The organism is Pseudomonas sp. NFACC46-3 (assembly GCF_900114515.1).
Classification (GTDB): Bacteria; Pseudomonadota; Gammaproteobacteria; order Pseudomonadales; family Pseudomonadaceae; genus Aquipseudomonas; species Aquipseudomonas fluorescens_Q.
Map to the genome: position 1 here is coordinate 93,453 of NZ_FOTH01000004.1, position 55,706 is coordinate 149,158.

Here is a 55,706-nt window from a genome sequence, read left to right on the forward strand (position 1 = left end):
AGGGCCGCTGCGCGCCCCAGCGGGAGCAAGCTCCCTCGCCACAGGGGGCTTCGTTTACCTGCTGGGTTATTCGTTGTCCAGGTCCTTACGCCGATACGGGAACACGTCGATCACCTTCCCCGCCCGGATTGCCTCTTGCAGGCCTTTCCAATAGTCGGCGTTGTACAACTCGCCGTGCAACTGGTCGAACAGCTTGCGCTGCCCGGCGTCGGCGAACAGGAACGGTGGAAATTCCTCGGGGAACACGTCCAGCGGCCCGATGGAATACCAGGGCTCGGAGGCCATTTCGTCTTCCGGTGTACGGGGCTGGGGGATGTGGCGGAAGTTGGCTTCGGTCAGGAAGCAGATTTCATCGTAGTCGTAGAACACCACGCGGCCGTGGCGGGTCACGCCGAAGTTCTTGAGCAGCATGTCGCCGGGAAAGATATTGGCCGCCGCCAGTTGCTTGATGGCCAGGCCATAGTCTTCCAGTGCCTCGCGCACCTGGTCCTGGTTGGCGTTCTCCAAATACAGGTTCAGCGGTGTCATGCGGCGCTCGGTCCAGCAGTGACGAATCAGCACCGTGTCGCCTTCCACCGACACCGTGGACGGCGCCACTTCCAACAGTTCCTCCAGGCACGCCGGCTCGAACTTGCCCAGGGGAAAACGGAAATCGGCGAACTCTTGGGTATCGGCCATGCGCCCGACCCGGTCGACGCTCTTCACCAAGCGGTACTTCTCGATCACCGTGGCCCGGTCAACGTTTTTCGACGGCGAGAAGCGGTCCTTGATGATCTTGAATACGGTGTTGAAGCCCGGCAGGGTGAACACGCTCATGACCATGCCACGCACACCCGGGGCCATGATGAACTGGTCGTCGGTGTTCGCCAGATGATTGATCAACGCTCGGTAGAACTCGGACTTGCCGTGCTTGTAGAAACCGATGGAGGTGTACAACTCGGCGATGTGCTTGCCCGGCAGGATGCGCTTGAGAAAGCCGATGAATTCCGCCGGCACCGGCACGTCCACCATGAAGTACGAGCGGGTGAACGAGAAGATGATCGACACCTGCGCCTCGTCGGTAATCAGCGCATCGATCTGGATACCCCGGCCCTCGCGGTGCAGCAGCGGGATCACCAGCGGCCATTGGTCATCGCGGGTGAAGATCCGGCCCACCAGGTAGGCGCCCTTGTTGCGGTAAAGCACCGAGGAAAACAACTCCACCGTCAGTTCCGGGTCCTTGCAGACCCAGTCCGGCAGGTTCTCGCGCAACTGCGCTTCGAGGCGCTGCAGGTCGCCTGGCAAGTCGCCGTAGTCCTCGCTGAAACGGTAATCGGCGAACACGCTCGCCAGCATCCGGTCCAACTGCCCCTGGGGTTTGTAGGTGCGGGTCTGGGCGGCACGGGCGCGGCGCAGGCTAGGCCGGGTGGTGTGGATGAACATGGTGCCATCGCTGATCAGGTCGTGGCTGAACAGCCCGCAAAAGATCGAGTTGTACCAGGTTTCCGACAGCTCATCGTCGAAGCGCAGGTCGATCAGGCTGATGTAGGCGCTCTTGACCAGCGGCCAGCAGCTCACGTCCATCAGGGTTTCGTCATCGAAGGCCTTGTGCAGCTTGGCAACGGTTTCGAAGACTTTTTCTTCATACAAGTTGATGCGCGCCGCCGAAGCCGCTTGCGCCTCCAGCCACAGCGCCTGTTCGAACCGGGCGCGGGCGCCGTCGGTGATCTGCCGGAAATGCTCACGATAATCGTCGAAGCCGTCGAGGATCGAACGGGCGATTTCGATGGCGGGCCATGGCTGCGGCATAGGGTAAACCTCGGCGGGTCATGCTTGTTATTGGCGACTGAGCTTAGAGGCCAATCACGCGCCAACGCAACCATTGCCATCGCTATTCAGGACGGCGACACTTGCCGCCCAATCAAGGAAGGAATGACTCGTGAACCTCGTCGATATCCTGCGCTTACTGTCACTGGCCGCTATCTGGGGCGCCAGTTTCCTGTTCATGCGCATTATCGCCCCCGTCATTGGCACAATCCCCACTGCCTTTTTTCGCGTGTCCATCGCCTTCGTCGGGCTGTTGGTGATCCTGGCCCTGATGCGCATCGACTGGAATTTTCGCGGCAAGCTCAAAGTCGTGATGGGGCTGGGCCTGATCAACTCGGGCATTCCGGCCACCTTCTATTCGTTGGCCGCCCAGGTGCTGCCGGCCGGTTATTCGGCGATCTTCAACGCCACCACGCCGTTGATGGGGGTGCTGATCGGCGGCTTGTTCTTCAGCGAAAAACTCACCCCAGCCAAGGTCAGCGGTGTCTGCCTGGGGTTGTTCGGCGTCGGCATCCTGACCCGCGCCGGCCCGGTGGCGTTCGACCTGCAATTGCTGATGGGCGCCCTCGCCTGCCTGCTGGCCACGACCTGCTATGGCTTTGCCGGTTTCCTCACCCGTCGCTGGCTCGATCAGCAAGGTGGCTTGGACAGCCGTCTCTCGGCCCTGGGCAGCATGTTCGGCGCCACGGTGTTCTTGCTGCCGCTGTTTGGCTACAGCGTCATCAGCCAACCACCGGCCAGCTGGGGTGGCTGGGGCGTCTGGTTGTCACTGTTGGGGCTGGGCCTGGTGTGTACCGCGCTGGCGTACATCCTTTATTTCCGCCTGCTCAGTTCCATCGGCCCGGTCAAATCCATGACCGTGACCTTCCTGATTCCGCCGTTCGGCGTGCTGTGGGGGGCGTTGCTGCTGGATGAGCCGTTGGGGATGGCGCATTTGTATGGCGGGGTGTTGATTGCGGCGGCGTTGTGGTTGGTGTTGAAACCTGGGGCGGCGAAACCGGTTCAAGCGTCCGCCCGGTAGTTCATCGGCGCGGTTAAAAATACCTTCGCGAGCAAGCCCGCTCCCACAAGGCCTGTCCATAACCTGTGGGAGCGGGCTTGCCCGCGAAAGCAATGGTGCAGTCACTAAATATCTAAGGGCTAACGGCTTTTACGAAACACAAACACCAACCCCACGATGATCAGCACCATCCCCAACAAGCTCAACAACGCCAGCCGATTGCCAAACACCAGGTAGTCCATGATCGCCGTCACCGCCGGCACCAGGTAGAACAGGCTGGTGACATTCACCAGGTTGCCCCGGGCGATCAGTCGGTACAGCAGCAACGTCGCCAGCACCGACACCACCAGCGCCATCCACAACACCGGCACGATGAAACCCGTGTTGTACTCGAAGTGGAACGGCTGGAAGGGCACGAACACCGCGCACAGCACCAGCCCGGCCAGGTACTGCACCGGCAGCGTGCCCAGTGGGTTGTCGGTGATGCGCTTCTGCATGATCGAACCGGCCGTCATGCTCACCAGTGCCAGCAACCCACAGAGCATCCCGGCCAGGGACATGCCGGCCAGGCCGATGCCCTGGTACACCACCATGACCAACCCGACCAACCCCAGCGCCAGGCCGAACAGCCGCGACCAGGAACGCTGCCGTTCCATGAGCACCACGGTCAGGATCGGCTGCACGCCCATCAGGGTGGCCATCACCCCGGGGGTGACGTTCATTTGCAGCGCCAGCAGATAAAAAATCTGATAGGCGCCCAGCAGCACCAACCCGGTGGTCGCCGCGTACAGCATCGGCTTGCCAGTCTTGGGCAGCTTGAACTTGAGCAACGGAATCAACAGCACCAGCGCCGACAGGGCGATGGCAAAACGGATCAGCAGAAAAGCGAAAGGTGAAGCATGGGCCAGGCCCAGCTTGGAAAAGATCGCCCCACTGCTCCACAGCAAAACGAACAGGCTCGTGGAAGCCGCCGCCAACAAGGCGTTTTTAGAAAGGGAAAACATGAATACCACCTGTAGTCAGGCAAAAAGCCAACTCAGCCGAAGCTGAAGTCCAGTAGTTTTTTCAGGCAGGCACAGGGGACGGCAACCGTTGCCGATCAGCCCTGAACGCCAACACCCGGCGGTGATACGACGGCGTACACCGGTGGGCTACTGACAGGTGGAGGGTATTGACCGATCTGCGCAGGCTGCTGACTCCCACACGGCACGACGCCAGCGTTGAACGCTGGAACCACGACCGCGATGACAGGGGATGCAGGCATGAGCCGATCTCTTGAAGGGTGGGTTCGAAAACCCGAAGGGCGCCGACTATAACCAGCGCTCGATGGACTACGCAATATTTAAACGAACAACCAGTAGCCAAGCGCCGTCAGCACCGCCACCGCCAACACTGGCCGCATCACCCGGTAGGCCTTGGGATGCTTGCGCTTGAACTGCTTGACCCGGCCGCTGATGCCGTCACTGAACGACTTGCTCCAGGCATAGGCCCGGTTGATACCACCGACGTGTTCTTCCTCCAGGTTCTGCGGCGCGGTGGCGCGCCCGAGGAACGCGCTGATGCTGCGGTTGAGGCGGGTCATCAACCGGCTTTTCAGGGGCCGCTCGACATCGCAGAACAGGATCACGCGGGTCTGCGGGGTTTCGTTCTTGACCCAGTGCACATAGGTTTCATCGAACATGACGTCTTCGCCGTCGCGCCAGGCGTAGATCTGACCGTCGACGAAGATCCGGCAGTCGTCGGAATTGGGGGTGGACAAGCCCAGGTGATAACGCAACGAACCGGCGAAGGGGTCTCGGTGGGGATTGAGATGGCTGTCACCCGGCAGCAGGGCAAACATCGCGCCCCGGACATTGGGGATCTGGCTGACCAGCGCGACCGTCCTGGGGCACAACAGCTCAGCCGACGGCAGCGGTTTGTCGTACCACTTGAGGTAAAAACGCTTCCAGCCCTTTTTGAAGAACGAGCCGAAACCCGCGTCGTTGTTCTTCTCGGCAGCGCGAATGTAGCCCTCGTCGAACAGGTGCATGGCCTCGTCGCGGATGACTTGCCAATTGTCCTTGAGCACATCCAGTTCGGGGAACTTGCTGCGGTCCAGGTAAGGTCTCGAGGGCACGCCGGAGAACAGGTACATCAAGGCGTTATAGGGGGCAAACAGCGCCGAATGGTTGACGAACTGGCGCAATACCGGCAAACGCGCCTTGCCACGCAGGTGCACGTACAGCGTACTGCCCAGGAACAGCAGCAACACCGAGGCCTTGGCGACAAACGAAACGGTCATTTTTACAACTCCTTGTCCAAAAACAACTGACGCAACGCCTACTGCCCGACGTAGCCGAAGGCCATGTTAACCACTCCAGGCCCGGGTAAAAACCATCTGACGCAACATTCTCTGTTGAGTGAAACGCAATAAACACTTTCTAACATGCGCCGCCTGAACCTTGGCTGACGCTGATCAACTTCCTGCTCACCACCCTGTGGCGAGGGGATTTATCCCCGTTGGGTTGCGAAGCGACCCTGAAACCTGACGGCCCAGCTATCGAGCCGGCTGAGTTGCTGGGGGACTGCTGCGCAGTCCAGCGGGGATAAATCCCCTCGCCACAACAAGATCCCTCTACCATCAAGGTCCCTCCAACCTCGCAGTCCACTCACCGTTACTGCTGAATCTCCTGCTCGGTAAACAAATCACTGAACAACATGCTCGACAAGTACCGCTCGCCCGAATCCGGCAGGATCACGACGATGGTCTTGCCCTGCATCTCCGGTTTTTCCGCCAGGCGCACGGCCACGGCCATCGCCGCGCCACAAGAGATCCCGCAGAGGATGCCCTCCTCCTGCATCAAGCGCAGGGCCATGGCCTTGGACTCGTCGTCAGATACCCGCTCGACCAGGTCAACGATCGACAGGTCAAGGTTCTTCGGCACGAACCCAGCGCCGATCCCCTGGATCTTGTGGGGGCTGGGCTTGATCTCCTGGCCCGCCATCGCCTGGGTAATCACCGGCGAAACCTCGGGCTCGACCGCCACCGACAAAATCGGTTTGCCGCAGGTGTTCTTGATGTACCGCGAAACGCCGGTGATGGTCCCGCCGGTGCCCACACCCGCCACCAGCACGTCCACCGCGCCGTCGGTATCGTTCCAGATTTCCGGGCCGGTGGTTTTTTCGTGAATCGCCGGGTTCGCCGGGTTATCGAACTGCTGCGGCATGAAGTATTTGGCTGGATCGCCGGCCATGATCTCGGCGGCTTTGTCGATGGCCCCTTTCATGCCCTTCGCCGGTTCGGTGAGCACCAGTTCCGCGCCGAGTGCCTTGAGTACTTTGCGGCGCTCGATGCTCATGGAGGCGGGCATGGTCAGCATCAGCTTGTAGCCACGAGCGGCGGCGACGAACGCCAGGCCGATCCCGGTGTTGCCCGAAGTCGGTTCGACGATGGTCATGCCCGGCTTGAGTTTGCCCGAGCTTTCAGCGTCCCAGATCATGTTTGCGCCGATCCGACACTTGACCGAATACCCTGGGTTCCGCCCCTCGATCTTGGCCAGGATGGTCACGCCGCGCGGGGCAATGCGGTTGATCTGCACCAGCGGCGTATTACCGATGGAATGGGCGTTGTCAGCGAATATACGGCTCATGGCTGGGTCCTTGATGCAGCGGGAATGTAAGCCTTTAAAGGTATGCCTCTTGCCCATGGGCGTCCAGTTGCACCGAACGTTCCCATTGTTGCGACAGTCAATGGCATTAGAAGGCGCTCCCTCAACAAACGCTGGAGACTGACTGACATGAAGCGTCGATATCGCTGGCCATTGTGGGTGTTCGCCGCCCTCGTCGCGGTGCTGGTGGCCCTGCATTTCGCCCTGCCTTACCTGGTACGCGACTACCTGAACGACAAACTGGCCAACATGGGCGATTATCGCGGCCAGATCACCGACGTGGACCTGGCCCTATGGCGCGGTGCCTACCGGATCAACGGCCTGGAAATCGTCAAGGTCGACGGCAAGGTTCCGGTGCCGTTCGTCACCGCACCGCTGGTGGACTTGTCGGTGAGCTGGCACTCGCTGTGGTACGACCATGCGGTGGTCGCCGAGGTGGAATTCACCCGTCCGGAAGTGAACTTCGTCGACGGCGGCGCCAACCGACAGAACTCCCAGACCGGCCGGGGCACCAACTGGCGCGAGCAATTGGGCAAACTGCTGCCTATCACCTTCAACGAAGTGCGCATCCGGGATGGCAAGGTCACCTTCCGCAATTTCAACTCCAAGCCACCGGTCAACCTGCGGGCCACCGACGTCAACGCCAGCTTCTACAACCTGACCAACGTGGTCGACACCGAAGGCAAGCGCGACGCCCGTTTCGAGGGCAAGGCCCTGGTGGCCGAACACGCGCCATTGGAAATGCAGGCCACCTTCGACCCGTTGAGCAACTTCGAGGATTTCGACTTCCGCCTGCGAGCCAGGAACATCGAGCTCAAGCGCCTGAACGATTTCGCCGCTGCTTATGGCAAATTCGATTTCAATGCCGGTCACGGCGACCTGGTGATCGAGGCCGAAGCCGACAACGCCAAGCTCAGCGGCTACATCAAGCCATTGCTGCGCGATGTCGATGTGTTCGACTGGCAGCAGGACGTGGAAAACCAGAACAAGAACATCTTCCGCTCGGTCTGGGAAGCGCTGGTCGGCACAGGCGAAACGGCCCTCAAGAACCAGCGCAAGAACCAGTTCGCCACCCGAGTGGAACTCAGCGGCAATGTCCACCAGCAGGACATCAGCGCCTTCGAGGCCTTCCTGCAGATCCTGCGCAACGGTTTCGTCCAGGCCTTCAACGCCCGTTATGAACAGCCACCGCCTTCGACCGACTAGGGTTTGCGCGTGACGGTGTAGCGGCCGATCGGTTCCGCCGCCGCGATGCCCGCGCCACGCTGCAGCGAGTCCCATCCCAAGCACGCGAGGGCCAGCGAACGAGGTACAGCCTCGCGCCCACTGCTATAGCGGCTGATGCTGCGAGCGCTGACCCCCAGTGCTTCAGCCGCCTGGTTCAGCGGTAGGCCGGTGCGGGCACGCCAACCAATGAAAATGCGGGTATTTTCATCCACGGCATTCTGCGCCAGCGCATCCAGATACAAGGTATCGGCACCGATCTGGATATCCAGTTCGGGCCATTCCACGCTCCAACCATCATCCCCCACGCTCGCGCCTCCAAACGCTGCCTCTTTCAGCAAAGGCTGCAAGCCTGGGTAACGTTGCACGTCGGCACTCAAGTCCAGCGTCAATTGCTGCCCGTCGATGAACGTCAGTTCAAGACTGAACGGTAATAAAGCCTGCACGGCCAATAGCCGCGGCCGTTTCATGGGTAACATCGTTTCCAATCCTCCAACAGTTGCGCCTGGTGGACCCTGACCCAGTCCAGCGCTTCCTTGATGATCAACGGCGGCGCACGGCCCATCATCACTTTCCACGGTTTCCAGGCTCAACATCACATCCACCCCACCACCCGTCAGGTGTACATGGGGCGGTGGATGGTCTCGTTCACGCAGTTGAATGCGGTAAGTATTTTTAAATCGATATTTAGTAGACATACACCAAACATATCGCCAAATTGGCGATATGCAATACTGGCAAGCCGCCGAGACTGAGTCAACATGTGACGCTCCATTCAGAGACTGAATACAGCGTCTGCGTTCACAGTCGGCGGGGCCTCGCGGTATAGTCGGGCACGCTCTTTATTTTCGCGCGCCCCGCCTCGCCAGGCCGGCGACACCGTTCGAGGAATTGCAGATGAAGTTCGAAGGCACCAGCGCCTACGTGGCCACCGATGACCTGAAACTGGCCGTGAACGCCGCCATCACCCTGGAGCGGCCGCTGCTGGTCAAGGGCGAACCGGGCACCGGCAAGACAATGCTCGCCGAGCAACTGGCCGAGTCCTTCGGCGCGCGCCTGATCACCTGGCACATCAAGTCCACCACCAAGGCTCACCAGGGCCTGTACGAGTACGATGCGGTCAGCCGCCTGCGGGACTCGCAATTGGGCGTGGACAAGGTCCATGACGTGCGCAACTACCTGAAGAAGGGCAAGCTCTGGGAAGCGTTCGAGTCCGAGGAGCGGGTGATCCTGCTGATCGACGAAATCGACAAGGCCGACATCGAGTTCCCCAACGACCTGTTGCAGGAACTCGACAAGATGGAGTTCTACGTCTACGAGACCGACGAAACCATCAAGGCCAAGCAACGGCCGATCATCATCATTACCTCCAACAACGAAAAGGAACTGCCGGACGCGTTCCTGCGCCGCTGTTTCTTCCATTACATCGCCTTCCCCGACCGCGTCACCCTGCAGAAAATCGTCGACGTGCATTACCCGGACATCAAGAAGGACCTGGTCAGTGAAGCGCTGGACGTGTTCTTCGACGTGCGCAAGGTGCCGGGCCTGAAGAAAAAGCCTTCCACTTCCGAACTGGTGGACTGGCTCAAGCTGTTGATGGCCGACAACATCGGCGAAGCGGTGCTGCGCGAGCGCGATCCGACCAAGGCCATCCCGCCGCTGGCCGGCGCCCTGGTCAAGAACGAGCAGGACGTGCAACTGCTCGAGCGCCTGGCGTTCATGAGCCGTCGCGGCACCCGCTGATCCTCTTCGTCTAACAAGAGCGAGGGCGATTGCCATGCTGCTTAACCTGTTCAATGAGATCCGCGCCGCCAAAGTGCCCGTGTCGGTGCGCGAATTGCTGGACCTGATCAACGCGTTGAAACAGCGGGTGATCTTCGCCGACATGGACGAGTTCTATTACTTGTCCCGGGCAATCCTGGTGAAAGACGAACGGCATTTCGACAAGTTCGACCGGGCGTTCGCTGCCTACTTCAACGGCCTGGAAAAACTCGACGATCACCTCCAGGCGCTGATTCCCGAGGACTGGCTGCGCAAGGAATTCGAGCGTTCGCTGACCGACGAAGAGCGGGCGCAGATCCAGTCCCTGGGTGGCCTGGACAAGCTGATCGAAGAGTTCAAGAAACGCCTGGAAGAACAGAAGGAACGCCATGCCGGCGGCAACAAATGGATCGGCACCGGCGGCACCAGCCCGTTCGGCTCCGGCGGCTTCAACCCCGAAGGCATCCGGGTCGGCGACGCCGGCAAGCGCCAGGGCAAGGCTGTGAAGGTCTGGGACCAGCGCGAGTACAAGAACCTCGACGACCAGGTGGAATTGGGCACCCGCAACATCAAGATCGCCCTGCGCCGCCTGCGCAAGTTCGCTCGCCAGGGTGCGGCCGAAGAGCTGGACATCGACGGCACCATCGACCACACCGCCCGGGACGCCGGCCTCTTGAACATCCAGATGCGCCCGGAGCGACGCAACACCGTGAAGTTGTTGCTGTTGTTCGACATCGGCGGCTCGATGGATGCCCACGTGAAGATCTGCGAAGAACTGTTCTCGGCCTGCAAGACCGAGTTCAAGCACCTGGAGTATTTCTACTTCCACAACTTCGTGTACGAGTCGGTGTGGAAAAACAACCTGCGCCGTACCTCGGAACGCACCTCGACCCAGGATTTGCTGCACAAGTACGGTGCCGACTACAAAGTGATCTTCATCGGCGACGCCGCCATGGCCCCCTATGAAATCACCCAGGCCGGCGGCAGCGTCGAACACTGGAACGAAGAGGCTGGCTATGTGTGGATGCAGCGTTTCATGGAGAAGTACAAGAAGCTCATCTGGATCAATCCGTATCCCAAGGACACCTGGGGCTATACCGCCTCGACCAACATCGTGCGCGAGTTGGTGGAAGACCGGATGTATCCGCTGACCTTGCGGGGGTTGGAGGAAGGGATGCGGTTTCTTTCCAAGTGATCTTTGGCGCCCTTTAGGGCCTCATCGCGAGCAAGCTCGCTCCCACAGGGGATCTCAGTGTGACGAAGATCCAGTGTGGGAGCGAGCTTGCTCGCGATGCTTTTAGCGGTCGAGAAAACTACGCAAACACTCCACCTGCTGGCGATACGCAACCTCCTGCACCACCGGCCGCAACCGCACCTGCGTCCCCGGCAGGCATTGCGCCAACCGGGCCAGGGCCAACGGAGTCAAGGCCCCCAGGCGTGGATAGCCACCGATGGTTTGCCGGTCGTTGAGCAGCACGATCGGTTGGCCATCCGGCGGCACCTGCACCGCACCGAGCGGAATGCCCTCGGAAATCATCGCCGGCCCCTGATACGCCAACGCCGTGCCCAGCAAGCGGATGCCCATGCGGTCGGCGCGACTGTCCAGTGTCCACGGGGTGTTGAACGCGTCGAACAGACTCTGCCCGCTAAATGCGCCATTCTGCGCCCCCAGGATCAGGTCCAGCGGCTGCGCTTGCTGGAAGTCCGGAATCCGCGTGTGTGGCATGGGCCGAGGCGTCGCCGCGCCTGAATAGCTCAGGCGCTCGCCACGACTCAGCGCTCGCCCTCGCCCATCCAGGCCACCCAGTTCCTCGCGCACTACCGTCGCCCGGCTGCCCAGTACCGCAGGCGAATTGAATCCGCCAGGGGCCGCCAGATAGGCCCGGGCACCGAGCACGGGCTGGGTGAGCGCCAGCACCTGGCCCTTGCGCAGACTGAAGAAGCGCCACGATGCCACGCCCTGGCCGTCTATTCGCGCGCCCAGGTCCGCCCCAGCCAGCGCCAGCACGCAATCCTCTTCGGCCACTACGGTAAAGCCGCCGAGGGTAATCTCCACCACCGCCGCGTCCAGGCCATTGCCGAGCATCCAATTGGCCCAGGCCATCGACAGCCAGTCCGCCGCCCCGCCCTGGGTCACACCCAGGTGCCTCACGCCGAAACGGCCGGCGTCCTGCAACAGGCACAGCGGTGTGCTGGCCTCGATCAACAAGCGGCTCATGCCTGGGTCTCCAGCGGTGTGTCGTCGCCACCCAGCGCGATGAATTCGGCATGGTCCACGGGGGCGAAACGCACCGTGTCCCCCGGCTGCATCAGGCTGTAGCCATCGCGCTCGCGATCAAACAGTTTGGTCGGGGTGCGACCGATCAGGTTCCAGCCACCGGGCGACACCACCGGATACGCCGCAGTCTGGCGCTCGGCAATGCCGACACTGCCGGCGGCCACGCGTTTGCGCGGCGTGTCGAGGCGCGGTGAAGCCAATTCTTCATCCACCAGCCCCATGAAGGCGAAACCGGGGGCGAAGCCCAAGGCAAACACTTGGTACTCGCGTTCACTGTGGCGACGGATCACCTGGGCGACCGTCAGCCCGCTGCGGCTCGCCAGCAGCTCCAGCTCCGGCCCGACACTGAGGTCGTACCACACCGGCAGCACGTGGCATTGGCCGGCGGACCGGGCATCCGGTGAAAGGTTATTCAACGCCTCATCGATCAATTCACGAGCCTGCACCGGGTTCAGGGCGAGCAAATCGTAGTGCACCATCAACGTGGTATAGGACGGCACCAGGTCAATCAGATGCTCGGCAAACACCGCTCGCAGGCGCTCGCTGGCGGCGAGCATCCAGGGCATGTTGGCCTCGGCGATCTCATCGAACAGGCGCACCATCAAGCAGTCCACCGCCACCACTTCCAAGCGTGGTCTCATGGTGCACTCTGCCGGTCCAGGGCTTCGCGGATGCGTTGCACGGCCGCCACGGAACTGGCGTTGTCGCCGTGTACGCACAAGGTGTTGGCAACAAGGTGCAAGGCGCTGCCGTCACTGGCGGTCAACGCATTGCCGCGGGCGATAGCCAGGGCCTGCCCGACAATCACCTCGGGATCGTGGTGCACGGCACCCGGTGCTTGCCGCGAAACCAGGCGACCGGCACTGTCGTAGGCGCGGTCGGCAAAGGCTTCAAACCACAGGGTCAGGCCGTACTCATCGCCCAGGGCCTGGGCGGCGCTGTTGTCCCGGGTCGCCATGAGCATCAGCGGCAGTTGCCGATCATAGGCCGCAACAGCCTGGATCACCGCGCGCAGTTGCGCCGGGTTGGCCATCATGTCGTTGTACATCGCGCCGTGGGGCTTGACGTAGCTGACCCGTCCGCCTTGCGCCCGGCAGATGCCGTCGAGGGCACCGATCTGGTAATGCAGCAGGTCCTGCAATTCCTGGGCGCCGTAGGCCATGGAACGGCGGCCGAAGCCCGCCAGGTCCTGATAGGCCGGGTGCGCGCCGATTCGCACGCCATGGCTCAGGGCCAGGCTGACGGTCTTGCGCATGATGCTCGGGTCGCCGGCATGAAAGCCGCAGGCGATGTTGGCGCAATCGATGAAGGGCATCACCTCGGCGTCCAGACCCATGGTCCAACTGCCGAAGCTTTCGCCGATGTCGCAGTTCAATAGCAGGCGGTTCACGGTGAACGCTCCTGTAGGTTCTTTCTTTGTTTAACTGTGGGGCACGCGCACCACAGGTTATCAGTTACTCGGCTTCCAACTGCTTGCCTTGGGTTTCCGGCAGGCTCAGGGCCGCCAGGATCACCACGCCATAGGACACCGCGGCGAACGCTCCGATACCCACGCTCAGCGGCACCTTCTGGCTCAAAATACCAATCAACAGCGGGAACAATGCCGCCACCGCCCGGCCAATGTTGTAGCAGAAGCCTTGGCCCGAACCACGAATGCGCGTAGGGAACAGTTCGGTGAGGAACGAGCCCATGCCGCTGAACATGCCCGACGCGAAGAACCCCAAGGGAAAGCCCAGCCAGAGCATCACGTTATTGCTCACCGGCACCTGGGTATACAGCAGGACGATGGTGAAAGAGCCGACGGCGTACAGGACAAAGTTCTTTTTGCGCCCCAGGATGTCCGACAGGTACGCACTGATGACATAGCCCACGTAGGAACCGACGATCACCATCGCCAGGTAGCCGCCGGTACTCAATACGCTCAGGCCACGCTCATTTTTCAGGAACGTCGGCAGCCAGGACGTGATGGCGTAGTAACCGCCCAGGGCACCGGTGGTCAGCAGCGAGGCGCGAAAGGTGGTGAAAAGGATGCCGGGGGCAAAAATCTCGTAGAACTTCGCTGGGTTTTCCGGCGTCAGCCGGGCCTTGGTCTGGTTATAGACGTCCGGATCCTTGACCAGCCGGCGAACGAAAATAACGAACACCGCCGGCACGATGCCGAGGATGAACAGTGCGCGCCAGGCGTCCTCCGGCGGCAGCACCGAAAACAGCAGCGCATACAGGATCGCCGTCATGCCCCAGCCCAGGGCCCAACCCGACTGCACCATGCCCACCGCCTTGCCGCGATCCTTGGCGCGAATCACTTCACCCATCAACACGGCGCCGGCGGTCCATTCGCCGCCAAAACCGAAGCCCATCAATGTGCGGGCGATCAGCAGTTGTTCGTAGTTCTGGGCAAAGCCGCACAAAAAGGTGAAGAAGGCGAACCACAGCACCGTCAGTTGCAGGGTGCGCACCCGCCCGATGCGGTCCGAGAGAATGCCTGCCACCCAGCCGCCAATGGCCGAAGCGATCAAGGTACTGGTGTGAATCAGGCCTGCCTGGCCAGTGGTAATGCCCCACATCGCGATCAGGGTCGGCACCACGAAACTGAGCATCTGCGTGTCCATGCCGTCCAGGGCGTAGCCGATCTTGCAGCTCCAGAAGGTGCGACGTTCCTGCTGGTTGATGTTGCGATACCAATCGAATGGGCCGGAACGGGCCTGGGGTTGGGGGACGCCGAGCGTGTCGGGTGCACTCATGGTGGTTCTCCGCAGTTTTATTGTTGTAAGTCTCGACGACGCTGACGTGGAGACCGATGCGTCGATTCTTGAGCGCGCGGCCGATCCCGTCCAACGAATAAAACCTCGGTTGGGTCATAAGAAAAATTTGATTGGGTAACACGCAAGGCCTGGCTGAACACCGTTGTGGCCTAGCTGAACACCACTGTGGCGAGGGAGCTTGCTCCCGCTGGGCTGCGAAGCAGCCCCCAAACCAGGTGCCTCGGTGTAACTGACTGAATGCTTCCAGGCTTTTTGGGGCTGCTGCGCAGCCCAGCGGGAGCAAGCTCCCTCGCCACGGGGTTTGTGTTTGGCGATGGGCTGGGTGAGTCAGACCGTTCGAGCCACTTTACCAACCACGAACCTGTGGCGAGGGGATTTATCCCCGCTGGGCTGCGCAGCAGCCCCAAACCTGCTGGATACCATCTACCTGACACTGCGCGGTGTCTGGTTTTGGGGCCGCTTCGCGGCCCAGCGGGAGCAAGCTCCCTCGCCACAGAAGCCGGTTGCGGTTTCGATCAGTCGTGCAATCAGAGCCCGCGCAAATCCCGCTCTTCAATCGGCCGGCTCTGGCGCAGGCGCTTGCCGCCCAGCACCACCCAGTCGATCAGGCGGAACAGGCACTCCAGGCCGAACGACAGCAACAACGCACCGCTGATGCCCCAGATCATGGCCTCGGGAGTCAACAGGATCTGGTAGCTGTAGCCGTTCCAGGTTTCCTTGCGGATGTCCGGATCGGCGGCCAGCGCCACTTGCAGCAAGCGGATGTACCACGGGCCCTGCATGGCCTGGAATTGCTTGTCGAGGGCCTGCTGGCGCACGAGCAAGGTGTTCAGGCTGTCGGCGTCGCTGCGAAAGATCGGGTCTTCGCTGGCGCGGTAATGGGCCACCAGGGCTTGCATGTCGCCCTTGAAGAACTGATTGGCGGTGCCCTGGAACCCTTGCAGGCCGGTCTGCGCCTCGATCAGGTGGGCCTCGACCCGCTTGGCGTAATCGTTGATGAAGCCCGGCACCTGGACCCCAACCAACAGGCCCACCGCGAACAACACCAGCCGTAGATAACTGAGCAACATAACGTGACGTCCTTATTCGGTCCGGCCGTGGCTGACGCATTCGCCGCGTCGCCACAGGCTCCATTGGCCCGGTTCGTAGCGGGTCCAGGTTTCGTTTTCGGTCAACGGTTCGGTGGCGATCACCGTGACCACGTCGTTGGGCGTGGTTTCAGCCTGGAAATCGACTATCACATCCACATCCTTGAGCCGAGCCGGGCCGAACGGCGCGCGACGGGTGATCTGGGCCAGTTTGGTCGAGCAATAGCAGAACAGCCAGTCGCCATCGCTGAGCAAGCAATTGAACACGCCTTTGCTGCGGTATTCGGCGCAGGCCTCGATCAGCGACGGTAGCAATTGTTCCACCTCCACCGGTTCGGGGAAGGCCTGGCGCACACGGTTGAGCAGATCGCAGAAAGCCGCTTCGCTGTCGGTATCGCCCACCGGGCGGTAGAAGCTCACGCCCGGCTGGAAATCGGCGAGTTGGCCATTGTGGGCAAAACACCAGTTGCGGCCCCACAACTCACGCACGAACGGGTGCGTATTGGACAGGCAGACCTTGCCGACGTTGGCTTGGCGAATATGCCCGATCACCACTTCGCTCTTGATCGGATAGCGCTGCACCAGGTTCGCCACTTCCGATTCGCTGCTGGCGGCCGGGTCCTGGAACAGGCGCAGGCCACGGCCCTCGTAGAAGGCGATGCCCCAACCGTCCCGATGCGGCCCGGTCTTGCCGCCGCGCTGCATCAGCCCGGTGAAGCTGAACACGATGTCGGTCGGCACATTGGCGCTCATGCCCAATAACTCACACATGCTCGAACTCTCGCTTCAAGGGGCAGGCCCGGTTACAGGCGCGGTTCGATACGCGAACGCTGGGGGTTGCTCGGCACGGGCGGGCGACCGTAACGGTCATCACCGGCCACGCCAAACGGTGCCTCGTCCTCCGGCTCATCGACCGCAGCGGCGGCTTTTGCGGCGGCGGCCCGTTCCTTGCGAGCGTTGGCGGCCCGCTCGATGGGAAAGCGGATCAGCACCAAAATGAAGTAGAGACCGAAGGCGATCATGCCGTACATGAGCAGATCGGAAGCCGCCCGCCAGACGTTGTTGCCGACTTTGAACAGCACGTCCAGGGCAACAATAGCCAGGGCCGGGGCGACCTTGTCCTTCACCGGATCTACGATGGTAGGGCAAAACAGCAGCACCGCCAGCAGCAACCGCAGCGATTCGCGCAACCAGCGCCACATCCAGCGGGTCATGCGCATCCATACCAACAGGCAGCCCAGGGCGGCGAAGGCGTAGAGGCCCCAGGCGATCAGATAGTCATTCTCGGTCATGGTGTCCATGGCAAGGCAGGCAAAGAGGCGCTTATAGTAACGGCTTTTCGCTCGTCAGGCTGCCCCGGCGTCTGGCGAATGGCCTGTGTGGTTGGTTCTGTCCAGGCCATGTGTCCCTTTTCGTACAACGTTCGAGAGCCTTTCATGTCCCTATCTGCCCACGTTTCCAACGCCCCGATTGCCCGCAAGGACCCCGGTGTTGACCCATACGCCTGGCTGCAGGAACGCGACACCGACGCCGTGCTCGACTACCTCAAGGCGGAAAACAGCTACCAGGAGGCGCAACTCGCCGACCAGGCCGAACTGCGCGAAACCCTGTTCCAGGAGATCAAGGGTCGGATTCTCGAGACCGACCTGTCACTGCCCTCGCCTTGGGGCCCGTACCTGTATTACACCCGTACCACGGCCGGTGACGAATACCCGCGCCACTACCGCTGCCCGCGTCCGGCCGATGACAGCCTGAACGTGGATGAAAGCCGTGAACAACTGTTGCTGGACCCGAACGTGCTGGCCGGCGGCGGCTTCTTTTCCCTGGGCGCTTTCAGCATCAGCCCTGACCACCAGCGCCTGGCCTACAGCCTGGACACCACGGGCGATGAGATCTACACCCTGTTCGTGAAGGAATTGTCCAACGACAAGGTCAGCGAACTGTCCTTCGCCGATTGCGACGGCAGCATGACCTGGGCCAACGACAGCCTGACGCTGTTTTTCGGCGAGTTGGACGACACCCATCGCCCCCACAAACTCTGGCGCTATCGCCTGGACGGCACTGCCGCCGAAGAGGTGTTCCACGAGCCGGACGGGCGTTTCTTCCTGCATTGCTATCGTTCGAGTTCGGAAAAGCAGTTGATCCTGTCCCTGGGCAGCAAGACCACCAGCGAAGTCTGGGTACTGGACGCTGCGCAACCGCAGCGCCCCTTTACCTGCCTGGCGCCCCGCGTGGAAAACCATGAATACGACGTCGACCACGGCCTGCTCGATGGCCAATGGACCTGGTTGATCCGCAGCAACCGCGACGGAATCAACTTCGCCCTGTACCAGGCCGCCGACACAGGCGTGGCGCCGACCGAGGCCGACTGGCAGAACCTGATCCCCCACAGCGACACGGTGATGATCGACGGCCTGAGCCTGAACGCCGGGGCCATGACCTTGAGCCTGCGCGAAGGCGGCCTGCCGATCATCGAGGTTCACCCGCAAGGCTTGCCGGCCTATCGGGTGCAACTGCCGGACGCGGCCTACAGCCTGCATGTGCAAAACAGCCTGGAGTTCGTCAGCGAGCGCATTCGCCTGCGCTACGAGGCCCTGAACCGTCCGGCGCAGATCCGCCAGTTGGACCTGGCCAGCGGCGCACAGGTCGTGCTCAAGCAAACCCCGGTACTGGGCCCGTTCGACGCCGATGCCTACGTCAGCCAACGGCTGTGGGCCACGGCGCCAGACGGCACACAAGTGCCCATCAGCCTGGTGGTCAAGCGCGAAGCCCTCGGCCGGCCGGTACCACTGTACCTGTACGGCTACGGTGCCTATGGCGAAAGCCTCGACCCGTGGTTTTCCCATTCGCGGCTGAGCCTGCTTGACCGCGGCGTAGCGTTTGCCATCGCCCATGTGCGCGGCGGCGGCGAGCTGGGTGAAGCCTGGTATCGCGCCGGCAAGCAGGAACACAAGCACAACACGTTCGGCGATTTCATCGCCTGTGCCGAGCATTTGATCGCCAACGGCTTCACCACCGCCGAACAACTGGCGATCAGCGGCGGCAGCGCCGGTGGCCTGCTGATCGGCGCGGTGCTCAATCAACGCCCGGAGCTGTTCAAGGTTGCGATTGCCGAGGTGCCGTTCGTCGACGTGCTCAACACCATGCTCGACCCGGACTTGCCGCTGACCGTCACCGAGTACGATGAATGGGGCAATCCAGAGGAGCCGGACGTTTATGATCGGATCCGAGCCTACGCCCCGTACGAAAACGTCAGCGCCCAGGCGTACCCAGCGCTGCTGGTGATCGCCGGTTACAACGACAGCCGTGTGCAGTACTGGGAAGCGGCCAAGTGGGTGGCGAAATTGCGCGCCACCAAGACCGACGACCACCCCCTGCTGCTCAAGACCGAACTGGGCGCCGGCCACGGCGGAATGAGCGGGCGTTACCAGGGATTGCGTGACGTAGCGCTCGAATATGCATTTGTCTTGAAGGTTTTGGGGGTGGTCTGAGGAACTCTGTGGGATGGCCGGGTCTTAGCTCCATGCGCCGGGCATCCCGGATCAAATAACGGTGGGAGCAAGCTCGCTCCCACAGGGGATCTACCATGGATCTTTTTACACCCGGGCCAAACTGAACCTGCAACACACACAAGAAAAAGACCGTGCCAACATGTCAGAACCGACCTTACTGAACAAAGAAATCCGCGACTGGCTGATGGACTGCGGTCTGTTCGACCAGTTGCTGCCTGTGGACTTCGCCGCGGCGTCGGGCTATTTCAGCATCAGCGCCATCGCCCAGGGCGAAGCGATTTTCCACGAGGGCGATGCCGGCAGCTTCATGTGCATCATCCACACCGGCCAGGTAGCCGTGCAGAAAACCGGCCCCGACGGCCAACCCGTGACCATCGCCACGCTGCGCAGCGGCCGGGCATTCGGCGAAATGGCCGTGCTCGACGGCGAACGGCGCTCGGCCAGTTGCATCGCCGCCAGCGATTGCCAGTTGCTGAACCTGGGCAAGGACTCCCTGGAAAAAATGCTCAACGACGCCCCCAAGATCGCCGCCAAGATCATCCGCGCCCTCGCCGTCTCCCTGTCCAAGCGCCTGCGCATGGCCGATGGTCAGTTGCTGTCGCAGCAGGTCTGACAACAACACATAAACCCAGTGGGAGCGAGCTTGCTCGCGCGATGGCGGCGGATCAGCCAGCATTGAAGCCGACGGACACACCGCTATCGCGAGCAAGCTCGCTCCCACAGGTGAATGCGTCGTCTTGTCGATTTATCCTCCCGGCGACTTGGCCTTCACTGGCTTGGGCTCCATGCCCGGTATCGGCTGGTCCTTGGGCGGCTTGGGCATTTCGATGGGGGGCAGCAAGGGCGGTCCGCCGCTTCCGGGGCCAACCTTGGGCACCCCGTTGGGCGTGACCGGCGGATAGGGCATGGGAGTGGCGGTGCCAGGCGATCCGGGGATGCTGGGCGGGTTGACTGGAATCGTCGGTTGTTGAGCCTGGGCGCAACTTATTGAGAGCGCCGCCAGGGCAATGGCCGTTAGAATGATGCACTTCATCAATGGCTCCGTGGCTATTGTCTGCTTTAAGGCTAGTCGTTACCGCGCGGTTTGCCCTCCTACGAGATTTCCATGAAACGTTTCGTTCTACTCGACACCACGCCCATCCCTGATAACGGCGGTGCCCTGTGCCTATTCGAGTACGGGGAAGACTTCGTCATCAAGATCCAGGGCGGTGACGGCGGGCAGTTGATGAACACCCGCATGCACGGTTCCGAAGACGCCCTGGCAGAGATTCCTTGCCGCAAGGTCGCCGGTCGTCCCGGCTCGCGCGTGCTGATCGGCGGCCTCGGCATGGGGTTCACCCTCGCCTCGGCCCTCAAGCACCTGGGCAAGACCGCCGAAGTGGTGGTGGCCGAACTCGTGCCCGGCGTGGTGGAGTGGAACCGTGGCCCCCTGGGTGAAAAGGCCGGGCGGCCGTTGTCGGATCCACGCACAGTGATCCGCATGGAAGACGTCGCCAAGGTCCTGCAAGCCGAGCCCCAGGGGTTCGACGCGATCATGCTCGATGTCGACAATGGCCCGGAAGGCCTGACCCAGAAAGCCAACAGTTGGCTGTATTCGGCTGGAGGCCTGGCCGCCTGCGCCAAGGCCCTGCGGCCCAAGGGCGTGCTGGCGGTGTGGTCGGCCAGCGCTGACCGGCAGTTTTCCGACAAGCTGAAGAAGGCCGGCTTCAAGGCCGAAGAGGTGCAAGTGTTCGCCCATGGCAACAAAGGCACCCGCCACACCATCTGGATTGCCGAGAAGCTCAAGGGCTGAGCTAAACTCTGTCCAACCGTCATCCGTCTTGTCTACAAAGGTGAACCCATGAGTTCGTCAACGCCACCGTCCAACACCGCCAAGCTGGACCGCATCCTCGCCGATGCCCAGCGCGACCGGGAGATGGGCTACCGCGACAAAGCCCTGAAAATGTACCCCCATGTCTGTGGCCGCTGCGCCCGTGAGTTTTCCGGCAAGCGCCTGAGCGAACTGACCGTTCACCACCGCGACCACAACCACGACAACAACCCGCAGGACGGTTCCAACTGGGAACTGCTGTGCCTGTACTGCCACGACAACGAACACTCGCGCTACACCGACCAGCAATATTTCGGCGACGGCTCCCTGAGCACTCCGAAAATCGCCAAGGCGACCCACAACCCCTTCGCCGCACTGGCCGGGTTGATGAAGAAGGACGAGTAATTAGCCGTTGTGCGAGTGGGTTTATCTTGCGCTGCAAAGTGTTGCTCCACAGATCAAATCCCCTCGCCAAAAGTGGCCTGCTCGACTGTGGGGCGGCTGCCTGTGCCGCTTTCATGGTCCAGCTGACAAATCTGCAATGCCCCCGTCAGGTCGCTGACAGCTTCGCACCTTTAGCATGCCCGCTACTTCCCTCATTTGCAGGTCAAGTAAGCCAAGGTTGATGAATATCAATCTGCCAAAGCCCTCCCTGCCTATTCTGTGGTTATCGATGGCGGTGGCTCGCCCGGCCTGAAGGAGCGACACCATGAACACTCATCAACCCCCTGCGGGTGCTACGCCATTCTGGCGGGGCAAGACCGGCATTGTATTGATCATGTTGTTGGCCATCGGCCTCTTCTATCTGGCGCGAGAACACTTCAGCCACATCGCGGCGAATTGGCCGTACCTGATTCTCCTGATATGTCCCTTGATGCATATCTTCGGACACGGCCACGGCCATGGCGGTCATGGACGACATGGCCAACCACCCGTCAACCGCAGGGATCAGGAAGGCCCCTAGCCATGCCAGACGTTCCAGCGCACCTTCACCACAGTGCTCCAGCGCCCAGCGGCGACATGGCGACTGAATACACCTGCCCCATGCACCCGGAAATACGCCAACCCGGCCCCGGCACCTGCCCCAAGTGTGGCATGACGCTGGAGCCGGTGATGCCCGCGCTGGAAGAAGAGGACAATCCAGAACTCAAGGACTTCACGCGCCGCTTCTGGTGGTCACTGCCGTTGACGGTGATCGTCACGGTGCTCGCCATGGCGGGGCACGCTTTGTCGCTGTTTCACGGTGCAACGCAAAATCTCATCGAGTTTTTCCTGGCGACACCCGTGGTCCTGTGGGCAGGCTGGCCGTTTTTTGTACGGGCAGTGGCCTCTGTTCGCCAGCGTAGCCCGAACATGTGGACCCTGATTGGCCTGGGCACCGCGGCGGCCTATCTCTACAGTGTCGCCGCCACGTTTTGGCCGGGAGGATTCCCCACCACATTCGTGCAAGAGGGGCGTATCGGCGTCTACTTTGAAGCCGCCGCAGTGATCATCTCCCTTACCTTGCTGGGGCAGATGCTGGAGTTCAAGGCACGCTCGCAGACGTCGGCCGCCATCAAGTCGCTGCTGGGGCTGTCCCCCAAAACCGCGCGCCGGATCAATGCCGATGGCCAGGAACAAGACATTCCCCTGGCCCACGTCCATCAGGGTGACCACCTGCGGATCAGGCCCGGTGAAAAGGTCCCGGTCGATGGTACGGTACTCGAAGGAGAAAGCGCCGTTGACGAGTCGATGCTCACCGGCGAGCCGGTTCCGGTGATCAAACGCGCCGGGGACAACCTGATCGGCGCCACGATCAACTCCCACGGTAGCTTGGTGATGACGGCGCAGAAGGTCGGCGCCGAGACCGTCCTGGCGCAAATTGTCCAGATGGTCGCCCGGGCCCAGCGCTCGAAAGCGCCTATGCAGCGCATGGCCGACGTGATCGCTGGCTATTTCGTCATGGGCGTGATTGCCATCGCCGTACTGACCTTTTTCGGCTGGGGGCTGTTAGGCCCCGAACCTGGCTGGGTCTTCGGGCTGATCAACGCCGTCGCCGTGCTGATCATCGCCTGCCCCTGCGCGCTGGGACTCGCAACCCCCATGTCGATCATGGTGTCCACCGGCAAGGCTGCCAGCCTGGGCGTGCTTTTCCGGGACGCCAGCGCCATCGAGAACTTATGCAGGATCGACACGCTGATCGTCGATAAGACCGGCACCCTGACCGAAGGGCGCCCGGCCTTTCACAGCGTGAAAGCCACCCAGGGCTTCGACGACCGCCAGGTGCTGCTGTTGGCCGCCAGCCTCGACCAGGGCAGCGAACATCCCCTGGCCCACGCCATCGTCGATCACGCACGAGCCGAGCATCTTGAACTGATCAAGCCGGCTTCATTTGAATCCGGCAGCGGCATCGGTGTCAGTGGCCGGGTGGACGGCAAACAGATCCACTTGGGCAATACCGCCCTGATGAACGCCGCCAGCATCAGCGTCAGCCCACTGCAACAGCAGGCCGAGCAGCTACGCGCGCAAGGCATCAGCATTATCTACATGGCGGTCGACGGAGTACTGGCCGGGCTGCTGGGCGTCTCGGACCCGATCAAGCCAACCTCCAGGGAAGCGGTCAGCAGGCTCAAGGCTCACGACATCACAATCATCATGGCCACCGGCGACGGCCTCACCACGGCACGCGCCGTGGCCAGGGAGATGGGCATTGAAGAGGTCCATGGCGAAGTCAAACCCGAGGACAAGGAACGTCTGGTGGCGGACCTGCAGCGCGATGGCCGCCAGGTCGCGATGGCGGGTGACGGAATAAACGATGCGCCCGCCCTGGCTCGGGCGAACGTAGGCATTGCCATGGGTACAGGCACGGACGTGGCGATGAACAGCGCCCAGCTGACCTTGGTAAAAGGCGATTTGATGGGGATCTTGCGGGCCCGCACCCTTTCGGTGGCAACCGTTAGAAACATGCGCCAGAACCTCGGCTTTGCCTTCCTCTATAACTCGATGGGTATTCCGTTGGCGGCCGGCCTGCTGTACCCCCTGACCGGTCACCTGCTCTCGCCCATGATTGCCGCCATCGCCATGAGCGTGAGTTCGGCATCGGTGGTGTTCAATGCCTTGAGGTTGCGTAACACGCCAGCACAATAATCCGGCGCCCATAAAAAACAGGCGCCACCAGGGCGCCTGACCGTCTCAAAACCAAAGGAGAACAAACGAGACGGTAATCAGCCGCCATTCGGACAGTTATCACCCAGGAGCCTATATTCCAGGGTATTGAGCTTGCCGTTCGAGTCTTCGTAGGTCATGCGCGACGGTCCGACACCACAGCCTTTATTGGCCGGTGTAATGCTCACCACTTTTTTAACATCGAGTTTCATGCCGTATTCGTAATGAACGATTTCGGCGATGGCTTTGCCGTTTTCGACGGCGTATTGCGCCATGGCTTGTTGATTGTTCTGGATCATCTGGCCATAAACCCGGTCACCTCCGCCTTCCGCCAAGGCAAGGGAAGAAAGGGACAGGATCGAAACGGCGAGCAAGGCATCAAGGGTTTTCATGAGGAACTCCGGCAGTCATTTGTCAGGCAAACCATAACGACTGGTGCCTGTCACAACGCTGGCGGGGACGTTACCGATTGGTCAGGTTCGTGAACAGGTAACCGACCATCACCCCCCACTCACAAACTGAACACGCAGCCCCATTCCCCGTATAATCGCGCCTTTTCCCCAAAGGCACCCCGCCCGTGGCCAACAAACGCTATAGCTGCATCGGTCTGTTCAACCCCAAGTCACCGGAAAACGTCGGTTCGGTCATGCGTGCCGCCGGCTGCTACGGCGTGGCGTCGGTGTTCTACACCGGCAAGCGCTATGAGCGAGCCGCCGACTTCGTCACCGACACCAAGAAAGTCCACTACGACATTCCGCTGATCGGTATCGACGACCTGAAGAAAATCCTGCCCCTGGGCTGTGTGCCGGTGGCCGTGGAACTGGTGGAAGGCGCTCGCCCACTGCCCGAATACACTCACCCGGACCGAGCGCTGTACATTTTTGGCCCGGAAGACGGCTCGCTGGACAAGGACATTCGCGATTGGTGTGAGGATGTGGTGTACATCCCCACCACCGGCTGCATGAACCTGGCCGCCACCGTCAACGTCGTGCTGTATGACCGCATGGCCAAAGGCAACAACACCCGTTCGGGGCCGCAATTCCGCTGATCGGTGCAACATTCGATTGAACAAGGCAATCGCTCGGGCAGTCAGCTTTATACCAATCCCCATACTGGAGACAGATCATGAGCGATAACAATCCGTTCGAGCCGATTGAGACCACCCCTTTCCAATCCCATCCGCCACAAAACGTGCATGGTTGGGAACGCATTGGCTCGCTGGCCGGCGGTGTGCTGATGATGGGCAAGGGCTTGCGCCGTGGCGGTGTGCTCGGCCTGGCTCAACTGGCGATCGGCGGCATGGCGCTGGCGCGGGGGATCACCGGGCATTGCTCGGCCAAGGCCTTGTTGGAAAAGAACCGGCAGAACCTCAGCAACGCCCGCGCTCGCATCGAACAGGCCGGTGATGAGCTGAGCCGCCTGAAGGCCAATGCCGAGGCGGCAACTGGCACGGCTACGGTGACGGGGAATGATTCGTTGGATTCGCCGAAGGTTGGACTCTGATTTTTGCAGCGCCGCTGATGGCCCCTTCGCGAGCAAGCTCGCTCCCACATGTTTTGTGAACGCCGAAAACCCAATGTGGGAGAGCTTGCTCGCGATGGCGGTGTCACTGAAGTAACCGGGTATCCAGCACAGTAGAGGCCCCACCCAGAACGCTCTCACTGAGCTGCACAAACTCTTTGGTATCGACCGTTTCCAACCGCATCGCCGCCTGCAACACATCATCCAGCGAACGTTTGTTACGGGTTTTCAGGCGAATCTCGCGGTCCAGTTCCTGCAACAGCAACACCGCCTGGGCCACCGCCGCCGAGCTGATCTGTTCGCCGCGCAAGGTGGTGATGCCCTTGCTGTCGCGGGCGAGCCGGTCGTTCAAGGTCTGATAGCGCTCATCACTCAGGCCGCCGGCGCGGCGCAGCAGTTCGATGGCGTAGTACTCGGTCAGCCCTTCGCTGATCCAATCGCTGCGATCATGATCGTTGACCCGGGCGAGCGCCTGCACCAACTCCCGCAGCAATGGGCTACTGCCCCGCTCGCTGACCAGCGGCGGACGGCTGTGCAGGTAGATCGAGTCATGACCGGCCTGGGCGCCACGCCACAACGGATCGCCGGCGCCGACAATCAGCAACTTGGCCGGATGGCGCGGCACCAGTGCTTGTACCTGCGGCCAGACGAATGTCAGCAGCGTCAGCACATCCATCCGGCGCATGCCTTGGCCCTGGGGCGAGGCGACCGTCACCTCAGTTTCGCCCAGGCGGGTGCGGCGGCTACCCAGTTTGCCGGCGAGCATCCAGCCCGTAGGGCGGTCGAACAGGCGCGAGGGGTTGTCGATGCGAAAGCGTTGCTTGCCGATGCGCGGCCAGGGCGTCTCGATGCTTTTCCAGCCATTGGGCAATTCAACTTCAAGACGGGCCACCAGTTCTACGCCGTCCTGCTGGTCGAGCCTGGCCGATGGCACCAGGTCGTCGCCGCGCAGCAACGCCCACGTCGGGGTCATGCGGGTTTCGAAGGTGGCGTTCTTGCGCGCATGGCTGATGCGCACGCGGTAGCTCAGGCTGGCCTTGTCCGCTGCCGGCCGCCAGACACCTCGCGCCTCTTTGCCGGGAGTGAGTTGCCATTGGCCGTCGGCCTTGAAATCGCTGTAGCGACTGCCGTCGCCGAGGTCGAAATCCAGGCTACGCACCGCCGCCCCCCGGGCCAGGGTCAGACGCACCTCGGCCTGATCGCTCAGGGGCAACAGGTGCACGTGATAATCCAGATCGACTTTCTGCGCCGCCCACAGCGGCCCGCACATCGCCAGCAGCCCGGCGGCCAGCATCCGTTTCAATCCTGCAGCCATGGGTTCTCCCTGGGGCGCGCCGCCCGACGGCTCAGCCGGCGCGGAAAATCAGATGATCTTCCCAATCGTCTTCCGGCACGCTGCCTTCGGCCAGCATACGCCCGGACTGGGAAATGCGTTCGTGGTGCACCGCATCGCGATCACCGCAGACCAGGTGGTGCCACAACGGCAAGTCCTTGCCCTCGCTAACCAGCCGATAACCGCAGGTCGGCGGCAGCCATTTGAATTCATCGGCCTTGCCCGGCGTGAGCTGGATGCAATCGGGGACAAAGTCGCGGCGGTTGGGATAGTCGGAGCACTGGCAGGTTTTCAGGTCCAGCAGTTTGCAGGCGATGCGCGTGTAGTAAACGCTGTTGTCGTCTTCGTCTTCGAGTTTTTGCAGGCAGCACAGGCCACAGCCGTCGCACAGCGATTCCCATTCCTGCAGATCGAGCTGATCGAGGGTTTTGCGTTTCCAGAACGGTTCGACTTTGGCGGCCATGGCTCAAGCATCAACATCAGGTGGTGAAAAGGCCGACAGTCTAGTGCCCGGGCCTCTTCAGGCCAAGCATTGGCGACTGTCGGTAGGCCGGGACTTGTCAGCCCGGGCGGCGGGACGTAGGTTGTTTCATTGACTTTCCAAACCCCAGCCAGGTAAGCCCATGAGTGCCAATCCCCGCATTGCCGATTACGCGATTCACCCTCAATTCATCGAGCGCTGGTCGCCCCGTGCCTTTACCGGCGAGACCATTGCCGAAGAAACCCTGCTGGGCTTCTTCGAAGCTGCACGCTGGGCGCCGTCGGCGTACAACTCCCAGCCATGGCGCTTCCTGTATGCGCGCCGCGACACGCCGAATTGGGAGCGTTTCCTGGGCCTGCTCAATGAATTCAACCGCAGCTGGGCCCAACACGCCTCGGCACTGGTGATCATTGTTTCGAAAACCACCTTCGCCGTTCCCGGAGCCACCGAAGAAACCCCTGCACAGTCCCACACCTTCGATACGGGTGCGGCCTGGGGCCACCTGGCGCTGCAAGCCAGCCTCAGCGGCTGGCACACCCATGGCATGGCCGGTTTCGACCAGGCGTTGACCCGCAAGGAACTGAAGATCCCGGAAGGCTACGCCCTGCACGCCGCCGTGGCGATTGGCAAGCTGGGGGACAAATCGACACTGGCCGAATACCTCCAGGCCCGCGAAACCCCAAGCCCGCGCCGGCCGTTGAGCGAACTGGTGGCTGAGGGCGACTTCACCCTGTAACCCTGCCCCTTCATGTGAACAAACCATTCACATAAGAACGGCACTTCCCGTGGCGAGGGAGCTTGCTCCCGTTGGGCTGCGCAGCAGCCCTGAATCAGCCGGCTCGGACAATCTGATGCACCGCGTGCTTAGGTTTTGGGGCTGCTTCGCAGCCCAGCGGGAGCAAGCTCCCTCGCCACAGGGTTGGGTTCACACAAACCTTAAGTGAACGGCGTAACCCGGAGCGGGAAGAAAGTCAGTAACCCCGGCTGAAATCCACTTCCCCGCGTAGCGCCTCACCGGCCTGATAGGCCCGCAGGTTTTCCAGGAACAACTGCACCATCATCGGCGGCGAGGTCGGTGCCGAGCTGTGGCCGGTCAGCAGCAGGCCCCAGGCGGTCCAGAAGGGGTGGCGCTGTGGCAATGGCTCCTGACGGCAGACGTCGATCACCGCACCGGCCAGGTGCCCGTCCTTCAGGGCTTGCACCAGGTCCGCATCCACCACCGCCACGCCACGGCCGACGTTGATGAACAACCCGGTCGGCTTGAATTGCTTGAATAGCGCCGCGTCGTACACATCATGGGTATCGGGTGTGTTGGGCAGCAAATTGATCACGTAATCCGCCTCACCCACCAAGCGCGGCAGATCCTTCAGCGCCCCGACTTCGATGAACGGCGCCAACGCTCGCGCTTCACTGGCCACACCGTACAGTTGCACACCAAACGGCACGAGGAACTGCGCCACACGCTGACCGATATCACCGGTCCCGACGATCAACACCTTGCGCCCGGCCAGGCTTTGCCCCTGGCGGTTGTCCCACTTGCGCTCGACCTGGCTGACCAGCCGTGCCAGCACCTCACGCTCGTGGCCGAGCATGTAGGTCAGCACGTATTCGGCCATCACCTGGCCGAAAATGCCCACCGCACGGGTCAGGCGGTAGTTGCGCGTCAAGCCTTCGGCCAACAACGGCGTGATACCCGCCCAGGTCGATTGCAGCCAGTTGGGTCTATGGCCCTGACGCAACAGGGTGGCCAGCAGATCAGGCTGGCCGAGCCAGACCGGGCAATCGGTGGCCAGTCGCGACAATTCGGCGGAGTCGCCGCTGGTCAGGACTTCAATATCGGGTGCCGCCTGACGCAGAAGCTGGGCGTACACCGGGTGGTCGTGTTCGGCAATCAGAACGCGCATGAATCAAACCTTTCAAAAACAGTGCAGACAACCGCCGATAGAGTGTCGCTCCATCCATACGATCGTCGTCAATAAACCCTTCCAGTGTTTTTCCAGAGGCACCCAGAACAGGTGCCTCAGAGACCGTCAGACCGGGTCGTTGCGGCGCAACAACTCTTCGGGCAAATGCTCGATGTACTCATCTTCGGCCGGCGGCATTTGCAAGTGATAGCCCTGGGTGTCGAGGTTTTCCAGCACTTTGTTGATGTCCTCCCGTGACAGCGCCCGCTCGGGGCTCAGGACCAGGTCGAAGGCATGGATCGCCTTGCCAAAGGCGGCCATCAACGGCTCAGGCACGCGCTCCAAGGCATCGCTCTTGAGCACATACAGGTACATCTCGTTTTTCTTCGAGCTTCGATAGATGGAGCAGATACGTTTCAAGGCTGTTCTCCGGCAGTGGCCAGGCTGTCGAGCAGCGCCTGGCCCATCAATTCGCGGCGCCAGCCACGCAGCGAATCGGGCAATTGGTAAGGGCCCTCGGGGAAGCCGCTCTTGATCAGCGCTTCGAGGGTTTTCTTGCGCAGCATCAGCTCCGGGGCGATTTCCAGGCGCTCGGCTTCAGCCTGCCCCAGCGCCCGCAGACGCTTGACCAGGGCCGAGGCCTCGATGGGCAGTGGCTCGGCCACGGCCGGCGGCCATTGCTCGGGCGGCACGCTGGCGGCGCGCTGGATCAGGTCCAGCAGAAACTGGCCGTCCTGGCGCACGGTGCGCGGGTGCATGTCTTCGATCTTCGCCAACGCGCCAAGGTTATCCGGCTGGGTACGGGCCAGGGGCCACAGCGAATGCTCGCGAATGATGCGATTGCGCGGCAGGTCACGGGCCCGCGCCTCGCGTTCGCGCCAGGCGCACAGCTCGCGCAGCACGGCCAATTGGGCGCGGGACAGTTTCCAGGCGAGCTTGGCCTCGCGGTAGACCTCGTACGGGTCGACCTCGCGACGCAGGTTGGCCACCAGTTCGGCGCCGTCTTCCAGGACCCAACGGTATTTTTCGTCGGAAAGCTTCGGGCGCAGCAGTACGAAAACTTCTGCCAGGTGCACGGCATCCTCTGCCGCGTAGCTGATCTGCGTCTCGGACAGGGGCCGTTGCAGCCAGTCGGAACGGGTCTCGCCCTTGGGCAACTCGATACCCAGCACTTCCTGCACCAGCCGCGAATAGCCCATGGAGAAACCCAGGTTCAGGTAGGCGGCGGCCAATTGCGTATCGAACAGCGGCGCAGGCAGGCTGCCGGTCAGGCGCAGCAGCACTTCAAGGTCTTCGCTGCAGGCGTGCAACACCTTGAGCACCGCCGGGTTTTCCAGTAGTGCGGCCAAGGGTTGCCAATTGTCGATGGTCAAGGGGTCGATCAGGTAGGCACGCTTGCCGTCGCCGATCTGCAATAAACCGGCAATAGGGTAAAAAGTGTCGACCCGCATGAATTCGGTGTCGAGGGCGACGAATGGCAACTGCTGCCACTCGGCGCAAAACTGACCGAGGCTATCGTTGTCGCGAATCCAGTGAATATCGATGGCCACACGGCTCTCCCTTGAAGAATGGCGCGCAGTATATATCGCCGCCGGCGATTGCGAGCATCCATAGAGCAGCCGCCTGAGAGAAATCGCCTGCGAAAAAGCAAGAATAGTCCTACATCAAGACTTAACCGGTCTTACGCAACACATAAACACGCGTCAGGGCAAAACCGGGCAGGAAATCCTGGTACCAAAGCACGCTGAAACCGGCCTGGCGGAACTCGGCTTCCACATCTGCCTTGTCGGCCAGGCTCCGTCGCGGCGCCTGGCCGATCTTGAGGCGGCCTTCGATTTGCACCGAAACGATCACCGTGTCGCGACTGACCCGATGAAATTCGCGCAACAGCGCCAGGCGATGCTCGCTGGCGCTGACGTGGCGAAACAGTTGCAGACAGAGAATACAATCCACCGCGTTGGCCGACAGCCCGAGCGTGAACGCTGAACTCGGGAAGGTCTTGACCCGTTGGAGCAACGCGCCGCCATGGTGAGTGAGCGCATGTTCGAGCATGTCCGGCGACGGGTCCGCCGCCAGGATCACCCGGTTGGCGTGCTCGGCCAGCACCGGCCAGAATCGTCCCGCGCCACAGGCCACATCCAGCACCAACCCGGGCTCGCCCGCCACCTTCAGGGCATTGCGTACCATGTGCTCGTCGCGCCAGAACGCCAGGCGCAATCGTCGAGGCGTCGGCCCACAGCAGACCTGAGCATGCTCCTGGTCATGCTGCCTGGCGAACTCAAGCTCGACGGTGGATGGGGGTAGCCCGGACATACGAACGGCTCTTGGAAAAGATTGAATGACAGGTTAACCAACACTGCGTGAAAAAAAGGTCCAGGCCATCACTCTCGTGCCAGGACACCGTCAATCACCGCGCCGCGACAGCTGGCGAACAGGTCCAGGTCCCGGTTGTAGACCTGGCTGTTGACTTCCAGCAGCCCGAGCATCGAATGAAACAGGTTGTCCTGGCTTAAGGGCTTTTGCCGACTCAGTTGCAGGCAATGGGTGTCGACCGAGAAAGATTTCTGATAGCTGTCGGAAAACCAGGCAAGCATTGCCACGTGTTTCTGTTGCTCCGGGGCGAGCATGTAGGGCGTGCCATGGAGAAACAGGTTGTATTCGCCCAGGGACTCGCCATGATCCGACAGGTACAGCATGGCCGTGTCGACCTTGTCCTGGTTGGCCCGCAACAGATCGATCAGGGTCGAGAGCACATGATCGGTGTACACCAGCGTGTTGTCGTAGCCGTTGACGATGCTCTCGCGGCTGCAATTGTTCAGCGCGTTGCTTTCGCATACCGGGGTGAAATGCTCGTATTCCTTGGGATAGCGCTTGAAGTATTCCGGCCCGTGGCTGCCCATCTGGTGCAGTACCAGCACCGTGTCCTTGTCGAGTGTGTCGATGAAATGCTGCAAACCCTGGAGCAGGATTTCATCACGGCACTCACTGTTGGCGCACAGGGCCGGGTCCTTGAGATTGCTGACGTCCTGCAGCGTGACCCGATCACAGGTGCCCTTGCAGCCGGATTGGTTGTCCCGCCAGATCACCTCCAGCCCGGCGTGCTTGAGCACGTCCAGCAAACCCTCTTCATTCTTGGCCTTGCTGGCGTCATAGTTCTTGCGCCCCATGTTGGAAAACATACAGGGCACAGACACGGCGGTTTCCGTGCCGCAGGAATGCACATCGGTAAAGGCGATCAGGCCGGCCTCTTTGTCCAGTGTCGGTGTGGTATCGCGGTCATAGCCGAGGATGCCGAAGTTCTCGGCCCGGGCACTCTCGCCCACCACCAGTACGGTCAGGGATTTGCGGCCGTGGGTTTGCCAGGCCGGGTTGCGGCTCGCGTCCTCGCCCAGGGTGATGAACGGCTGCTTGGCCGACGCGACCTGCTCACGCAAATAGCCGAGCGACGCACCGATGTAGTTGCTCGGCACGACCATCAAACGCAACTCGTGGTGGTTGCGAAACAACGAAGACAAACCTTGGTAGTTGGCCAGGGCGACCATGCCGATTACCGCGGCCGACGCCACGCCGACCAGCAACTTACTTAATAACTCTTTGGGCCAGCGACGATAGCTGATCGGGGTCTTGAATAACAACCAGCAAGGCAACACCCCCAATAACCCGAGGTAGATAAACAACTTCAGCGACAACAGATCACGAACTTCCGTGGCATTGGTTTCAGCAAAGTTGCGCAACATGCCCGCATCGATCAATACACCGTATTGGGCCATGAAATATGCCACACCAGCACTGATCAGGAACAATAGCATCAGCACGGGCTTGAGCAGCGGACGGAAGGCCACGAGCGTCAACACCAGGTTGAACGCGCAGAAAATCATCAGGCCAAACGCCACGCACATCAGCAGGCCACGAGCGTCAGCCGTGGTGATCGCCAGCAAGTGTTGCCAGAGAACGAGGTTGAAACCCACTAACAAAAAGGCACTGGCGGCCAGTGTCACCCACTCGGGGCGCACCGCTTTAATGGTCAGCATGATGGTTGACGATTTCCTGAAAGTTGCTCTTTTAAAAATAAGTGCCGCAGGAAAATGTGAAAACTTCATTTCCTACGGCAGCACAAACTTTAGGTAGCCCACCATCAATTTTTCGTGAAAAAGTTGCTATTAAATAATTATTTAAGCGGCAAGCTCGACCCAGCTTGCAGTGCTAAAGAAAAGTGATGCGTGGTGAGGGAGCTTGCTCCCGCGGGGCTGCGTAGCAGCCCCTTTTTGTGAGTGCTTCGCACTCAAGCGGGAGCAAGCTCCCTCGCCACGTTTTTTCGACTGCCCTAAGTGAGCAGTCTTTCTTTGCCAATCAGCTTGCAGCTTGAAGCTATTCTTAAGCCTGATTCAGATACCAGCGCCAGTCCTGCTCCCCGACTTCCGCCATGAATTGACGGTATTCGGCGCGCTTGACCGCCAGATAAACGCCAAGAAACTCATCGCCAAACGCTTCCCGCGCCCAGGCCGATGCCTCAAGGGCACGCAGGGTGGTGAGCCAGTCGGTGGGCAGCAACTCGGCCGCCTGGGCGTAGCCGTTGCCTTCGACAGGTTTCCCGGGATCGCACTGTTCACGTAGGCCGCGATGAATGCCGGCCAATATCGCCGCCGCAGCCAGGTAAGGGTTGGCATCGGCACCGCAGATACGATGCTCGATGTGCCTCGACAACGCCGGGCCGCCCGGCACCCTCAGGCTCACGGTGCGATTGTCCACGCCCCAGGTCGCCGCCAGCGGTGCGTAGCTGTTGCTTTGGAATCGCCGGTAGGAGTTGGCGTTCGGGCAAAACATCAACAGCGAATCGAGCAAGGTGTCGAGCATCCCACCCACCGCATGGCGCAACAGCGGCGTGCCGTCGGCGGCTTCACTGGCAAACAGATTGTGGCCATCGCGGTCCGCCAGGCTGACATGCATGTGCATGCCGGAGCCCGCCAAGTGATCGAACGGCTTGGCCATGAAGCAGGCCTGCATGCCGTGCTTGTGGGCCACGCCCTTGACCAGTCGCTTGTAGCGCACCGCTTCATCCATGGCTTGCAAGGCATCGCTGCGGTGTTCAAGGGTGATCTCCACTTGTCCCGGTGCGTATTCGGAAATGGCGGTCCGGGCCGCAATGCCTTGCAGCTTGCACGCAGCGTACAGGTCGGCCAGGAACGGCTCGATCTGCTCCAGCTCGCGCAAACCGTAGACCTGGGTGGCACGCGGTCGGCCACCGTCGGCGTCCCGCGCTGGCTGTGGCCGGCCTTGGCTGTCGCGTTGCGCGTCCAGCAGATAAAACTCCAGCTCCGCCGCCATCACCGGGTAATAGCCGTCGGCCTGTAAAGCCTCGATCACCTGGCTGAGCAGATAACGCGGATCGGCGATGGTCGCCGGCATGCCCTCCTGGGGATGCATGCTGACCTGCACGGCGGCCGTAGGAATCAATCGCCAGGGCATACGTTGCAAGCTGCCGCTGAGGGGGTAGGCACGGCAATCGATGTCGCCGACGTCCCACACCAGTCCGGAATTTTCCACATCATCGCCATTGACGGTGAGCCCGAGAATCGTACTGGGCAGTGGCCGGCCACTTTCGAAAACCGCCAGCAACTCGTCCCGATGCAACAACTTGCCCCGGGGCACGCCGTTGTTGTCGAGGATGAACAGCTCGAACAGTTCGATATCAGGGTTCTGCGCAAGGAACGCCTCGGCGTGTTGCACGGGAGCGAAAGAAATCTTGGCAAGGCTCATGAGAAGGCTCGTATTTCCATGTCGGACGGGCGACAAGGCACCGTCAGTCTGTGCTCGCCATTGAGCGAGCACTGCGAATGATCAACAGGTCATACGAGTATCTGGAGGACGGGCGTGACGGCAATGCCAGAGCGCCCAAAAGGCCAGCTCGGAGGGCAACGCACTGAGGGTTGGGGCCATGGCAGGCGTGAACCGGCCGACCGGATCGACCGCGGCAGATGAAGGGTATTGGAATGCCAGGGGCCAACCGTTCATGAGCGCATCACAGGAAACACATCGGACAAGCGTCCCACGCTACCCTGGGAGGTTAAACCTGGATTTGATGGAGCTTGGATCGCAGCCAACTAAACATAGGCAAACCAAACAGTCGTTGATCGACACGTCGTGTTCCCTACATTATCTGTCCCGTTCCCGACCATGAAAGCGCCTGCCTGGCATTCTCTTGGCACGATCGTTCCGTTAGGATCATCGGCCTGGTTTGCGCAAAATCCGCGCAAGGAGCACAGCGAGAGACAGAACGGATGCTGAACAGTAACTCCCTCAGAAAGCTCGACATGCAAGACCTCATGGTGTTTAGCGCCGTGTACGAGCAAAGCAGTGTCACCGGCGTGTCCGAGGCATTGTGCGTCAGTCAGTCAACCGTCAGTTATTGCCTCAAGAAACTGCGAACCTGTTTCGAAGACGAGCTATTCATCAACACCCGCACCGGCATGCGCCCCACCTATAAGGCCGAGGGCATGTACGAGCATGTGCGCGCCATTTTGCAAAGCATCAACCTGTGCCATGCCGGTACACCCACCTTCGATCCGACCCGGCAAGCCATTACCTTCAATATTTGCGCACCGGAATATTTCGAACAGTTGATCCTGCCGCAACTGCTGCAAGGCTTCGATTACGCCAATCTGCCGGTGGCGGTGAACGTGCACAAGCTCGAAGCCGACATCCCCGCCGAAGAGTTGCGCGACGGCAGCCTGGACCTGGTGATCTGCTTCGGCCCGAACTTCCACAGCAACCATGCCGATTTCAAATCCCGGCAGTTGCTGGAGGAGGACCTGGTTTGTGTCGTGGATAAACGGGCGACGCCACTTGAACCGCAACTGAGCCTTCAGTCTTTCGTACGGCGCCGACACGTGTTTCCGACGCCCTGGTCGTCAGCGACCAACATGGTGGACGGCTGGCTGTCGCAGCAGGCACAACAACGCCAGATTGCCGCCCGCGCCAACAGCTACAGTGCCGCACTGAAGATGATCACCGGCACCGACTTCATCCTGACCCTGCCCCGCCGTATCCAGAAATTGCTGGCCAACGAGGCAATCTTCAATCATCACGAAGCGCCCCAGGGCCTGCCGGGGTTCACCCTGAACATGCAGTGGAGCCTGGCCGTCGATCAGGACAGTGCCAACGCCTGGCTGCGCGAACAGATCATCAAGGCCTGCTCCGCCCGCGACACCTGAACGTCATTGACCGATCAAGGCCTTGGCATACGGGCCTCGATCGATGTCGAGGATTTCCACGCACAGTTGTACGCTAACGTCGGCCGGCCATGGCCCCAGTTCCTGGATCACGGCCAGCAGGCTATCGGCCAGTTGCTTCTTGATTTCCGTCGAGCGACCGCTTAGCAAGGCCAGCTTCACATGCACGAAACCTCGCTCGCCCAGCCCCGTGCCCACCCGGAACGTCTCGAGCTTCACGGCCCGGCTCTTGATGTCCAGCTCGGCCGCGAATTGACCAGAAGCCACCAGCGCATTGTTCAGGCGCAGCAATGCAACATCGGCCTTCAGCTCGGGCAGGTTGGCGGTGTACTCCATGTGCAGGTGAGGCATGTGTTCGACTCCGATTCGAAAATATGACAAGGGGATTTCAGCCGTCACAACCTTACCCCGACTTTAAACGTTGGGGCAGTTTTTGTTTCGCTGCGGGCCGGTGTCAGGGTTGTACCGAGCGCCCACGCTCGCCCATGAAGGCCTCCAACCGTGACCGCAACCAGCGCTCGGCCGGGTCACTGTCGACATGGCTCAGCCAGACCATGGACAAATCCAGGGTCGGGGTCTTGAAAGGAAAGGGTTCGTTGAACAATTGCCCCGAAGCCGCCATGGCGGCGGCGGTATAGTCCGGCAAGCTGGCGATCAGGTCAGTGCCGGCCAGCAATGCCGGCAATGCGCTGTATTGCGGCACCGACAGCACGACCTGGCGTGTGCGTCCGATCTCGGCCAGCCATTCATCGACAAACCCGGCGACGTTCGCGGTATGGGACACCAGCACATGAGGTCGCGCGCAATACTCGTCCAGGGTCAGCGGCGTGTCCGACGCATCGGCGCGCAACACGCGGGGCTGGATGTGTCGCAACAATTTGCGCTTGGCGTTGGCCGGCAGGCCGCGAGTCTGGCTGATGCCCACGGTGATATCGCCCGATGCCAGCAAATCGGGGATGCGCCAGTAATCGACGTGCTGGACCACGAACACGATTTTCGGCGCCTCTTGCCGCAGGCTGCTCAACAGGGGCGGCAAGAGACCGAACTCGACGTCGTCCGACAGGCCGATGCGAAACGTCATGGTGCTGCTGGTGGGGTCGAAATCGTGGGTCAGGCTCAAGGCCACCGACAGCGAATCGAGCGCCGGAGACAGATGCCGAATGATTTCTTCAGCCCGGGCCGTCGGCTCCATGCGGTGACCGACGCGAATGAACAACGGGTCGTTGAACATTTTGCGCAAACGATTGAGGGCCGAGCTGATGGTCGGTTGGCCCAGGAACAGTTTTTCCGCCACCCGTGTCACGTTACGCTCAAGCATCAGCGTTTCGAAAACCACCATCAGGTTGATGTCGGCCTTGCGCAATTCGTTGCGGTTCATCCACTGCCCTCCATCCCTTGATTGGCTGCAGTGTAGAAACGCCAGGGGTTGTGCGTCTATGCGCAAAAAGGTTAAGCGCCTGCGCAATACCGTCGAAGAAATTGGGAGCGGCACCCTGCTTTTGTGGCGAGGGAGCTTGCTCCCGCTGGGCTGCGAAGCGGCCCCAAGATTTTGCGGTTGCTGCGCAACCGAGCGGGAGCAAGCTCCCTCGCCACAATGAAAAAAGCCCTACCTCACGATCAGCGATTTCAGCCCCAGCGCCATGACTCGCTCATCACCTCCCAGCCCCAGCGCCTTGGGGCTGATGGCATCGGGTAAATGAAAATGCACGCGCAACGACCCATCCGTGCCCATCGTTTCACGAATAGCCGGTGTCAGGGGCAGTTCAAGGGTGTTGTCTTGCAGGCGCGTGAACTGCGTCGAAAACGCCGCCACACCGTTGATCGAGACGTCCACTCGCTGGCGCGTATGCAGGGGGCGCTGCACGAACGCCGCCGCGTCTATCGAGAGGACGCGCGCTTCTGGCGCAATGCGCAAGACAATCTCAGCCTCGGTCCCTTCCGACCAGGTGCCCCAATCCTCGACGCGTCCCCAGCCACTGGCCAACATCGGGTTGATTCGGCTGAACACCTGGCGCTCGCCGATCTTCACCTGCACGTCCAGCGTCTCGTCGGCAAACGATGGGCATTGGGCACATGACTTCCAACCCGGCGCCAGCACCACGAGGCCATCGATACGGGTCAACAGGTCGGTCTGGCGATTGACGGTCTTCGCCGCCTGGAGCGCGGCGCCAGGGTCGAGGATGTACAGCGAATCCGCTGCATACTCGCCGCTGGCAAGCATCTGCGCGGCGCGTCGCTGGGCTTGTTCGATCTCCCGGGTGCCCATGCGCCCCAGGTACACGCCATCGGTTTCCAATCCATGCTTCAGGGCGTATTGGCTAGTCAGCAGCCAGTTGTCCGGCTGGTTCTGCGGCAGCAGCGTCCGGACTTTCGAATAGTGGCTGGCCGCACTGGCCCAGAATGGATCATTCATGGAGGTGGACCAACTGGAGGCGGCCGGCATCATCCGGCTCTGGCGCAGGCCTGCCCATCCAGCGCGGGTATCCAGGACTTGCACCAGCAGGGCGATGGCCAACAGACACGCCGCCGCCCGTGGTTTGTTGCCGCGGATCACCAGGAAAATGACGGCAAATACGATGGCGTAGAACACCGGCCAGAACATCCGGCCAGACGCGCGAAAGACATTCGCCAGCTTCTCCAGGCTTCCGGGCAGCCAGTAATGCACATCCAGCACGCCGATACCGAGGGTGTTGGTCAGCGAAAACAGCGTCAACCCGAACAGCGCCCACAGCAACAACCCTCTGTGGCGCACGGCACTCACCAGACCGGTATTGCCTTGCAGCAGTGCCGCAGCGGCACAGATCGCCAGGATCAGGACTCCCAGTCCCAGGTAATTGAACCCTTCATAGTCCCCGGGCCCCTCGGGCAGGTCCCGCACGATGTAGGACCAGCCACTGGGGTCGACCAGCGACAGTACATTCAAGCGGTACAGGCCATAACCACCCGATACGGTCCCGCCACCCACACTGAAATAACCGGCCTGCCAGCAACAGAACGCAACCAGCAAAAACAAACCGCTCAGCTCGATCAAGGCATCGCGTCGGGACAAGCGACCCTTGATGGCCTGGTTGGCGAGGTCGGCCAGCCAGATCAACGCCACCATGGCCAACAGGTAGGCATGCACCAACGCTGTCGCGGCCAACAACACGCCCCAGTCCAGCCGTCGCTTCTGCAAACCAGGACGCAGCGCCAGGTACAAGGCCGCCAGAATCAGGAAATGCCCGGACAACGACAGATGCCCGCCCATGCGCAGAAACATCGGCGGCGAAAACACAAACAACCCGGCGCCCAACAGCCTGATCCACAGTGACGGCGTCAGCAGGCCGAGCAGTTTCCAGGCGAACCAGGCTTGCAGGATGAAACAGGCCAGCAACCACAGGCCAAAATACTGGAACGTCTCGGGCAGCCAGCCGCTGAAGGGCTTGAACAGGAACGCCAGCAACGGATTGGAATCGGAAAAAATGATGCCGTTGCCCAACTCCAAACCATAGGAAGGGTTCATGCCCAACGGAAAGGTCCAGGGTGAACTGCGGAAAAACGCCCAGCCCAAGTAATGGGTTGTCGTATCGCCCTCCCCCAGCCAGGCGATGTTCGTGGGGTCCAATACCCGTGGCCCGATCACCAGCAGGAATGCCAGCGCGCCCAACAGGATGGGCAACAAGCAGCCCCAGTAACGCTCACCACGAACGGTCATCGATACGTCCAGAAATTATGCAGGATGAAGGTGAACACCGGGATGATCAGCGCCACGGCTGCGATGCCCGCCAGGTAATCCAGGCCGACGCGCTGGGCGCCCCAGGCCACCAGCATCGCCAGCCCGAACCCGCCGATCGATACCACCACGAAACGACCAAGGGTACGGCCATGCAAGCGACTGGAAAAGCTCCATAGGGTGTTGACCAGGTACGACACCACGGTCGCCACGACAAAGGCGAAACCATTGGCCAGTGGCGGGTTTGCCAGGATCAGGTGCACAAACAGCACGGCAGCCACCACATGGACTACGGTGACAACCAAGCCCGTCATGGCAAAGCGCAAGGCACGGCGCAGCAACGGCGAGTGCGTCCAGGTCACAGCTTCTGCGCCAGGCAGAACACCGTCAGGCCGACCATACGATTGGCGCCCATGAACGGACGCTCCAGGCTGCACAGTGACCTCAACACGCCATTGACCAGCGGATGATGACGCGCAAGCTGCGACTTGGCCGGGGCGCCGGACGCCTTGCGCTGCAACAGGCGCAGGGCGGCGGCAATGGGAAATACCAGGCCGAAGTAATACGCACCTTGCTGGACCTGCAAACCCGCCTGCGCCACGACACTTTCCAGCTGTTTGAGGGTGTAGCGGCGCTTATGCTCGAGAAAATCATCATGCCCGCTCCAGAGAAACTGGAACGCCGGCACGGTGATCAGGAAACGGCTGCCCGACGGCACTTTGTCGACGTAGGCCTTGAGCAGCCCCACGTCATCATCCACATGCTCCAACACGTCCATCAGCAACACCAGGTCAGCGTCCAGCGTGTCGATGGCACGGCGATAGCGGACCGGTTTACCGGCGGTACTGGCGTCGGAGTCGGCCGGATAACTGATGTCCACGCACCAGGCCTGGGCCGTTGCGGTATGGGTCAGCAGGTGATGGGAAAAAAAGCCCGACCCGGCCCCCACGTCCAGCAGCGTACTGGCCGAGGTGCCCTTGAGCATGTGCAGCATGGCGCGCGCTTTCGACCGGTAGTACCAATGCTGCTCGATATCGGGACCGAGGATATCGGTTTCCTTGAGGTCCATGGTCAGTCCTTGGCGTCATAGAGGCGCCGCACCAGGAAAATCGGTCGGCGCTTGGATTCGATGTAGGTGCGGCCCAGGTACTCACCCAGTACGCCGATGCCGATCAGTTGCAACCCACCCAGGAACGTGACTGCCACCATCAGCGAAGCATAGCCCGGCAGGTCCACCCCCGAAATAAGGGTTCGCAGTACGATGAAGATGGCGAACGCAAAAGACACCAGCGAGACGCAAAGCCCCAGGTACGTCCAGATACGCAGCGGTTCGGTGCTGAAGCTGGTGATGCCTTCAAGAGCAAAATTCCACAGGCGCCAGCCATTGAACTTGCTTTCACCGGCGGCCCGTTCAGGCCTGACGTAATCCACGTAGGTGGTGCGGAATCCTACCCAGGCAAACAGCCCTTTCATGAAGCGGCGAGATTCAGGCAGGGTTTGCAGGGCATCGACCACGCAGCGATCCATCAAGCGAAAATCGCCGACATTCTCCGGCAGCTTGTGGTCGGCGATTTTATTGTGCAGCCGGTAGAACCCGTTGGCGGAAACCTGCTTGGCCCAGGAGTCGGAGTCGCGGTTGATCCGATGGCCTAGCACCACTTCGGCACCGTTGCGCCAGTGGGCAATCATTTCCAGGATGACTTCGGGAGGGTCTTGCAAATCGACATCGATCGGCACCACCGCCTGGCCACGAGCGGCTTGCAGGCCGGCACTCAACGCCGCCTCCTTGCCGAAGTTGCGACTCAGGTCGACGACTCGGATGCGCGGATCGGTCTTCTGCCGTTCCAGCAGCAGCACCAATGTGTCGTCCACGCTGCCGTCGTTGACGAACACCAGCTCCAGGCTCACCAGCGACTCATGGGCAAAGACCTGGTCGATCCTGGCCATGAACACATCGATGGACTGGACTTCGTTGTAGACCGGAATGACAAGCGAAAGCGCTAGACGACCTTGCAGATCCGTTCCTGGATATTCAGTCACTTGATAGCTCTTTTTCTTATAGTGTTTTCAGTCCCATCGGCTTGCGGCCCTAGGCGTCGAAACGTATTAAGCAGGACCGAGCAGGGCAACGCAAGGATCAAACCGGAACTTCATCTGACTGATTGTTCGCAACATGACTTTTTCCCTGCATAAAGTCGAACCCTCTTTCCAGGCTCATGCCCAGCAATATTTAATAACCAATGGAAACGAATTTCCCGTAGCCAAAACCCGCCACTTGGCTAGGCTGGCAGCCACATGTCCAACGCATGTCTTGACTGAATGAATCGCAGGGAGCGAACCGATGTATTTTGAAATCTATCGACAGACCCGAGGCACCCCGAGCACTGGAAAAGGCCAATGGCGCTGGCGCTTGAGAGCCGGCAACCACGAAACGATCGCCAGCGGCGAATCCTATGTGAACAAGAGTGACTGCCTTCACGTCATCGGGCTGATCAAGAATGTCCAGGGCGAAACGCCTGTGAAGGAGATCTGAGCCGAATCATTGTGGCGAGGGAGCTGGCTCCCGCTGGGCTGCGAAGCGGCCCTATGATTTTGCGGTTGCTGCGCAACCGAGCGGGAGCAAGCTCCCTCGCCACGGGTTCAATCGCCTCAAGTGAGCTGTTTGCAGCCTGAGCTTTTTTTGCTGTAACGAAGGTTTTCAGGCAGGTAGGGTATGCGGACAAAAGGAGGCTGGTGCAATGACTCGATCAAACCATAATCGCGACTGGCTGGTGCGGGCGCCCGAATCGAGGAAAATGGAACGCATCGAGGCCTATTTCAGCGGGCATGGCTACACCACCCATCGCCACGACACCTACGCCATCGGAATCACACTTTCCGGCGTGCAGAGCTTCAACTATCGCCACAGCAAGCGCCACAGCCAGCCTGGCGGCACCATCGTCCTGCATCCGGACGAGGCGCACGATGGCGAAGCCGGGACGAACGAGGGTTTTCGCTACCGGATGTTCTACATAGAACCGTCGGTGATCCAGCAAGTGCTGGGGGGCAAGCCATTGCCCTTCATCGAAGGAGGATTGTCCAACGACCCTCGCCTCAACATCGCGACCCGTCGACTATTGAACGGCCTGGATCATCCCCTCGATCCGCTGGAGGAAGAGGACGCCATCTACGATGTGGCCCAGGCACTCGACATCGCAGCCGGCAGCCGACGTGGGCGGCTGATCGACTACCCCGCGGCAGAGCGTGCCCGCCTGTTCATCCATGATGCCCTCCAGCAGACGATCACACTGGACGACCTGGTGCAGGCCAGCGGCCGGGATCGATGGAGCCTGTCCCGGGATTTCCGGGCACTGTATGGCACCAGTCCCTATCGCTACATCACCCAGCGCCGCTTGAACGAAGCCCGGCGCCTGGTATTCCATGGCATGCCGCTGAGCGAAGTAGCCCTGGCCTGTGGTTTTTTCGATCAGAGCCACATGACCCGACTGCACACCCAGGCCTTCGGTATTTCACCGGCACGCTGGCTGAAAATGCTGCGCTGAAGGCACAGGCTGGGCACGACAAAAAGCTGCACGATCATCCAATACGACACCCAGGCCCCGACAGTAAGGTACAGCTCACCACCCACCTGAGGAGCATGCCTCGATGACCCACTACGCCCCCATCAACTTCGCTCAGAAATACGCACTGTTCCACGAACAATGGGCACCGAAAGTCGTGGCCGAAATGAATGACTACCAATTCAAGATCGCCCGGCTCGAAGGCGAATTCATCTGGCACACCCACGCCGACACCGATGAAACCTTCATCGTGCTGGAGGGCCAGTTGCGTATCGATTTTCGCGACGGTGCGGTGACCATAGGGCCAGGCGAAATGTACGTGGTCAAAAAAGGTGTCGAGCACAAGCCCAGCGCCGCGCACGAAGTGAAACTGCTGCTGATCGAACCACGTGGTGTCCTCAATACCGGCGAACAGACCAATGAGCGAACGGCAGTCAATGATGTGTGGATCTGACTGAGCCAGGCTCAATCGTATTCAGCTTCCTGGTGATCGCCCAACAACCGCCGCTGACGAGGTGTCGCGGCGACCAAGACCACAGGATTGAACTGCCAATGCAGATAAGGTGAGAACTTCTGCGCGACCATCCGCCGACCATAGTGCACCTGAAGCATGTAACGCGTGCGGTCGGCGGTCCGGTTATCGCTACCGGCGTGCCATAACTCACTGCGCAGTATCAGCACATCGCCCGCCCGGCACAGCACGGGCTGCGCGGGGCGCCCTTGCCACTGCGTTTCGCCCTTCACGGGTGCCCGGCCGGCTTTGTGGCTGCCCGGAATGACCTGGGTCGGGCTCAAGTCGGCGTCGATGTCATCCAGGTAAAACTGCGCGGTAAAAACCTGCATCGGCAGTTCAAAGGCAGGGTCGGCCAACAGCCCTGGCGGCAATTGCATCGCCAGATAATCCAGGTGCAACGGTGCCCCGGTAAAACCGGGATGGCAGCGCCAGGCCGTTTGGCCGATGACATGGCAATCATCGCCCAGGGCTGCCTCGGCCAGCTCGATCACCCCGGCCACATCCAGGAACGGTAGCCAGAACGGATCGCGATTGAACACACATTTGTAATGATCGATGACACCGCTGTAGTCCCAATGCTGGGGCTTCAATTGGTCGATGGCATGGCGCAGGTCGGCGATCTGTCGGGCATCCAACACGCCGGGCATCAGGACAAAACCGTCCTGATGCAGCGCACGGAGCTGATCGTCAGTGGACACGACACCCTCCTGCTTCAGGTGCGGAAGCGGCCGATCAGTTCTGCCAGGTTTCTCGACAGGCTGGAAAGCTGTTGGCTGGCATGCATGCTCTGGGCAGAGTTCGCTGCCGCTTCGTTGGACAAGTCGCGGATATCGGAGATGTTGCGGGCGATCTCTTCGGTGACGCTGCTTTGCTCCTCGCAAGCACTTGCGATTTGCGCGGCCATGTCATTGATCTGCTGGATCGAACCGCCGGTACCGCTAAGCACCTGATCGACACCCGCGGCACGTTCGACGCTATCGCGGGCCTTGGTGCTGCCCACGTGCATGGCTTGTACAGCCTTGGCGACACCGCTCTGCAACCGCTCGATGCGAACCTGAATGTCCTTGGTCGAATCCTGTGTGCGCGCCGCAAGCGCCCTCACTTCATCGGCCACCACGGCAAAACCGCGGCCCTGCTCACCGGCCCGCGCGGCTTCGATGGCAGCGTTCAGCGCCAACAGGTTGGTCTGTTCGGCAATGCCACGGATCACCTCAAGCACGGCGCCAATACTGGAGGTTTCCTGGGCCAATGCCTCGATCGTGCCCGAAGCGCTCTCCACTTCCTGGGCCAACTGACGGATCGATTCGATGGTACTGCTGACCACCTCGGCACCGTCACGAGACTGGCTGCTCGCCTGTTGCGCGGCGCCCGAGGCGTTCGCCGCGTTATGCGCGACTTCATGCACCGCTGCGCTCATCTGGGTCGCAGCGGTGCTGACCTGATCGAGCGCCGCATGTTCGCTGCTGATCAACCGGTCATTCGTCGCGGCCATATCGGCCATGGCGCGGGCGGCGGAATCTACTTCACCTGTCACCCGTCCAACCTCGGCGATCAACGGCTGCAACTTGTCGAGAAAGCGGTTGAAGGCGCTGCCGAGCTGGCCCAACTCATCGGCCGAGCGTACCTCCAGACGCCCTTTCAGATCGCCGCCGCCCTCGGCAATCTGCTCGACGCGGTGCAGCAGTCGACGCATAGGGCTCAGCACCACAAGTGGCAGAACGACAAGCACCAGGATGCAACCAAGCAAGCCGACCAGCAGAATCACGCCTTGATGCACGCCGACCGTCTCACCGTTTTCAATCGCTGCGTCGCCTTCGCGATGCGACGCCGCATCCTCTAGCTCACCCAGCTTGTCGATAGAGTCGCGCATGGTTTCGAACAGGCGCTCACTGTCACCAAAACTCAGGGCACTGGCGCCCTGCGGATCGCCTACAGACAGTTCGAGGACCCGCCGCGACACCTGCATCCATTTCCCGAAGCTGTCATTGAACTGACTGACCAACGCCTGCGCCTCGGCACCGGGCTGCATCGCGGCATATTTCTGCACGCGGTCATAAGCCTGCTTCGCATTCTCGCCATGACTGGTGCTCAGCGCTTTCAAATGCTCGTTTGCATGACCATCCAGCAGGCTGCGCTCGGCGACGAAAGCCTGATAAAGATCACGGTCGGCGTTGAGCAGCAGGCTGATCGCCGGCAGATAACGCTTGGTCAATTGCGTACTGGATTCAGTCACCTGACCGATACCGCGCATGCCCGCCCACCCCATCAGCACCAGCAACACAGCCAGGAATGCGATCGGAAGGGTGATTTTCCAGCGAAAGCCCAGATCGGCAAAAAACCGCAGCATGGGGTGTCACTCCTTTCATGGGGATTAACCTACCTATCGGCAGCCATGCCTTGAGCTATAGACCATTAGTCCAATTGTTACAAAGCTTTGGGTCTGGCAGACACCGGGGTTATGCAGGTCGCTGAGGGGGGGTGGCGGGATAAAAAAAGGCGGGGGGAGGCAATAGCTGCGGGAGTTTTCTGACACTTCCCGCCCACATAATTTAGGGAGTTTTCTGACTCATCATCTGATTGATGATTTTTCCAGAAGAGCTCTATAGTCCAAGCGTCGTTCGTAAGAGCGGCTTGGGTTTGTCGACGATCGGGTTTCCTCGGGATTTCGTACAGAGTCTAGCGCTTGGCGGACGCAATACCTCCCGCGTCTCACTCGATCCAATGGTCTCGGCCCGCGAATGCCTGGGCTGCCAATACTCTATTGGCAAACAAAGCCGGCACCCAGATCGCTATGGGCTGTACAACTTTCGTCGCTCACCCGAACGGATGGGATTGGCTGAGCCGCATCGAGCGGTTGAAAATGGTGGGGGGGTCTCGGACTGGATGCGACCCAACCTTGCGAAGGCTTTCAGTGCCCGGAACGCCCGTTGATACGCGGGTCGCGGAGTGGGTTTGACGGGGTTGCCAGCGGCGCAGCCCGTATAGCCAAACGATACACACGTATAGACAATAGCTACACGCTGATATAGTGTTAACCACGAAGCCGACTCAACGGCATCGAATCTAAATCGATAGATCTTTCCAACGACTGATCACATTAAGCGAAGCACCGAGGCACCTCCAAGGCGGGAATCAACATGACCGTAAATATTGAAAAAATCGAAAGATCCAAGCCCGTCCCCATCAACATGAGGGCGGATGAAAAAAAACGGAACCTGATCGATTTGGCAGCTGCCATGTCTGGTCGTGATCGAACCAGCTTTATCTTGGAAGCTGCTTGTCAGAAAGCAGAGGAAGTCATCCTTGATAAGCGGCTGTTCCTTCTCGATGACGTTGCATTTGACGCATTTGAACAGGCCTTGGAAGCCAATCCAATTCAAGGTAACAAATGTCTGCTTCAACTTCTCGAAAGGCCCAAACCGTGGAGCTGAGGGCTCCAGAAAAGCTGAACGACGACCACATCCTGGACGAGTTCGATTCAGGCGTAGCGTCGATCAACGATTATCTTCAAAAAACGGCGCGTAAAGCCCAAGCCGCCAAGCAAGCCGTTGTGTACGTTGTCTGTCGCAAGAACACGTTGGTCGTCATGGGCTATTACACACTGTCGAGTGGATCGATTGCTCGGGAGAATGTCGTTCCGAAAAGCCGTCAGCGCAATTCCCCAAGTGTGCACCCAGTGACCTTGTTGGGACGCATGGGCGTCACTGAGGCAGCACAAGGCCGGGGCTTCGCTATCGGCTTGCTTCAAGATGCGGTTGAACGAGCAATTATCGCGTCTGAAACCATCGGTTCTACTGCAATGATTGTCCATCCGCTTGACCAGCGTCTGTCGGACTTTTATGCCAAGCACGCAGGATTTATACCGTGCTCAGGGCTTTCACCTATTACGCTGATGTTGCCACTCCGATAGCTTTTTGACGGACCACGCCCCATCCCAAGGTCCACAGTATATCGACGGCTTAGCATGTTCATCCGCACCGCATCAGAGTGCCGGGGATCGGCGCTTTTGCGAATTGCTCACGCTGTCCAAGCGAAACAGGGTCTGTCCCCGTTTTCCCGATGGGTTCCAGTCATGCCCCGGACCAAACGCCAGAAACGAAAAAGCCCCTGAAATGTTCAACCATTTCAGGGGCTTAGTCGTATTCAATAATGGCGGAGAGATAGGGATTTGAACCCTAGGTACTGTCGCCAGTACAACGGATTTCGAATCCGTCCCGTTCGGCCACTCCGGCATCTCTCCAGTGGCGCGCATCATACCAGCACATTCGCCGGAAGCGAACCCCCGAGCGAAATTTTTTCCGTGCTATCAGATGCTTGCGTCGATTACAGCGGCACACCCAGACGCTGGGCGACTTCTTCGTAGGCTTCGATGACGTCACCGAGGCCCTGGCGGAAGCGGTCCTTGTCCATCTTCTTCTTGGTGTCCTTGTCCCAGAGGCGGCAGCCGTCCGGGCTGAACTCGTCGCCCAGGACGATGGAGCCGTCGCTGAACACGCCGAATTCAAGCTTGAAGTCCACCAGCAGCAGGCCGGCGTCGTCGAACAGCTTGGTCAGTACTTCGTTGACCTTGAGGGACAATTCCTTCATGCGGGCCAGTTGCTCGGCGGTGCCCCAACCGAATGCCACGACGTGGGATTCGTTGATGAACGGGTCGCCCTTGGCGTCGTCCTTCAGGAACAGCTCGAAGGTGTAGGGGTTGAGTTTCATGCCCTCTTCCACGCCCAGGCGCTTGACCAGGCTGCCGGCGGCGTAGTTACGCACGACGCATTCGACCGGGATCATGTCCAGCTTCTTGACCAGGCATTCGTTGTCGCCCAGCAGCTTGTCGAACTGGGTCGGCACGCCGGCGGCTTCGAGCTTCTGCATGATGAAGGCGTTGAACTTGTTGTTCACCATGCCCTTGCGGTCCAGCTGTTCGATGCGCTTGCCGTCGAACGCCGAGGTGTCGTTGCGAAACAGCAGGATCAAGCGGTCAGCGTCGTCGGTCTTGTAAACCGACTTGGCTTTGCCGCGGTAGAGTTCTTCACGTTTTTCCATGATGGGCTCCGCTTGCTAAGTAGTGGGCTAGGCGATATGTCGCCAGTCGAGCCCTGAATCTTGATCGGCCAGTTGCAGCCAGTCCGGGTCGCACCCGAGGGTGTCGACAAAACATTGCCGGGCCAGCTGCGGCAGGTTGTTCTTGCTGCTCAGATGGGCCAGGACCAGGTGTTGCAGGCCTTGCCAGCCCAACTCGGCCACCAGGAACGCTGCCTGGTGGTTGTTCAAATGCCCGTGTTCCCCGCCTACCCGTTGCTTGAGGAAGTACGGGTAGTAACCACGCGCCAACATGTCGCGGCAATGGTTGGACTCGATCATCAACGCATCGAGGTCCCGATAACTGTCCATCACCCTGTCGCAATACGACCCCAGGTCGGTCAACAGCCCGAAGCGCCGCTCGCCGTCGCTGAACACATATTGCGTCGGTTCCCGGGCATCGTGCGCCACGCTGACCACGCTGATATCCAGGCAACCGATGCGCAGTTGCTCGCCACCGGCCACGAAGCCGGCCGGCTCGATGGGCTTGCGCAGGCCTGCCAGTGTCCCACGGCTCAGGTACACCGGCAGATTGTAGCGCCGAGACAGCAAACCCACGCCATGCACGTGGTCGGCATGTTCGTGGGTCACGAGTATCGCGCTCAGTTGCGCCGGGTGCACCCCCAGGCGCAACAGGCGCTTCTCGGTTTCCCGCAGGGAGAAACCACAATCGACCAACACATACGTGCCGGCGCTGGCTACCAGCGTGCCGTTCCCTTGGCTACCGCTGCCGAGAACGGAAAAACGCATCGGATCAGCCCAGGTTGTCCTGAATCACGCCCAACACCTTGCGGGCCACATCAGCCGGCGCCACGGTATTGATGTTCTTCTCGACGGTGACCTGGACGTTGTCGCCGACCTTGCTCAGGCGAACCTGATAACGCTCGGCGCGCGCCTCGATTTCTTCCTTGTCCGGCTTGCTGCCGAATAGGCCACTGAAGAAGCCAGGCTTCTCGTCTTTCCTCTCGGCCTTTTCAGCGAGGTTGATGTAGTACAGGCCCAGGCTGCGGTTGATGTCTTCAACGCGCCACTCGCCCTGCTCCAGCGCGCGGCCAACGCTCGACCAGGCACGGTCCAGGTCGGAGCCGACGTTGAGCACCGGGTTGCCGCTGCCGTCTTCGCTCAGGCTGACGCGGCTCGGCGCATCGAACTCCTTGGACGCCAGCATCGAGACCGAACCGCCCTGCTCCGCGTTACGACTCATGCTGGCGAGCATGTCGTCCACCAGCGCAGCGTCGAGGCCGGTATTGACCGAACGGTTGGTGAAGGCCACGTCGGCGGTGCTGCCGGCAGGTCGCTCGGCGCTGACCACATAGACCTCACTGGTGTTGCGCTGCACGCCCGGCTCGATACGCACCCGCACGCGGGTTTCGCTGTCGGCCGCGACACCGGCGGCGCTCATGCGCTTGGCCATGGCAGCAGACAGTTCATCGGAGCGCTGCCAGGTGGTGGTGAATTCGCCAGTTTGTGGGCGCTGTTCGTCCAGGCGGAAACCGTTGTCCTGGAAAAACTGGATCGCCACTGGCCAGACTTCGGCCGGTGGATGCTGGCCCATGACCCAGCTGGAGTCGCCGCTCTTCTGCAGGGTGTAGTCGCTGGCATCGGCCACGGCCGACAGCGGCTGTGGACGTGGGACGATGTATTCGCCCTTGACGCTGTCGTCAGCGACGTTGCGCGGGATCGGCAGCAGCGGATCAAGGCGCTTGGCGACGCTGACGTCTTGCGGCAGTTGCATCGGTGCAGTCTGTTGCGCCTGCAGGTAATCGCTACCACGGTCGCGGAAGTAACCTTCCGGTCCCCAGATCCATCCGCAGCCGCTGGTGCTGGAGATAATCAAGGCAAGTGCGGAAAGTCCGGCCATTCGCTTCATGCGTTGTACTTCCTCAATTAAACCAGGACGCCGGACCGGCGCATGGCCTGCCGCAGCGGTTCGTGACAGGGGGTGCTCAGCCAGGTCAGTGGCAGGCGGATGCCTTCGTGCATCAGGCCCATTTCAACCAAGGCCCACTTCACCGGAATCGGGTTGGCCTCGATGAACAGGTCCTTGTGCAACGGCATCAGTTTTGCGTTGATTGCCCGCGCAGTCTCGGCGTCGCCCTTGAGCGCGGCCTCGCACAGGTCGGCCATTTCGCGCGGAGCAACGTTGGCGGTGACGGAGATGTTGCCCTTGCCGCCCAGCAGGATCAGCTCGACCGCTGTCGGATCATCACCGGACAGCACGATGAAGTCCTTGCTCACGCCATCGAGGATGGCCTTGGCGCGCTTCATGTCGCCGGTGGCTTCCTTGATGCCGATGATGTTCGGCACGGTGGACAGGCGGATCACGGTCTCGGCCTGCATGTCGCAGGAGGTGCGGCCGGGAACGTTATAGAGGATCTGCGGGATATCGACGGCTTCGGCAATGTGCTTGAAGTGCTGGTACAAGCCTTCCTGGGTCGGCTTGTTGTAGTACGGAACGACCAGCAGGCAAGCGTCGGCACCGGCTTCCTTGGCGTTGCGGGTCAGCTCGACGGCCTCGCGGGTCGAGTTGGCGCCGGTGCCGGCGATGACGGGGATGCGACCGTTGACCTGCTTGACCACGGCACGGATGACTTCGATGTGCTCATTGACGTCGAGGGTTGCCGACTCGCCGGTGGTACCGACAGCGACAATGGCATGGGTGCCGTTCTCAAGGTGGAAGTCCACGAGTTTGCTGAGGCTGGCCCAGTCAAGATGCCCTTGTGCATCCATGGGTGTGACCAGTGCCACCATACTGCCCGCAATCATGAAACCGCTCCTGCCGGAAAAAGAGAGCGGTAATGGTACTGGCGCCAAGATGCTTGTACAAGCGAACTACCATTCCCCTTGGCGATGGTTTTCGCTACCCTTCAGGCTTTGATCGGTACCGACAAGCTCATATGCCGGTTTCCAGCCTCCGTTTTCGTCGCCGCAAGCCCCGATCCCGGGTTTGTCCCGGTGCGTTCCAGCTGTCGTGGAATGCAGCGCAACCCCGGGCACAAGGCTTGAGCCGTTCGTTTTTCCGGGCCTGGCGCTGTATCGAGCGGCAAAAGTACCGACCGCTCATCGCTTTAGGAATGCTGCATGTCCACCCCCACAGTCCGCGAACAATTCCTTGTTATCAGTGCCCTTGGCGCCAACCCCATGGAGCTGACTAACGTCCTGTGCCGCGCCAGCCATGAAAATCGCTGCGCCGTCGTGACCTCACGTCTGACCCGTCACGGCGAATGCAGTGCGCTCGTGCTCGAGATCTCCGGCAGCTGGGACGCCCTGGCTCGCCTGGAAGGCAGCCTGCCGGTGCTGGCCAAGAAGCATGCCTTCACCGTCAACGTGGTGCGTAGCGCCGCGCTGGAGAACCGTCCCCAGGCCCTGCCCTACGTGGCCTATGTGAGCTCGGCCTACCGTCCGGACATCATCAACGAGCTGTGCCAGTTCTTCATGGACCATCACGTCGAGCTGGAAAACCTGACCTGCGACACCTACCAGGCCCCGCAGACCGGCGGCACCATGCTCAATGCCACGTTCACCGTGACCCTGCCGGCCGGCACCCAGATCAGTTGGCTGCGCGATCAGTTCCTGGATTTCGCCGATGCGATGAACCTCGATGCCCTGATCGAACCGTGGCGCCCACAAAACCCAATGTAAGGAAGCGTTCATGGCCGTTGCAGTCGACCAGCCGGTTACCGATTTCCAGGCACCCGCCACCAGCGGGCAGACCATCAGCCTCGCCGCCCTCAAGGGCAAACAGGTGGTGATCTACTTCTACCCAAAGGACAGCACCCCGGGCTGCACCACCGAAGGCCAGGGTTTTCGGGACCAGTATGCGCAGTTCCAGGCCGCCAACACCGAAGTGTTCGGCGTCTCCCGGGACAGCCTCAAGTCCCACGAGAATTTCAAGTGCAAGCAGGAGTTCCCGTTCGAGCTGATCAGCGACAAGGACGAGGCCGTCTGCCAGTTGTTCGATGTGATCAAGCTGAAAAAACTCTATGGCAAGGAATACCTGGGCGTTGATCGCAGCACCTTCCTGATCGACAAGAACGGCGTGCTGCGCCAGGAATGGCGTGGCGTGAAGGTGCCGGGGCATGTGGATGCGGTGTTGGCGGCGGCTCAGGCCCTCGACAAGGGCTGAAATTCTCGCTGCCTGTACTGGCGCCATCGCGAGCAAGCTCGCTCCCACATGGGATCTGTGATGTTCAATAGAACCCTGTGGGAGCGAGCTTGCTCGCGATGAGGCCATCAGCCCCAACCGATGGATCAGCTACAACAACGGCGCGACAACCGGCTCCTTGCTCGGCCACGCATCCAGCACCGCCTTGAACAGGGTCGCCAGGGGGATCGCGAAGAACACACCCCAGAACCCCCACAGCCCGCCAAACAACAGCACCGCACAGATGATCGCCACCGGGTGCAGGTTCACCGCCTCGGAGAACAGCAGCGGGACCAGCACGTTGCCGTCCAGCGTCTGGATAATCCCGTAGACCGCCATCAGGTAGATGAACTGATCGCTCCAGCCCCACTGGAACAGCGCAATCAAGGCCACCGGCACGGTCACCACCACGGTGCCAACGTAAGGCACCACCACTGAAATGCCCACCAGCAGCGCCAGCAGGGCGGCGTAATTGAGCCCCATGGTCACGAAACCGATATAGGTCACGCCGCCGCAGATGAAAATCTCGATGACTTTTCCGCGAATGTAATTGGCGATCTGCCGATTCATCTCCTGAGCCACTCGGGTAATCAGCGCCCGCTCACGCGGCAGGTAGCCTCGGACCCAACGACCGATCATTTCCCGGTCCTTGAGGAAGAAGAACACCAGGATCGGCACCAGCACCAGGTAGATCATGATGTTGACCAGAAGCGGCAGGCTGGACAGCGAAAACGTCAGCGCCCATTGGCCGAACTTGCCGATCTGGCCGCGCACGACTTCAATGGCTTGCAACACCTGCTCGTCGGACACCAGATGCGGATAACGCTCGGGCAACAGCAACAGCACGGACTGCCATTTGGCAAGCATCCCCGGCAACTCGTTGAAGAGCGTCACCAACTGGTGCCAGAGCAGCGGCACGATCACGATTATGAACACCAACAACAAGCCCATGAACAGGGCGAACACCAAGCCCACCGCCACCGCACCCGGCAACCGCAAGCGCTCCAAAGTCGTGACCAAACCTTGCATCAGGTACGCCAGCACCATCCCCGCCAGCACCGGCGCGAGCATGCCGCCCAGGGTGAGCACGGCGGCAAAGGCCAGGAACAGCAGCACCGCCAGGACCACAGCTTCTTCATCGGAGAAGTAGCGCTGGATCCAGTCGCGTAACACTTTGAACATTAAAAATCCTTAAGAGACGCTGTGGGTTTTCAGGCCTTTTTCAGCCAGTAACGGTAGACGCCGTTATCGTCTTCTTCACGCAGCAGCGTATGACCGGCCAATCGGGCGAAGGTGCGAAAATCACGTTGCGAGCCCGCATCCGTGGCGATCACCTTGAGCACACTGCCGCTGGCCAGGCGATTGAGTTCCAGCTTGGCCTTGAGCAACGGCAACGGACAGTTCAGGCCGCTGGCGTCCAGTTCGGCATCGTGGGCTACAGCATCGGTCATGGGTTCACTCCGCGGCAGATCGTTGAGCGGCCTAGAATATCTGGTCCCGGGCCCGGTGTCCGGCTACAGTAAGGTCTTTGTCGACTAAGGCTTCGTGCATGACATTTCTGCGCCCCACCCTGCTGACGCTCGCTTGCCTGCTTGCCTCACCGGGCTTCGCCGACGACCTGCCGTCACTTGGCGATGCCAGTTCTGCCATCGTCTCGCCAGAACAGGAGCACCAACTGGGCCGCGCCTGGCTGGCCCTGCTGCGCAGCCAGGTTTCACAGCTCAACGATCCACAGCTCAAGGACTACGTCGAATCCAGCGTCTATAAACTGGTGGAAACCAGCCAGGTCAACGACCGACGCCTGGAGTTCATCCTGATCAACAGCCCGCAGCTCAACGCCTTCGCCGCACCTGGAGGAATCGTCGGGGTCAACGGCGGCCTGTTCCTCAATGCGCAGACCGAAGGCGAATACGCCTCGGTCATGGCCCACGAACTGGCGCACTTGTCACAACGCCACTTCGCCCGCGGCGTCGAAGCCCAGCAGCGCATGCAAGTGCCAATGATGGCCGCACTGCTGGCCGGCATCGTGATTGCCGCCGCCGGTGGCGGTGACGCCGGGATCGCGGCCATCGCCGGGACCCAGGCCGCGGCCATCCAGGAACAACGGCGTTTCTCGCGCCAGAACGAACAGGAAGCCGACCGCATCGGTATCCAGAACCTTGAAAAGGCCGGCTACGACCCGCGGTCCATGCCGACCATGTTC

General features: G+C 60.9%; 58 protein-coding genes, 1 tRNA gene and 2 pseudogenes (1 of these 61 only partly in view). 22 read left to right on the forward strand and 39 right to left on the reverse strand.

Annotated features, from left to right (window positions below; all coding sequences use genetic code 11):
* Positions 1-66: 66 nt before the first annotated feature.
* Positions 67-1,788 carry a bifunctional isocitrate dehydrogenase kinase/phosphatase gene (aceK, locus tag BM300_RS07230; protein WP_092150813.1) on the reverse strand — a complete coding sequence of 574 codons (1,722 nt, stop codon included), beginning with the start codon at positions 1,786-1,788 and terminating at the stop codon, positions 67-69.
* Between the two features lie 130 nt (positions 1,789-1,918).
* On the opposite strand from aceK, the gene BM300_RS07235 reads away from it, so the two are divergent.
* Positions 1,919-2,827, forward strand: coding sequence for a DMT family transporter (locus tag BM300_RS07235; RefSeq protein WP_092462426.1), 909 nt, complete (start codon positions 1,919-1,921; stop codon positions 2,825-2,827).
* A gap of 119 nt (positions 2,828-2,946) precedes the next feature.
* On the opposite strand, the gene BM300_RS07240 is transcribed toward BM300_RS07235, so the two are convergent.
* The 3 genes from BM300_RS07240 to cysK form a co-directional block, all read right to left on the reverse strand.
* Positions 2,947-3,810, reverse strand: a complete 864-nt coding sequence (locus BM300_RS07240; protein ID WP_092150807.1) for a DMT family transporter — start codon at positions 3,808-3,810, stop codon at positions 2,947-2,949.
* A gap of 338 nt (positions 3,811-4,148) precedes the next feature.
* Complete coding sequence (locus tag BM300_RS07245; RefSeq protein ID WP_092150804.1) at positions 4,149-5,087, reverse strand: aspartyl/asparaginyl beta-hydroxylase domain-containing protein; 939 nt, start codon at positions 5,085-5,087, stop codon at positions 4,149-4,151.
* 373 nt (positions 5,088-5,460) lie between these two features.
* A complete protein-coding gene (cysK, locus tag BM300_RS07250; RefSeq protein ID WP_092150801.1) occupies positions 5,461-6,435 on the reverse strand; it encodes a cysteine synthase A in 975 nt (324 codons plus the stop codon).
* A gap of 147 nt (positions 6,436-6,582) precedes the next feature.
* Between cysK and BM300_RS07255 the strand changes: the two genes are divergently transcribed.
* Positions 6,583-7,659, forward strand: a complete 1,077-nt coding sequence (locus BM300_RS07255) for a DUF748 domain-containing protein (RefSeq protein WP_092150798.1) — start codon at positions 6,583-6,585, stop codon at positions 7,657-7,659.
* On the opposite strand, the gene BM300_RS07260 is transcribed toward BM300_RS07255, so the two are convergent.
* Positions 7,656-8,156, reverse strand: a complete 501-nt coding sequence (locus BM300_RS07260) for a DUF2442 domain-containing protein (protein WP_092150795.1) — start codon at positions 8,154-8,156, stop codon at positions 7,656-7,658. The two genes, BM300_RS07255 and BM300_RS07260, sit on opposite strands and share 4 nt — an antisense overlap.
* Positions 8,144-8,375 (reverse strand): annotated as a pseudogene (locus BM300_RS31335) (DUF4160 domain-containing protein). The gene BM300_RS07260 and the pseudogene BM300_RS31335 overlap by 13 nt, the downstream one beginning before the upstream one ends.
* 199 nt (positions 8,376-8,574) lie before the next feature.
* On the opposite strand from BM300_RS31335, the gene BM300_RS07270 reads away from it, so the two are divergent.
* On the forward strand, positions 8,575-9,420 hold the full coding sequence (locus BM300_RS07270; protein ID WP_003184225.1) for an AAA family ATPase: 846 nt from the start codon (positions 8,575-8,577) through the stop codon (positions 9,418-9,420).
* Between the two features lie 34 nt (positions 9,421-9,454).
* Complete coding sequence (locus BM300_RS07275) at positions 9,455-10,633, forward strand: vWA domain-containing protein (protein WP_092462428.1); 1,179 nt, start codon at positions 9,455-9,457, stop codon at positions 10,631-10,633.
* Between the two features lie 102 nt (positions 10,634-10,735).
* Here the strand turns inward: BM300_RS07275 and BM300_RS07280 are convergent, their stop codons facing one another.
* The 7 genes from BM300_RS07280 to BM300_RS07310 all read right to left on the reverse strand — a co-directional run bounded on the left by BM300_RS07280 (position 10,736) and on the right by BM300_RS07310 (position 16,867).
* Entirely contained in the window at positions 10,736-11,656 is a 921-nt protein-coding gene (locus BM300_RS07280; protein ID WP_092462430.1) for a 5-oxoprolinase subunit C family protein, read from the reverse strand.
* The gene (pxpB, locus tag BM300_RS07285; RefSeq protein WP_092224857.1) at positions 11,653-12,357 is read right to left on the reverse strand and encodes a 5-oxoprolinase subunit PxpB; all 705 of its coding nucleotides are present in this window, start codon (positions 12,355-12,357) and stop codon (positions 11,653-11,655) included. Before pxpB ends, BM300_RS07280 begins: the two co-directional genes overlap by 4 nt.
* Positions 12,354-13,106, reverse strand: a complete 753-nt coding sequence (locus BM300_RS07290; RefSeq protein ID WP_092224859.1) for a 5-oxoprolinase subunit PxpA — start codon at positions 13,104-13,106, stop codon at positions 12,354-12,356. The genes pxpB and BM300_RS07290 overlap by 4 nt, the downstream gene beginning before the upstream one ends.
* A gap of 64 nt (positions 13,107-13,170) precedes the next feature.
* A complete protein-coding gene (locus tag BM300_RS07295) occupies positions 13,171-14,457 on the reverse strand; it encodes an MFS transporter (RefSeq protein WP_092150784.1) in 1,287 nt (428 codons plus the stop codon).
* Between the two features lie 548 nt (positions 14,458-15,005).
* Positions 15,006-15,548 carry a DUF2937 family protein gene (locus tag BM300_RS07300; protein WP_063322493.1) on the reverse strand — a complete coding sequence of 181 codons (543 nt, stop codon included), beginning with the start codon at positions 15,546-15,548 and terminating at the stop codon, positions 15,006-15,008.
* 12 nt (positions 15,549-15,560) lie between these two features.
* Positions 15,561-16,337, reverse strand: coding sequence for a class II glutamine amidotransferase (locus BM300_RS07305; protein WP_003198875.1), 777 nt, complete (start codon positions 16,335-16,337; stop codon positions 15,561-15,563).
* 32 nt (positions 16,338-16,369) lie between these two features.
* Positions 16,370-16,867: an MFS transporter gene (locus BM300_RS07310; RefSeq protein WP_092148533.1), complete on the reverse strand. Its 498-nt coding sequence runs from the start codon at positions 16,865-16,867 to the stop codon at positions 16,370-16,372.
* Positions 16,868-17,002: 135 nt separating this feature from the next.
* Between BM300_RS07310 and BM300_RS07315 the strand changes: the two genes are divergently transcribed.
* Both BM300_RS07315 and BM300_RS07320 read left to right on the forward strand, forming a co-directional pair.
* Positions 17,003-19,057, forward strand: coding sequence for a S9 family peptidase (locus BM300_RS07315; protein WP_092148536.1), 2,055 nt, complete (start codon positions 17,003-17,005; stop codon positions 19,055-19,057).
* Positions 19,058-19,217: 160 nt separating this feature from the next.
* Positions 19,218-19,691 (forward strand): cyclic nucleotide-binding domain-containing protein, encoded by a 474-nt coding sequence (locus BM300_RS07320; RefSeq protein WP_063325148.1) that lies wholly within the window; start codon positions 19,218-19,220, stop codon positions 19,689-19,691.
* Between the two features lie 132 nt (positions 19,692-19,823).
* Here BM300_RS07320 and BM300_RS07325 read toward each other — a convergent pair whose 3' ends face one another.
* Positions 19,824-20,111, reverse strand: coding sequence for a hypothetical protein (locus BM300_RS07325; RefSeq protein ID WP_063322496.1), 288 nt, complete (start codon positions 20,109-20,111; stop codon positions 19,824-19,826).
* 72 nt (positions 20,112-20,183) lie between these two features.
* Here BM300_RS07325 and BM300_RS07330 point away from each other — a divergent pair, with 72 nt between their 5' ends.
* The 4 genes from BM300_RS07330 to BM300_RS07350 all read left to right on the forward strand — a co-directional run bounded on the left by BM300_RS07330 (position 20,184) and on the right by BM300_RS07350 (position 24,014).
* Positions 20,184-20,870 carry a spermidine synthase gene (locus BM300_RS07330; protein ID WP_003184244.1) on the forward strand — a complete coding sequence of 229 codons (687 nt, stop codon included), beginning with the start codon at positions 20,184-20,186 and terminating at the stop codon, positions 20,868-20,870.
* Positions 20,871-20,918: 48 nt separating this feature from the next.
* Entirely contained in the window at positions 20,919-21,293 is a 375-nt protein-coding gene (locus BM300_RS07335; RefSeq protein ID WP_003184246.1) for a YajD family HNH nuclease, read from the forward strand.
* A gap of 304 nt (positions 21,294-21,597) precedes the next feature.
* Positions 21,598-21,852: a DUF2933 domain-containing protein gene (locus tag BM300_RS07345; protein WP_018607538.1), complete on the forward strand. Its 255-nt coding sequence runs from the start codon at positions 21,598-21,600 to the stop codon at positions 21,850-21,852.
* Positions 21,853-21,854: 2 nt separating this feature from the next.
* Complete coding sequence (locus BM300_RS07350; RefSeq protein WP_092462432.1) at positions 21,855-24,014, forward strand: copper-transporting P-type ATPase; 2,160 nt, start codon at positions 21,855-21,857, stop codon at positions 24,012-24,014.
* A gap of 77 nt (positions 24,015-24,091) precedes the next feature.
* Here BM300_RS07350 and BM300_RS07355 read toward each other — a convergent pair whose 3' ends face one another.
* A complete protein-coding gene (locus BM300_RS07355; RefSeq protein ID WP_063322500.1) occupies positions 24,092-24,424 on the reverse strand; it encodes a DUF2790 domain-containing protein in 333 nt (110 codons plus the stop codon).
* A gap of 185 nt (positions 24,425-24,609) precedes the next feature.
* On the opposite strand from BM300_RS07355, the gene BM300_RS07360 reads away from it, so the two are divergent.
* Positions 24,610-25,080, forward strand: coding sequence for an RNA methyltransferase (locus BM300_RS07360; RefSeq protein WP_003198862.1), 471 nt, complete (start codon positions 24,610-24,612; stop codon positions 25,078-25,080).
* A 77-nt stretch (positions 25,081-25,157) separates the two neighbouring features.
* Positions 25,158-25,535, forward strand: coding sequence for a YgaP family membrane protein (locus tag BM300_RS07365; protein ID WP_003198860.1), 378 nt, complete (start codon positions 25,158-25,160; stop codon positions 25,533-25,535).
* Between the two features lie 103 nt (positions 25,536-25,638).
* Here the strand turns inward: BM300_RS07365 and BM300_RS07370 are convergent, their stop codons facing one another.
* Complete coding sequence (locus BM300_RS07370; RefSeq protein ID WP_092224869.1) at positions 25,639-26,868, reverse strand: hypothetical protein; 1,230 nt, start codon at positions 26,866-26,868, stop codon at positions 25,639-25,641.
* A 31-nt stretch (positions 26,869-26,899) separates the two neighbouring features.
* A complete protein-coding gene (locus tag BM300_RS07375) occupies positions 26,900-27,349 on the reverse strand; it encodes a YcgN family cysteine cluster protein (protein ID WP_063322504.1) in 450 nt (149 codons plus the stop codon).
* Positions 27,350-27,509: 160 nt separating this feature from the next.
* Here BM300_RS07375 and BM300_RS07380 point away from each other — a divergent pair, with 160 nt between their 5' ends.
* Complete coding sequence (locus BM300_RS07380; RefSeq protein ID WP_063322505.1) at positions 27,510-28,103, forward strand: nitroreductase family protein; 594 nt, start codon at positions 27,510-27,512, stop codon at positions 28,101-28,103.
* Between the two features lie 235 nt (positions 28,104-28,338).
* On the opposite strand, the gene BM300_RS07385 is transcribed toward BM300_RS07380, so the two are convergent.
* From BM300_RS07385 to BM300_RS07410, 6 genes are all read right to left on the reverse strand, one after another.
* Entirely contained in the window at positions 28,339-29,271 is a 933-nt protein-coding gene (locus BM300_RS07385) for a D-2-hydroxyacid dehydrogenase (protein WP_092462434.1), read from the reverse strand.
* A gap of 126 nt (positions 29,272-29,397) precedes the next feature.
* On the reverse strand, positions 29,398-29,691 hold the full coding sequence (locus BM300_RS07390; RefSeq protein WP_003198853.1) for a YcgL domain-containing protein: 294 nt from the start codon (positions 29,689-29,691) through the stop codon (positions 29,398-29,400).
* Positions 29,688-30,821 (reverse strand): ribonuclease D, encoded by a 1,134-nt coding sequence (gene rnd / locus BM300_RS07395; protein ID WP_003198851.1) that lies wholly within the window; start codon positions 30,819-30,821, stop codon positions 29,688-29,690. Before rnd ends, BM300_RS07390 begins: the two co-directional genes overlap by 4 nt.
* Before the next feature lie 121 nt (positions 30,822-30,942).
* Complete coding sequence (locus BM300_RS07400; protein ID WP_092462436.1) at positions 30,943-31,584, reverse strand: class I SAM-dependent methyltransferase; 642 nt, start codon at positions 31,582-31,584, stop codon at positions 30,943-30,945.
* Positions 31,585-31,652: 68 nt separating this feature from the next.
* On the reverse strand, positions 31,653-33,302 hold the full coding sequence (locus tag BM300_RS07405) for a phosphoethanolamine transferase (RefSeq protein WP_092462438.1): 1,650 nt from the start codon (positions 33,300-33,302) through the stop codon (positions 31,653-31,655).
* A 343-nt stretch (positions 33,303-33,645) separates the two neighbouring features.
* A complete protein-coding gene (locus tag BM300_RS07410) occupies positions 33,646-35,013 on the reverse strand; it encodes a glutamine synthetase family protein (RefSeq protein WP_170862030.1) in 1,368 nt (455 codons plus the stop codon).
* Between the two features lie 536 nt (positions 35,014-35,549).
* Between BM300_RS07410 and BM300_RS07415 the strand changes: the two genes are divergently transcribed.
* A complete protein-coding gene (locus BM300_RS07415; RefSeq protein ID WP_092462440.1) occupies positions 35,550-36,482 on the forward strand; it encodes a LysR family transcriptional regulator in 933 nt (310 codons plus the stop codon).
* Positions 36,483-36,485: 3 nt separating this feature from the next.
* Here BM300_RS07415 and BM300_RS07420 read toward each other — a convergent pair whose 3' ends face one another.
* The 6 genes from BM300_RS07420 to BM300_RS07445 form a co-directional block, all read right to left on the reverse strand.
* Positions 36,486-36,851, reverse strand: a complete 366-nt coding sequence (locus BM300_RS07420; RefSeq protein WP_063322511.1) for a 5-carboxymethyl-2-hydroxymuconate Delta-isomerase — start codon at positions 36,849-36,851, stop codon at positions 36,486-36,488.
* Between the two features lie 103 nt (positions 36,852-36,954).
* The gene (locus BM300_RS07425) at positions 36,955-37,878 is read right to left on the reverse strand and encodes a LysR family transcriptional regulator (RefSeq protein ID WP_092224877.1); all 924 of its coding nucleotides are present in this window, start codon (positions 37,876-37,878) and stop codon (positions 36,955-36,957) included.
* A 228-nt stretch (positions 37,879-38,106) separates the two neighbouring features.
* Positions 38,107-40,194: a DUF6311 domain-containing protein gene (locus BM300_RS07430; RefSeq protein WP_092462441.1), complete on the reverse strand. Its 2,088-nt coding sequence runs from the start codon at positions 40,192-40,194 to the stop codon at positions 38,107-38,109.
* On the reverse strand, positions 40,191-40,526 hold the full coding sequence (locus tag BM300_RS07435; RefSeq protein WP_063325150.1) for a GtrA family protein: 336 nt from the start codon (positions 40,524-40,526) through the stop codon (positions 40,191-40,193). Before BM300_RS07435 ends, BM300_RS07430 begins: the two co-directional genes overlap by 4 nt.
* A 44-nt stretch (positions 40,527-40,570) precedes the next feature.
* Complete coding sequence (locus BM300_RS07440; RefSeq protein ID WP_092224881.1) at positions 40,571-41,281, reverse strand: class I SAM-dependent methyltransferase; 711 nt, start codon at positions 41,279-41,281, stop codon at positions 40,571-40,573.
* A 2-nt stretch (positions 41,282-41,283) separates the two neighbouring features.
* Positions 41,284-42,252, reverse strand: a complete 969-nt coding sequence (locus tag BM300_RS07445; protein ID WP_063322515.1) for a glycosyltransferase family 2 protein — start codon at positions 42,250-42,252, stop codon at positions 41,284-41,286.
* A gap of 301 nt (positions 42,253-42,553) precedes the next feature.
* Here BM300_RS07445 and BM300_RS07450 point away from each other — a divergent pair, with 301 nt between their 5' ends.
* From BM300_RS07450 to BM300_RS07460, 3 genes are all read left to right on the forward strand, one after another.
* The gene (locus BM300_RS07450; protein WP_014337049.1) at positions 42,554-42,745 is read left to right on the forward strand and encodes a YegP family protein; all 192 of its coding nucleotides are present in this window, start codon (positions 42,554-42,556) and stop codon (positions 42,743-42,745) included.
* A 205-nt stretch (positions 42,746-42,950) separates the two neighbouring features.
* On the forward strand, positions 42,951-43,754 hold the full coding sequence (locus BM300_RS07455; protein WP_092224886.1) for a helix-turn-helix transcriptional regulator: 804 nt from the start codon (positions 42,951-42,953) through the stop codon (positions 43,752-43,754).
* A 103-nt stretch (positions 43,755-43,857) separates the two neighbouring features.
* Positions 43,858-44,226 carry a cupin domain-containing protein gene (locus BM300_RS07460; protein WP_092224888.1) on the forward strand — a complete coding sequence of 123 codons (369 nt, stop codon included), beginning with the start codon at positions 43,858-43,860 and terminating at the stop codon, positions 44,224-44,226.
* Positions 44,227-44,237: 11 nt separating this feature from the next.
* Here the strand turns inward: BM300_RS07460 and BM300_RS07465 are convergent, their stop codons facing one another.
* From BM300_RS07465 to BM300_RS31670, 3 genes and pseudogenes are all read right to left on the reverse strand, one after another.
* On the reverse strand, positions 44,238-44,984 hold the full coding sequence (locus BM300_RS07465) for a phytanoyl-CoA dioxygenase family protein (RefSeq protein ID WP_092224890.1): 747 nt from the start codon (positions 44,982-44,984) through the stop codon (positions 44,238-44,240).
* Positions 44,985-44,998: 14 nt separating this feature from the next.
* Positions 44,999-45,787, reverse strand: coding sequence for a methyl-accepting chemotaxis protein (locus BM300_RS31665; protein WP_371914654.1), 789 nt, complete (start codon positions 45,785-45,787; stop codon positions 44,999-45,001).
* A 69-nt stretch (positions 45,788-45,856) separates the two neighbouring features.
* Positions 45,857-46,633 (reverse strand): annotated as a pseudogene (locus BM300_RS31670) (MCP four helix bundle domain-containing protein); the annotation flags it as partial.
* Positions 46,634-47,423: 790 nt separating this feature from the next.
* Here BM300_RS31670 and BM300_RS07480 point away from each other — a divergent pair.
* Complete coding sequence (locus BM300_RS07480) at positions 47,424-47,717, forward strand: type II toxin-antitoxin system TacA family antitoxin (RefSeq protein ID WP_063322521.1); 294 nt, start codon at positions 47,424-47,426, stop codon at positions 47,715-47,717.
* Positions 47,675-48,196, forward strand: a complete 522-nt coding sequence (locus BM300_RS07485; protein WP_092462443.1) for a hypothetical protein — start codon at positions 47,675-47,677, stop codon at positions 48,194-48,196. The genes BM300_RS07480 and BM300_RS07485 overlap by 43 nt, the downstream gene beginning before the upstream one ends.
* A 240-nt stretch (positions 48,197-48,436) precedes the next feature.
* On the opposite strand, the gene BM300_RS07490 is transcribed toward BM300_RS07485, so the two are convergent.
* The 5 genes from BM300_RS07490 to dapA all read right to left on the reverse strand — a co-directional run bounded on the left by BM300_RS07490 (position 48,437) and on the right by dapA (position 52,125).
* Positions 48,437-48,526: transfer RNA gene (locus BM300_RS07490), tRNA-Ser, on the reverse strand.
* Between the two features lie 83 nt (positions 48,527-48,609).
* Positions 48,610-49,323 (reverse strand): phosphoribosylaminoimidazolesuccinocarboxamide synthase, encoded by a 714-nt coding sequence (purC, locus tag BM300_RS07495; protein ID WP_025212375.1) that lies wholly within the window; start codon positions 49,321-49,323, stop codon positions 48,610-48,612.
* A 27-nt stretch (positions 49,324-49,350) separates the two neighbouring features.
* The gene (locus BM300_RS07500; protein WP_063322524.1) at positions 49,351-50,109 is read right to left on the reverse strand and encodes an MBL fold metallo-hydrolase; all 759 of its coding nucleotides are present in this window, start codon (positions 50,107-50,109) and stop codon (positions 49,351-49,353) included.
* Between the two features lie 4 nt (positions 50,110-50,113).
* Complete coding sequence (gene bamC, locus BM300_RS07505) at positions 50,114-51,229, reverse strand: outer membrane protein assembly factor BamC (protein ID WP_063322525.1); 1,116 nt, start codon at positions 51,227-51,229, stop codon at positions 50,114-50,116.
* A gap of 17 nt (positions 51,230-51,246) precedes the next feature.
* Positions 51,247-52,125, reverse strand: a complete 879-nt coding sequence (gene dapA, locus BM300_RS07510; protein WP_092148603.1) for a 4-hydroxy-tetrahydrodipicolinate synthase — start codon at positions 52,123-52,125, stop codon at positions 51,247-51,249.
* A 315-nt stretch (positions 52,126-52,440) separates the two neighbouring features.
* On the opposite strand from dapA, the gene BM300_RS07515 reads away from it, so the two are divergent.
* Together BM300_RS07515 and BM300_RS07520 are read left to right on the forward strand one after the other, a co-directional pair.
* Entirely contained in the window at positions 52,441-53,001 is a 561-nt protein-coding gene (locus BM300_RS07515) for a glycine cleavage system transcriptional repressor (protein ID WP_003184325.1), read from the forward strand.
* A gap of 10 nt (positions 53,002-53,011) precedes the next feature.
* Positions 53,012-53,485, forward strand: a complete 474-nt coding sequence (locus tag BM300_RS07520) for a peroxiredoxin (protein ID WP_092224896.1) — start codon at positions 53,012-53,014, stop codon at positions 53,483-53,485.
* Between the two features lie 129 nt (positions 53,486-53,614).
* Here BM300_RS07520 and BM300_RS07525 read toward each other — a convergent pair whose 3' ends face one another.
* A complete protein-coding gene (locus BM300_RS07525) occupies positions 53,615-54,685 on the reverse strand; it encodes an AI-2E family transporter (protein WP_063322528.1) in 1,071 nt (356 codons plus the stop codon).
* A gap of 29 nt (positions 54,686-54,714) precedes the next feature.
* A complete protein-coding gene (locus BM300_RS07530) occupies positions 54,715-54,954 on the reverse strand; it encodes a sulfurtransferase TusA family protein (RefSeq protein WP_014337032.1) in 240 nt (79 codons plus the stop codon).
* Between the two features lie 98 nt (positions 54,955-55,052).
* Between BM300_RS07530 and BM300_RS07535 the strand changes: the two genes are divergently transcribed.
* Positions 55,053-55,706 carry the beginning of a M48 family metalloprotease gene (locus tag BM300_RS07535; RefSeq protein WP_063322529.1) on the forward strand. It continues 780 nt past the right edge of the window, so the window shows 654 of its 1,434 coding nt (coding positions 1-654); its start codon is at positions 55,053-55,055; the stop codon falls past the right edge of the window.

Bases quoted from the DNA above. Each gene is read 5' to 3' on its own strand.
- BM300_RS07520 (WP_092224896.1), top strand. From the start codon at position 53,012: ATGGCCGTTGCAGTCGACCAGCCGGTTACCGATTTCCAGGCACCCGCC.
- BM300_RS07480 (WP_063322521.1), top strand. From the start codon at position 47,424: ATGACCGTAAATATTGAAAAAATCGAAAGATCCAAGCCCGTCCCCATC.
- BM300_RS07440 (WP_092224881.1), bottom strand. From the start codon at position 41,281: ATGGACCTCAAGGAAACCGATATCCTCGGTCCCGATATCGAGCAGCAT.
- BM300_RS07415 (WP_092462440.1), top strand. From the start codon at position 35,550: ATGCTGAACAGTAACTCCCTCAGAAAGCTCGACATGCAAGACCTCATG.
- BM300_RS07355 (WP_063322500.1), bottom strand. From the start codon at position 24,424: ATGAAAACCCTTGATGCCTTGCTCGCCGTTTCGATCCTGTCCCTTTCT.
- BM300_RS07455 (WP_092224886.1), top strand. From the start codon at position 42,951: ATGACTCGATCAAACCATAATCGCGACTGGCTGGTGCGGGCGCCCGAA.
- dapA (WP_092148603.1), bottom strand. From the start codon at position 52,125: ATGATTGCGGGCAGTATGGTGGCACTGGTCACACCCATGGATGCACAA.
- BM300_RS07255 (WP_092150798.1), top strand. From the start codon at position 6,583: ATGAAGCGTCGATATCGCTGGCCATTGTGGGTGTTCGCCGCCCTCGTC.
- purC (WP_025212375.1), bottom strand. From the start codon at position 49,323: ATGGAAAAACGTGAAGAACTCTACCGCGGCAAAGCCAAGTCGGTTTAC.
- BM300_RS07530 (WP_014337032.1), bottom strand. From the start codon at position 54,954: ATGACCGATGCTGTAGCCCACGATGCCGAACTGGACGCCAGCGGCCTG.
- cysK (WP_092150801.1), bottom strand. From the start codon at position 6,435: ATGAGCCGTATATTCGCTGACAACGCCCATTCCATCGGTAATACGCCG.
- BM300_RS07430 (WP_092462441.1), bottom strand. From the start codon at position 40,194: ATGACCGTTCGTGGTGAGCGTTACTGGGGCTGCTTGTTGCCCATCCTG.
- BM300_RS07435 (WP_063325150.1), bottom strand. From the start codon at position 40,526: ATGACGGGCTTGGTTGTCACCGTAGTCCATGTGGTGGCTGCCGTGCTG.
- BM300_RS07330 (WP_003184244.1), top strand. From the start codon at position 20,184: ATGAAACGTTTCGTTCTACTCGACACCACGCCCATCCCTGATAACGGC.
- BM300_RS07335 (WP_003184246.1), top strand. From the start codon at position 20,919: ATGAGTTCGTCAACGCCACCGTCCAACACCGCCAAGCTGGACCGCATC.
- BM300_RS07365 (WP_003198860.1), top strand. From the start codon at position 25,158: ATGAGCGATAACAATCCGTTCGAGCCGATTGAGACCACCCCTTTCCAA.
- BM300_RS07420 (WP_063322511.1), bottom strand. From the start codon at position 36,851: ATGCCTCACCTGCACATGGAGTACACCGCCAACCTGCCCGAGCTGAAG.
- BM300_RS07345 (WP_018607538.1), top strand. From the start codon at position 21,598: ATGAACACTCATCAACCCCCTGCGGGTGCTACGCCATTCTGGCGGGGC.
- BM300_RS07350 (WP_092462432.1), top strand. From the start codon at position 21,855: ATGCCAGACGTTCCAGCGCACCTTCACCACAGTGCTCCAGCGCCCAGC.
- BM300_RS31665 (WP_371914654.1), bottom strand. From the start codon at position 45,787: ATGGCCGATATGGCCGCGACGAATGACCGGTTGATCAGCAGCGAACAT.
- BM300_RS07260 (WP_092150795.1), bottom strand. From the start codon at position 8,156: ATGTTACCCATGAAACGGCCGCGGCTATTGGCCGTGCAGGCTTTATTA.
- BM300_RS07485 (WP_092462443.1), top strand. From the start codon at position 47,675: ATGTCTGCTTCAACTTCTCGAAAGGCCCAAACCGTGGAGCTGAGGGCT.
- BM300_RS07400 (WP_092462436.1), bottom strand. From the start codon at position 31,584: ATGTCCGGGCTACCCCCATCCACCGTCGAGCTTGAGTTCGCCAGGCAG.
- BM300_RS07370 (WP_092224869.1), bottom strand. From the start codon at position 26,868: ATGGCTGCAGGATTGAAACGGATGCTGGCCGCCGGGCTGCTGGCGATG.
- BM300_RS07310 (WP_092148533.1), bottom strand. From the start codon at position 16,867: ATGGACACCATGACCGAGAATGACTATCTGATCGCCTGGGGCCTCTAC.
- BM300_RS07240 (WP_092150807.1), bottom strand. From the start codon at position 3,810: ATGTTTTCCCTTTCTAAAAACGCCTTGTTGGCGGCGGCTTCCACGAGC.
- BM300_RS07500 (WP_063322524.1), bottom strand. From the start codon at position 50,109: ATGCGTTTTTCCGTTCTCGGCAGCGGTAGCCAAGGGAACGGCACGCTG.
- BM300_RS07425 (WP_092224877.1), bottom strand. From the start codon at position 37,878: ATGAACCGCAACGAATTGCGCAAGGCCGACATCAACCTGATGGTGGTT.
- BM300_RS07295 (WP_092150784.1), bottom strand. From the start codon at position 14,457: ATGAGTGCACCCGACACGCTCGGCGTCCCCCAACCCCAGGCCCGTTCC.
- BM300_RS07525 (WP_063322528.1), bottom strand. From the start codon at position 54,685: ATGTTCAAAGTGTTACGCGACTGGATCCAGCGCTACTTCTCCGATGAA.
- BM300_RS07405 (WP_092462438.1), bottom strand. From the start codon at position 33,302: ATGCTGACCATTAAAGCGGTGCGCCCCGAGTGGGTGACACTGGCCGCC.
- bamC (WP_063322525.1), bottom strand. From the start codon at position 51,229: ATGAAGCGAATGGCCGGACTTTCCGCACTTGCCTTGATTATCTCCAGC.
- BM300_RS07380 (WP_063322505.1), top strand. From the start codon at position 27,510: ATGAGTGCCAATCCCCGCATTGCCGATTACGCGATTCACCCTCAATTC.
- pxpB (WP_092224857.1), bottom strand. From the start codon at position 12,357: ATGAGACCACGCTTGGAAGTGGTGGCGGTGGACTGCTTGATGGTGCGC.
- BM300_RS07305 (WP_003198875.1), bottom strand. From the start codon at position 16,337: ATGTGTGAGTTATTGGGCATGAGCGCCAATGTGCCGACCGACATCGTG.
- BM300_RS07280 (WP_092462430.1), bottom strand. From the start codon at position 11,656: ATGAGCCGCTTGTTGATCGAGGCCAGCACACCGCTGTGCCTGTTGCAG.
- BM300_RS07315 (WP_092148536.1), top strand. From the start codon at position 17,003: ATGTCCCTATCTGCCCACGTTTCCAACGCCCCGATTGCCCGCAAGGAC.
- BM300_RS07385 (WP_092462434.1), bottom strand. From the start codon at position 29,271: ATGCGCGTTCTGATTGCCGAACACGACCACCCGGTGTACGCCCAGCTT.
- aceK (WP_092150813.1), bottom strand. From the start codon at position 1,788: ATGCCGCAGCCATGGCCCGCCATCGAAATCGCCCGTTCGATCCTCGAC.
- BM300_RS07270 (WP_003184225.1), top strand. From the start codon at position 8,575: ATGAAGTTCGAAGGCACCAGCGCCTACGTGGCCACCGATGACCTGAAA.
- BM300_RS07325 (WP_063322496.1), bottom strand. From the start codon at position 20,111: ATGAAGTGCATCATTCTAACGGCCATTGCCCTGGCGGCGCTCTCAATA.
- BM300_RS07245 (WP_092150804.1), bottom strand. From the start codon at position 5,087: ATGACCGTTTCGTTTGTCGCCAAGGCCTCGGTGTTGCTGCTGTTCCTG.
- BM300_RS07375 (WP_063322504.1), bottom strand. From the start codon at position 27,349: ATGGCCGCCAAAGTCGAACCGTTCTGGAAACGCAAAACCCTCGATCAG.
- BM300_RS07275 (WP_092462428.1), top strand. From the start codon at position 9,455: ATGCTGCTTAACCTGTTCAATGAGATCCGCGCCGCCAAAGTGCCCGTG.
- BM300_RS07460 (WP_092224888.1), top strand. From the start codon at position 43,858: ATGACCCACTACGCCCCCATCAACTTCGCTCAGAAATACGCACTGTTC.
- BM300_RS07515 (WP_003184325.1), top strand. From the start codon at position 52,441: ATGTCCACCCCCACAGTCCGCGAACAATTCCTTGTTATCAGTGCCCTT.
- BM300_RS07300 (WP_063322493.1), bottom strand. From the start codon at position 15,548: ATGTTGCTCAGTTATCTACGGCTGGTGTTGTTCGCGGTGGGCCTGTTG.
- BM300_RS07320 (WP_063325148.1), top strand. From the start codon at position 19,218: ATGTCAGAACCGACCTTACTGAACAAAGAAATCCGCGACTGGCTGATG.
- BM300_RS07450 (WP_014337049.1), top strand. From the start codon at position 42,554: ATGTATTTTGAAATCTATCGACAGACCCGAGGCACCCCGAGCACTGGA.